Origin of the sequence: Geodermatophilus poikilotrophus (assembly GCF_900111455.1) — a bacterium.
In the GTDB taxonomy this organism is placed as follows: Bacteria; Actinomycetota; Actinomycetes; order Mycobacteriales; family Geodermatophilaceae; genus Geodermatophilus; species Geodermatophilus poikilotrophus.
In genome coordinates, this window is the sequence record NZ_FOIE01000011.1 from 56,154 (window position 1) to 112,309 (window position 56,156).

Consider the following 56,156-nt stretch of genomic DNA (forward strand, 5'->3'; position numbering starts at 1 on the left):
CGATGTCGACCTCCCGCGCCCGGTAGGCCGCCAGGGTGGCGAGGATGCCGGCCGCGCCGTGGATCGCGTTGGCGCCGAGCCAGCTGCGGGCGCTGTGCGCCCGCCGGCCGGGGACCTCCAGCACCGCGCGCAGCGTGCCCTGGCAGCCGGCCTCGATCTCCCCGTCGGTGGGCTCGAGCAGGATCGCCAGGTCCCCGTACAGCCAGCCGCGGCGCTCCCGCGCGACCCGGCCGAGGCCGTTCCGGACCGCCTCGACCTCCTCGTTGTCGTAGAAGACGAAGGTGAGGTCGTGCGCGGGCGCGGCACCCGGGACGCCGAAGCGCCCGGCCAGCCGCAGCATCACCGCGTCGCCGGCCTTCATGTCGCTGGTGCCGCAGCCGTAGAGGCGACCGTCCTCCAGCCGGCTGGGCACGTTGTCGGCGATCGGCACGGTGTCGAGGTGACCGGCGAGGACGATCCGGGTGGGCCGGCCGAGGTTTGTCCGGGCGAGGACGGCGTCGCCGACCCGCTCGACCTCGAGACCGCCCAGCGCCCGCAGCGCCGCCTCGACGGCGTCGGCCAGGGCACCCTCGCTGCCCGACACCGACGGGACGTCGACCAGTGCGCGGGTGAGCGCCAGCACATCGGCGGCGGGGTCCAGCGGGGGCAGGTCGGTCACGACTCCCGAGCCTACGGGCGGCGTCGGGGGCGGGCTGTCGCAGCGCGCCAGCGGCGCCGGCCCGTCGCCCACCGTTCACCTCGGCCGCGACGGAGCCCGCAGCGACCGGGTACGCCCCGGGGTGCTCGTGCTCTGCCCGCCCTGGTGGGCAGAGCACGGGCGTGCGCCGAGGTCCCTGCGGCGTCCCGGACCACGCCGGGAGGGCGCGACCCGCGCTCGGTAGCGTCGTCGCCGTGACCGACTCCGCCCCGCGCTCCGCCGTCGCCGCCGGTCTGGCCACCGTGACCCCCGCGGGCACGGTGCTCGACACCTGGTACCCCGAGCCGCGGCTCGGCGCGCCCGCGGGCGCGCGCCCTGGCACCACCCGGCTGGGGGCGCTCGAGATCTCCGGGGAGCTCGGCCCGGACTACGGCGGCCTGGTGCGCAGCGATGAGTCCCGTGGCGTGGAGGTGATCGCCGTCCGGACGGTCATCCCGGACCTGTCCGCGCCCCCGGCCGACACCCACGACGTCTGGCTGCGGCTGCACCTGCTCTCCCACCGGCTGGTCACCCCGCGCAGCATCGACATGGACGGCGTCTTCGGCCTGCTGACCAACGTCGCCTGGACCAGCGCCGGCCCGGTCGAGGCCGCCACGTTCAACCCGCACCGGCTGCGCGCCGTGCACGGGCAGATCACCGTCCACGGCGTCGACAAGTTCCCGCGGATGGTCGACTACGTGATCCCCTCGGGCGTCCGCGTGGCCGACGGTGACCGGGTGCGGCTGGGCGCCCACCTCGCCGAGGGGACGACGGTCATGCACGAGGGCTTCGTCAACTACAACGCCGGCACCCTCGGCCCGTCGATGGTCGAGGGCCGGATCAGCGCGGGCGTCGTCGTCGGTCCCGACAGCGACATCGGCGGCGGCGCGTCGATCATGGGCACCCTCTCCGGTGGCGGGAAGCAGGTCGTCTCGATCGGTTCGGGCTGCCTGCTGGGGGCCAACGCGGGCATCGGCATATCCCTCGGCGACAACTGCGTCGTCGAGGCCGGCTGCTACGTGACCGCCGGCTCGCGGGTGACCCTGCCCGACGGCTCGGTGGTCAAGGCCGCCGAGCTCTCCGGCCGCGACGGGCTGCTGTTCCGCCGCAACTCGGTCTCCGGTGCCCTCGAGGCGCTGCCCCGAACGGGCACCTGGGGCGAGCTCAACGCCCAGCTGCACGCCAACTGAAGGACCCCTCTGCCCCCCACCGCTCGCAGGCTCGCGGCGGGACCCCTGCAGAGGGGCCGTTCCAGTACGTCACCGGGCTCGGCGCGGCCCCTGGAGGGTGGCCGTTCCAGAGCACCCGACGAGCCTCGGGACGGGGCCGGGCGGAACGGGCCCGGCGGCGCTCAGGCGTCCCCCGGCACGGCTGCCGGGACGTCGAGGTGTTCGAGCAGGGCGACCAGGAACTCCTGCGGCCGCTCGACGTGCGGGGAGTGGCCGACGCCCGGCAGCACGACCTCCCGGCAGGTCCCGCCGCGGGCGGCGTAGCGGTCCAGGACGGCGCGGGTCTGGGCGACCATCGGCTGCGGCGGGCAGACGTCGGCGCCCGGCCAGCCCGGCACCGCACCCAGCGCGCCCAGGTGCGCGAGGTCGAACAGGGACGCGTCGGAGACGATGGCGTCGGCGTCCCCGCGGATCCACAGGACCGGCGGCTTGACCGGCAGGTCGGGGATCCCGGACAGGTCGAACACCGTCGGCGCCATCGTGTTGAGCACCCCGCGCGCCCCCGGCGCCACGCCCGGCCAGGTCGCTGAGGTGCTGGCGTCCCCCGGGTAGTGGTCCTCGCCGGTGCGGGTGGAGAGCATCGCGGCGACGAAGACGTCCTCGAGCCGCGGGTCGATGGGCAGCGACCCGGGCGCGACGTAGAAGGCGCGCAGTACCGACCGCGGGCTGGTCGGGTGGTCGCCCGTGGTGTCGCCGGCGGCGATCGCCGCCACGAACTCGGGGTTGGCCGCGCCCGCCCCGGAGCCCGCGCCGTCCTCCGTCAGCCGTCGTCCCTCCGGTCCGGCGGTCCCCCCGAAGCCGTACGGGGAGACCGGCGCGACCAGCGTCACCGACGCGACCCGCTCGGGCCGGTCGAGCAGGTACTGCAGCACCACACCGGCACCCATGCTCCAGCCGACCAGGTGCACCCGGTCGACACCGAGGGCGTCGACGAGCGCCGCGACGTCATCTGCCCAGTCCCGCACCCCGCGCCGCGCGTCGATCGGCAGCGGGTCGGTGTCGCCGTACCCCCGCAGGTCGACCGCGAGCGGCCGCACCCGGCCGGTCCCGGCCAGGGCGAGCACCGGCTGCTGCCAGAACAGCGCCGAGCTGACGTTGCCGTGCACGAAGAGGACGACCTCCCCGGGCCCGGCCGGGTCGACGCCCTCGGGGTGCAGGACGTTCTGGGTCAACCGGGCGGTGGGCACCCGGGTCGCGGTGGTACCGGGCAGCAGCGTGTCGCTCATGCGGTCTCCTCGCAGGTGGCTGGCGGGACACCGTAGCGACGGACACCTCCCCGCAGCAGCACCCCGTTGCCAGGGAGCGCACCTACAGTCGCGGGCGATGAGCAGCACACGCAGCGCGACGGCACGGCGGACGACGTCCGCGCGCCGGCCGCCGGCGCGCCGCCCGGCCGCTCGAAGACGGCCTCCCCCCGGGCGTGGGGGCCGGGGGGCGCCGGCCGGGTCGTGGCGCTCGTGGCTGCCGCTCGCGCTGGTCGGACTCGTGGTCCTGGGGGTGGTGGCGCTGGTGCGGGGCATCGAGGGACCGGACCCGGTGCAGCTCACCGGCTCCTGCACCGTGGCGGGTACCGGCCTCACGCTGACCGCCGAGCAGGCCGCCTCCGCGGCGACGATCGCTGCGGTCGGCCGCGCTCGCGGGTTGCCGGAGCGGGCGGTCGTCATCGCCCTGGCGACCGCGCAGCAGGAGTCGACGATGCGCAACCTCGACCACGGCGACCGGGACTCCCTCGGGCTGTTCCAGCAGCGACCCTCGCAGGGTTGGGGCACCCCCGAGCAGGTGCGCGACCCGGTCTACTCGGCGGGGAAGTTCTACGACGGCCTGGTCGAGGTCCGGGACTGGGAGTCCCTGCGGCTGACCGATGCCGCCCAGCGCGTGCAGCGCAGCGGCTTCCCGGAGGCCTACCAGAAGCACGAGCCCCTGGCCCAGCAGCTCACCGCGGCGTTCGCCGCGCCCGAGCCGCGCCGGCTGACCTGCAGCTACGAGGCGCCCGTCCCCGGTGGGCGGCTCAGCGCGCGGGTCACCGCCGCCGCGGCGGTCGTGGAGGCGGAGCTGGGCGCGACGACCACCGAGCGCTTCGGCGAGGTGGAGGTCGCCTCGGCGGCCGGCTGGCCGGCAGCCACCTGGGCGGTCGCGCACGCCGAGCGGCTGGGGCTGCGGTCGGTCGCCTTCGCCGGGTCGGAGTGGACGCCGACCGGCGGGTGGGCGCCCTCGGACGCCACCCCTGACGCGGTGCGCCTGGAACTGGCCCGCTGAGGCCGCGGCCGGGTCAGCCGGCCAGGCGCTCCACTGCCGCGGAGATCCGCTCGTCGGTGGCGGTGAGGGCCATGCGCACGTGCCGCCCGCCGGCCGGGCCGTAGAAGGAGCCCGGGGCGGCGACGATGCCCCGGGCGGCCAGCCAGTCGATCGTCGTCCAGCAGTCCTCGTCGCGGGTGACCCACAGGTACAGCCCGGCCTCGGAGTGGTCGATCCGGGCGCCGGCGGCCCGGACGGCGGCGGCCAGCCGGTCACGGCGGGCGCGGTAGCGCTCCCGCTGCTCGTCGACGTGCGCGTCGTCGGCCAGCGCGGCGGCCATGGCCGACTGCACCGGCGTGGGGACCAGCAGGCCGAGGTGCCGGCGCACCTCCCACACCTGGCGGACCAGCGCCGGGTCGCCGGAGAGCAGCCCGGCGCGGTAGCCCGCGGCGGTCGACTGCTTCGACAGCGAGTGCACCGCGAGCAGGCCGCCGTGGTCCTCGCCGGCGACCTCCGGGTGCAGGATCGAGCGCGGCTCGACGTCCCAGCCGAGGGTGGCGTAGCACTCGTCGGCGACGACCGGGACACCGTGGGCGCGTCCCCACGCCACCCAGGCGCGCAGCTCGTCGTCGGTGAGCACCCGGCCGTGCGGGTTGCCCGGGGAGTTCAGCCACACGAGGACCACACCGGCGGCGTCCTCCGGTGGGGTGTCGGTGCGCCGCACGCCGAGTCCGGCCAGCACCCCGCCGACCTCGTAGGTCGGGTAGGCGACCTCGGGGATCAGCACCGTGCCGGCGCCGCGCAGCCCCAGCATGGTCGGCAGCAGCGCGACGAGCTCCTTGGAGCCGACGGTCGGGATCACCGACGGGACGGCGCCCAGCGGGTCGGCCAGCCGCACGCCGAGCCGGCGCTGCAGCCAGCCGGCCGCCGCGGTGCGCAGCTCGGCGGTGCCCAGGGCGGTCGGGTAGCCCGGCGCGTTGCCGGCGCCGGCCAGGGCGGTCGCGAGCAGTTCAGGGGTGTCGTCGACCGGCGTGCCGATGGAGAGGTCGACGACACCGCCGGGGTGCCGGGCCGCCTTGGCCCGGGCACCGGCGAGCGAGTCCCAGGGGAAGTCGGGCAGCCGGCCGGCCGCCGTCCCCGTGACCGTGCTCGTCAGTGACCTTCGCCCTGCGGCGGGAGGGCGGCGACCAGCGGGTGGTCCTTGCCGACCTTGCCGGTCTTGGCAGCGCCGCCGGGGCTGCCCAGGTCGGAGAAGAACTCCACGTTGGCGTTGTAGAAGTCCTTCCACTTGTCCGGGACGTCGTCCTCGTAGTAGATGGCCTCCACCGGGCACACCGGCTCACAGGCGCCGCAGTCGACGCACTCGTCGGGGTGGATGTAGAGCATCCGGTCGCCCTCGTAGATGCAGTCCACCGGGCACTCGTCGATGCACGCCTTGTCGAGGACGTCGACGCAGGCCTGGGTGATGACGTAGGTCACGGTGGTTCCCTCCCGGGGACGTGCGGGGTTGCTCCGCCGGCGCGACGGCCGGTCGTTCTCCCCCTGAGTATGGCCCGTGGCGCTCCGGTGAAACGGAACGGGTGGCCCGGCGGACCCCGGCCGGGTGCGACCCCGCCGGGATGGCGCTCCGGCCGACGACGCAGGATCGGACCGTGGGACAGAGCCGGTCGCCCCTGGACGTCGCAGGCCTCGAGCTTCTGGCCGCCCGGGGCTGGCGCGGCACGGAGCAGGACTCCCTCGGCGACTGGCTGCTGCGGGCCGGCGGCGGCTTCACCGGCCGCGCCAACTCCGCCCTCGTCGTCGGCGACCCCGGCCTGCCGGTGCCGGAGGCGGTGGACACCGTGGCCCGCTGGTACGCCGACCGCGGGCTGCGGCCGTGCGCCCAGCTGCCCGGCCGGCAGTCCCGTGCCGCCGACACGGCCTTCGCCGCGGCCGGCTGGGAGCGCGACGAGGACGTGCTGGTGCTGACCGGGCCGCTGTCGCCCACCGCCGCCGACGGCGTCCCGGTCGGCCTGTCCCCCGAGCCGGACGACGCGTGGCTGGCCGGCTACCGGCACCGCGGCTGTCCGCTGCCGCCGGCCGCCCGCGCGGTGCTCACCAACGCCGAGGACGTCGTCTTCGCCTCCGTGCGCCTCGACCCGCCACCGGCCCCGCTGGCCGCCGTCGCCCGCGGAGTGGTCACCGACGACTGGCTCGGGGTCGCCGCGGTCACCGTGGAGGAGCGCTACCGCCGGCAGGGGCTGGCCACCGCGGTGGTGGCCGGGCTGCAGCGCTGGGCCGCCCGGCGCGGTGCGCGCTGGGTCTACCTGCAGGTGGCGGCGTCCAACGCCCCGGCCCGCGCGCTCTACCGGCGGGCGGGCCTCATCGAGCACCACCGCTACCACTACCGGTACGCGCCGGCCTGACGCCGTCCCGGGGCGCGGCGAGCACCTTGCCGACGGCGAAGGCGGCGGCCACGACCCCGGCCAGCAGGAAGGCCAGGGACAGGAACCCGAGGACGCCGCCGCCGGTCAGCAGCAGGTCACCCTCGGGCCGGCGCAGGCTCGCGCCCACAGCGACGACCAGCCACACGACGGCGGGCAGCGCCGCGGCGAGCCGCGAGCCGGTCAACCGCGCCGCCAGGGCGACCAGCAGCAGGTTGCCGACGACCGCGGCCACCACCGACACCGGGACGGGGACGCCGGCCACCCGCAGCGGCAACCAGAAGACCTCCACCAGCGCGAGCCAGACGGCGAGGACGACGACGAGCAGGCCGCCCGCCAGCCGCCGGATCACGGGTCCAGGCCGGCGAACAGGTCGTCCTCCCAGCCGTCGGCCGTACCGCGCTCCCCTCGCACCAGCCGGTAGTACTCGGTGCCGAGGACCTCCTGGCCCAGGTTGTTCGACAGCGCGAAGAAGGGGCCGTCGACGGTGATCTGGGTGGCGTGCGCGCGCATCGCGGCGTCCTTGCGGCCGGCGTGGGCCCGCCCGTCGACCGCCGCGGCGACCAGCTCGTCGGGGACGGCGAAGGACAGGTCGTCGACGTCGTCCAGCGACGCGAAGGGCGACTCCTCCCCCAGCGCCGTCATCGCCTCGATGCCCTGCCGCAGGACCGAGCGCGGCACGCAGCACCAGTACACCTTGGCGACCTCCCAGGCCCCGCCGAGGTCCGGGCGGTAGGCGGGGTCGGCGGCGGCGTCCACGGCGCGCATGGCGACCCGGTGGGCCTGGATGTGGTCGGGGTGGCCGTAACCGCCGTTCTCGTCGTAGGTGACCACCACCTGCGGCCGGACCTCCCGGACGACGGCGACGGCGTGCGCCACCGCCTCGTCGAGGTCGGCGTTCCAGAACGCGCGGGGCTCGTCGTTGGCCGGCGTCCCCATCATCCCGGAGTCTCTGTAGCGGCCCGGGCCGCCGAGGAAGCGCCAGTCGGCGACGCCCAGGGCCTCCATCGCCGCCCGCAGCTCGCCGATCCGGTAGCCGCCCAGCTGGTCGGCGTGCTCGGCGGCCAGCAGCTCCAGCTCGGGGACGAGGACCTCCCCCTCCTCACCCAGGGTGCAGGTGAGCAGGGTGACCCGGGCCCCCTCGGCGACGTAGCGGGCCATGGTGGCGCCGTTGTTGATCGTCTCGTCGTCGGGGTGGGCGTGCACCAGGAGCAGGCGGCGGGAAGGGGTCACGCGCTCCATCCTGCAACGCCCACGACGGAGGACGGCGAGGCCGTCACGCGCGCCCCCTGCGTGCGTCGATCATGGGCTCGTCGCAGGCGACACGGCGGGACACGCAGCGGTCACCGGCAACGACCCCGTGATCGACTGCGGCACGTCCGTCGTCCGGGAGGACCGCCGCGTCACCTCACTCCACGTCCACGGGGACGACCGTGCGGGCCTCGGCGAAGTGGCAGGCCGAGGGGTGGCCCTGACCGCGGTCGACCAGCGCGGGCGCCTCCTGGGCGCAGATGTCCTGGGCCTTCCAGCAGCGGGTCCGGAACCGGCAGCCCGACGGCGGGTCGGCCGGGCTGGGGACGTCGCCCTGGAGCAGGATCCGGTCCTTCTGCCCGCGCAGGTGCGGCTCGTGCAGCGGGACCGACGACAGCAGCGCCTGCGTGTACGGGTGCGACGGCGAGCCGTAGACCTGCGCGTCGGTGCCCTCCTCCACGATGCTGCCGAGGTACATGACCGCGACCCGGTCGGAGATGTGCCGGACGACGGACAGGTCGTGCGCGATGAACAGGTACGACAACCCGAACTCGTCCTGCACGTCCTCGAGCAGGTTCACCACCTGCGCCTGCACCGAGACGTCGAGGGCCGACACCGGCTCGTCGCAGACGACGACCTCGGGCCGCAGCGCCAGGGCGCGGGCGATGCCGATGCGCTGCCGCTGACCGCCGGAGAACTGGTGCGGGTAGCGGTTGACGTAGTCGGGGTTGAGCCCGACCCGGTCGAGCAGCTCCTGGGTCCGCTGCAGCCGGCCCTTCTTCGGCGCGATGTCGGCGTGCACGGCCCAGCCCTCGGCGACGATGTCGCCGACGGTCATCCGCGGGTTCAGCGACGCGTACGGGTCCTGGAAGATGATCTGGACCTCGCGCCGGTAGGCCTTGAGGGCGCGGCCGCTCATCCGGGCGACGTCGCGGCCCTTGTAGAGGATCTGCCCGTCGGTGGGCCGCTCCAGCGCCACCAGCAGCTTCGACACCGTCGACTTGCCGCAGCCGGACTCGCCGACCAGGCCCACCGTCTCGCCGCGGCGCATGGTCAGGTCGACGCCGTCCACGGCCCGGACGTGGCCGACGGTCCGCTTGAAGACGATCCCCTGGGTCAGCGGGAAGTGCTTCTTCAGGCCGCGGATCTCCAGCAGCGCCTCGCCGGGCGCGGCCGACGGGACCCGGGACGCGGCCGTCGCCCCGGTCGTGGGCTCAGACACCGAGGACCTCCTCGCTGTAGTGGCAGGCCGCCTCGCGGGCCGGGGCGACCAGGCGCAGTGGCGGCACGTCGGTGGCGCACTCCCGGCCGGGCGCCGCGGCGTCCCCGAGCCGGCGGCGCGAGCACCGAGGGTGGAACGGGCAGCCGCTGGGGATGGCCGCCAGGTTCGGTGGCTGGCCGACGATCGGGAGCAGCCGGCCACCCTTGGCCTCGACCTGCGGCACCGAGCTCATCAGGCCGTCGGTGTACGGGTGCGCCGGGTTGCCGAAGACGTCGTCCACGGTGCCGCGCTCGACGATCCGCCCGGCGTACATGACCGCCACGTCGTCGGCGACCTCGTTCACCACCCCCAGGTCGTGGGTGATCAGGATCAGGCCCATCCCGGTGTCGCGCTGCAGGTCCTTGAGCAGGTCCATGACCTGGGCCTGCACCGTGACGTCGAGGGCGGTGGTCGGCTCGTCGGCGATGAGGACCCGCGGGTCGAGCGCGATCGCCATCGCGATCATCACCCGCTGGCGCATGCCACCGGAGAACTGGTGCGGGTAGTCGTCCACGCGGGACGCGGCCGCGGGGATGCGCACCCGGTCCATCAGCTCGATGGCCTGCTTCTTGGCGTCCCGCTTCGACATCCCGCGGTGCGCGCGGAACATCTCACCGATCTGGAAGCCGACGCTGTAGACCGGGTTCAGCGAGGACAGCGCGTCCTGGAAGATCATCGAGATCCCCGGCCCGCGGACCCTGCGCTGCTCCTCCGGCGACATGGTGAGCAGGTCGCGGCCCTCGAAGTGGATCCCACCGCCGGTGATGACCGCGGGCGGGCTGTCGAGGATGCCCATGATGGCCTGCGCCGAGACCGACTTGCCGGAGCCGGACTCGCCGAGGATGGCGAGCGTCTGCCCCTCGCTCAGGCTGTAGCTGACGCCGTTGACGGCGCTCACCACGCCGGAGCGGGTGCGGAACTCCACGTGCAGGTCGTCGACCTCGAGCACCGGCGTAGCGGTGCCGGGCAGGACGGAGGTGGACCGTTCGGGTCGGGTCATGCGCGCTGCCTCGGGTCGAGGGCGTCGCGCAGGGCGTCGCCCATCATGATGAAGGCCATCACGGTCAGGGTCAGGACGAGGCTCGGGAAGAGCACCAGGTGGGGCGCGGAGCGCAGCAGGTCCTGGCCGGCGTCGATCTGCAGCCCCCAGGAGATGGCCGGGCGCTGCAGCCCCACGCCGAGGTAGGTCAGCGTCGCCTCGGCGGCGATCAGGACGCCGATGGTGATCGTGGCGTAGACCAGCACCGGGGCGACCGCGTTCGGCAGGATGTGCCGCACCAGGATGCGCGGGCTCGAGGCCCCCATCGCGCGCGCCGCCGCGACGTAGTCCGAGCTCTTCACCGCGATCACCTGCGAGCGGACCAGCCGCATCGCCGTCATCCAGCCGAACACGGCCAGCGCGATGGCCACGGCGAAGGTGCCCCGGCCGAGGACCCCGCTGCGCAGGACCACCAGCGCCCCGAGGATCAGCGGCAAGCCGTAGAAGATGTCGGCCAACCGGGAGAGCAGCCCGTCGGTGAAGCCGCCGAAGTACCCGGCGACGGCGCCCACCACCACTCCCAGCACCAGCACCACCAGCACCGCGGTGACGCCGATGATCAGCGAGCTGCGTGCGCCGTAGACGACGTTGGCCAGGTAGTCGCAGCCCTGCTGGTCGAAGCCGAACCAGTGCTCGGCCGACGGCGTGGCGCGGGAGTTGGCCAGGTCGCAGCTCCGCGGATGGGCCCCGCGGGCGAACAGCTGCGGGAAGACCGCCATGAGGGTGAAGACCAGGCCGAGCACCGCACCGATCCAGAAGAGCGGGTTGCGCCGGAGCTCGCCCCACGCGTCGCTCCACAGGCTGTTCTGCCGGCCGCTGGTGACGTCGACGGAGGGGCTGGCCAGGCCGGTCTGGGTGCCGGCCTCGACCTCGTCCTTCCGCAGGTCCATCTGCTGCTGATCAGTCATAGCGGATCCTCGGGTCGAGGACGGCGTACAGCACGTCCACCACCAGGTTGAAGAAGATGTAGAAGAACACCAGCAGCGTCACGATGCCGACGACGACAGCGCCCTCCTGGGCCCGGACGGCGTTGTAGACCTCCCGGCCGATGCCCGGCAGGTTGAAGACCGACTCGGTGACGATGGCGCCGCCCATCAGCGTGCCGATGTCGGCCCCGATGAAGGTGATGACCGGGATCAGGCTGTTGCGCAGCGTGTGCCGGATGACGACCGTGTGACCGGGCAGGCCCTTGGCGCGCGCCGTCCGGACGTAGTCGGCCCGCAGGTTCTCCGCGAGGCTCGTCCGGGTCAGGCGCGCGACGTAGGCCAGCGAGCCGGAGGCGAGCACCAGGCCGGGCAGCAGGTAGCTGTAGAGCCCCTCCTGGGTGCCGGCGATGGGGAACCAGCCGAGCTTGAGCCCGAACAGGAACTGCGAGACGAACGCCAGGACCAGGATCGGGATGGAGACGACCAGGGTCGAGGAGACCAGGACCAGGTTGTCGAAGAAGCTGTTGCGCCGGATCCCGGCCAGGACACCGGCGACCAGGCCGATGAGGACCTCGAACGCGATCGCGACGAGGGCCAGCCTGATCGTGACGGGCAGGACGCGGGCGATGGTCTCGCTCACCGGTCGGCCGCGGAAGTCGGTGCCGAGGTCACCCTGCAGCAGGTCCCCGACGTACTTGACGTACTGGATGACCAGCGGGTCGTTGAGGTTGAACTCGTCCCGCAGCTGCGCGACCACCGCGGGAGACAGCGGGCGGTCCCCACCGAGCGCCCGGATCGGGTCGCCGGGGAGGGCGTAGACCAAGGCGAAGATCAGGAACGAGGCGCCGATCAGCACCGGGATGGTGAGCAACAGTCGGCGCGCCACGTAGCGGCCCATGTTCCCCCTCGGGTCGACGTGCCGGCGCACGAGGCGCACGGCACCGGGTTCATCGTGCCCCCGTACGGGGCACGCGCGCCGCCGGGGGCGACCGTCCTGGTCGGACAGCGCCCCCGGCGGGTGGTGCGGGTCCTGCTATCGGGTCAGCCGACGACCTCGACGGCGGCGGCGTCGATGCGGCCGAAAGCGTTGATGACCACGTTGTCGACGTTCTCCGAGTGCGCACCCTGGTTGAGCCGGTTGAACAGCGGGGCCGCCGGCATGTCGCGGATGAGGATGTCCTCCGCGGCGTTGTAGGCGGCGATGGCCTCCTCGTCCGAGGCCGCCGAGTTGCCCTGCGCCAGCAGCGCGTCGAACTCGGGGTTGCTGTAGAAGGTCACGTTCGACCCGCCGGGCGGGAGCGCGGTGGTGGAGTACAGCGGGCCGAGGAAGTTCTCGGCGACCGGGTAGTCCATGATCCAGCCCGAGCGGAACGGGCCGGTCATGCCCTTGGCGTCCTGCTTGGGCAGGTACTCGGAGAAGTCGAGGTTGCCCTGGAGGCTGTACTCGACGCCGAGGTTCTCCCGCAGCTGGTTGCCGACGGCCTCCATCCAGGCCTCGTGCCCGCCACCGGCGTTGAACCAGAGGTCGACCGGCTGGCTGCGGTCGAAGCCGGCCGCGTCCAGGAGCCGGTTGGCCTCCTCGACGTTCAGCTCGCAGACGTCGCAGGCGTCGTCGCGGTGGCCGTTGACGACCGGGCTGAGGAAGGACGTGGCCGGCCGGCGGGTGCCGTTGAAGATGGCGTCCGAGATGGCCTGGCGGTCGATGGCCATGGAGAACGCGCGGCGCACGTTCGGGTCGGCGAACCGCTGGTCGTAGGTCGGGAAGCCGAGCGAGGTGATGTCACCCTGCTCGGTCTCGATGTAGCGGTCCCCGAACTCGGCCTCGGCCGAGGCGATGGCGTCCGGCGGGAGGGTGTCGATGATGTCGACGTTGCCGCCCTGCAGATCGGTGTAGGCGGTCTCGAGCTCGGCGTAGACGACGTACTCGACCGACCCGGCGTTCGCCGGCTGCTCGCCGCCGTACTGGTCGTAGCGGGTCAGCGTGATGCCCTGACCCGGGACGAAGGCCTCCTCGGCCTGGAACGGACCGTTGCCGACCGGCTGCTCACCGAAGCCCTCGGGGTCCTCGAAGAAGGACGGCGGCAGCGGGTAGAAGGCCGTGTAGCCGGTGGTGGTCGGCCACTGGGCGTACGGGGACGACAGCTGGACGGTGAAGGTGAGGTCGTCGACGACCTGCAGACCGCTCATCTGGGTCGCGGCCGGCTCACCGGTCACGTTGCCCGCGTCGTCGGTCGGGGCCTGGAGGTCGTCGTAGCCGGCGATGGTCGAGAAGAAGTACGAGTTGTCAGCGGCGTTCGGGCTGTAGGCGACCCAGTTCCAGGCGTCGACGAAGGACTGCGCGTTGACCGGGCTGCCGTCGTGGAAGGTCCAGCCGTCCTTGAGCTTGACGGTCCAGGTGGTGGCGTCGTCGCTCTCGATCGACTCCGCGACGCCGGTGAAGGCCGCCTCGTTGGTCTGGTTGTCGTACTCGACCAGGCCGGTCCACAGGGAGTCGACGACCTGGCCGCCCTCGGTCTCGCTGGTCCTGCCGGGGATCAGCGGGTTCTCGGGCTCGCCGATGTAGATGCTGAAGGTGTCGCTGCCGGCGCTGCTCCCCCCGGTGCCACCCTCGTCGTCACCGCCGCCACAGGCGGACAGCAGCATCGCGCCGGTCAGACCGGTCGCGATGAGCGCAGCAGAGCGCTTGCTCAACCTCACGTGCAATGCCTCCCTCGTCCCGCTCTGCGGGGGGAACGGACTGGTTCGCCGGCAGCCAGCATCCACGGACGGACGGCCGGGGTCGTGCGGACAGGTAGCGGGAGTCAACCCGGTACGAGCGGCGACCCTAGGCGCGCTCCGCGGAGGCAGTCCACGACCGTCACCGACTTGTGACCTCGGCTCAGGATCTCACAGGGTGGAATCACGGTTGCACGCGCCGGGCGTTGCGCCGCCGTCCAGGATCTACGGCCGCAGCCGCTCTCCACCGGACTTCTTCCACCGACGACCCCACCTGCGTGTCAGGTGCGTCGATCCCGGGTACCCACCTCGGACCGACGATAGGAGTCGACATGAGTGGCATCGACAAGATGAAGAACAAGGTCGAGGAGCTCTCGGGCAAGGGCAAGGAGTCCGTCGGCGAGGCGACCGGCGACCGCGACCTGCAGGCCGAGGGCAAGGCCGACCAGGCCTCGGGCAACCTCAAGCAGGCCGGCGAGAAGGTCAAGGACGTCTTCAAGTGAAGGACCCCGTCCTGCTCACCCCTCACTAGCTCGGGGCGAGCCTCTGGACGGGGCCGTTCCGGCACGTCACCAGGGCGCCGTCCCTCTCCGGGACGGCGCCCGTGACGTGTCAGAGCCGGCCGAGCAGCGCGCGGACGGCGGGCAGCAGCGGCCGGTCCGCGGGGATCCAGTCCAGCGCCTCCAGGTCGTCCGCGGTCAGCCAGCGCAGCTCGCTGTGCTCGTGGGCGGTGACCTCGCTCCCGGGCTCGACGCGAGCGCACCACACGCGCAGCGTGGAGGCCCCCGGCAGCCCGCCGGCGACGACGCCGTCCAGCACCACCTCCCCCACGAACGCCTCGGGGACGACGGCCACGCCGAGCTCCTCACCGATCTCGCGGACCAGCGCGGCGAGCTTGGCCTCCCCCTGCTCGACCTTGCCGCCGGGGAACTCCCAGCAGCCGTCGTAGGGCCCGCCCGATCTCCGGGCGACGAGGACCCGGTCGCCGTCCACCAGTGCGGCGCCGACCACCTGGACGACGTCGAGGGCCCGCCGGGCGGCAGCGGCGGCGTAGCCGTCCAGGTGGACCGCCATCGCCCGGTGCACGCGCCGGCGCAGCAGCGGGTCCACCACCCGTCCGAGCGGGCCCGGCAGCGCGGTCGCCCAGTCCACCTGCTCCTCGACGAGGGTGCCGGCGCCGGTGGCGGTGAAGCGACGCGAGTGGGTCAGCCGGCGCCAGCCGCGGCCGGGCCCCACGGCGTAGACGTCTCGGAACGGCCGGACCGACACGACCTCCTCCAGCGGCACCGGCCAGGGGCGGCCGAGGGCGCGGGCGACGTCGAAGGCCACGGTCAGCGGCGCCTCCACCAGGGTGGTGAAACGCAGCCGGGACACGCTGCCACCCTGGCAGACAGGGCAGACTGGCCGCCGTGCGCATCACCGCCCGGGTCGACTACGCCGTCCGAGCCGCCGTGGAGCTGGCCGCGGCGGCCCCCGGAGCGCTGACCTGCGACCGCATCGCCGCGGCGCAGGGCATCCCGTCCCGGTTCCTCCAGTCGATCCTCAGCGACCTGCAGCACGCCCGCCTGGTCACCAGCCAGCGCGGTCGGGAGGGCGGCTACCGGCTGGCCCTGCCGCCCTCGGAGGTCTCCATCGCCCGGGTCATGCGGGTGGAGCAGGGCTTCCTCGCCGAGGTGCACGGCCAGCGCCCCGAGGACGTCGAGTACTCGGGCACCGCCGTTCCGCTGGCCTCGGTGTGGGTGGCCGCCCGCGAGGCCTACCGCCGGGTGCTCGAGCAGGTGACCCTCGCCGACGTCGTCGCGGGCGAGCTGCCGGCGCCGGTCGCCGAGCTGGCGGCCCTCGAGGAGGCCTGGCGGTCCTTCCGCGACGAGGCCGTCGCGGACCGGGGCCGCTAGCCGCCGTCGCGCCGACCTGGGCGAGACTGGCGGCATGCCAGCTGCACCGCGCCCGGGCGTCACCGTGTTCCTCACCGGCCTCTCCGGGGCGGGCAAGTCCACGATCGCCGACGCGCTGGTCGCCGACCTGGAGGCCGCGGGCCGGCCGGTGACGGTCCTGGACGGCGACGTCGTGCGGACCCACCTGTCCAGCGAGCTCTCCTTCTCCCGGGAGGACCGGGACCTCAACATCCGCCGGATCGGCTTCGTCGCCGGAGAGGTCGTGAAGCACGGCGGCACGGTCGTCGTCGCCGCGATCGCGCCGTACGAGGCCGCCCGCGAGGAGGCCCGCGCGCTGGTCGAGCGGCACGGCCGGTTCGTGCTGGTGCACCTGTCGACGCCGCTGGAGGTCTGCGAGGGTCGCGACGTCAAGGGCCTGTACGCGCGGGCCCGGGCCGGGGAGATCACCGGGTTCACCGGCGTCGACGATCCCTACGAGCCGCCGGCGCGCGCGGAGGTCGTCCTCGACACCTCGGTCACCCCGCTGCCGGAGTCCGTGGCGCGGATCCGCAGCGTCATCGACGGCGCGGCGGCCCCTGTCTCCTGAGTCACACTCCGCCGGTCCCGCCGCGTGTGGGACCATGGGAGCGTGACCGGTCGCGCCTTGTTCCTCGTCGCGCGCCGTCACATCGACCTCGCGCTGGTCAGCAGCGCGGTCTGTCGCCCCGCGCGCTGACCTCGGTCCCCCGCAGCACCCGCTGCGCCTCCCGATCTGGCAGCGCCCACCCCGTCCGGTCACGGCGCCGCGACGGACGGCGCAGAAGGAAGTGCCACCGTGACGACCCCCCGCACCAGCAGCAGGCCGCAGCGTGGCCAGGGCCAGTGGGCGCTGGGCTACCGGGAGCCGCTCAACCCCAACGAGCGGATGAAGAAGGACGCCGACGGCCTCACCGTGCGCCAGCGGGTCCTCGACATCTACGCGCACACCGGGTTCGGCGGCATCGACCCCTCCGACCTGCGCGGCCGGATGCGCTGGATGGGGCTCTACACCCAGCGGGCGCAGGGCATCCCCGGCGGGAAGACCGCCGTGCTGGAGCCCGAGGAGCTCGAGGACTCCTACTTCATGATGCGGGTGCGCACCGACGGCGGGGCGCTGACCAGCGACCAGTTGCGGACCATCGGCGGCATCAGCACCGAGTTCGGCCGCGACGTCGCCGACGTCACCGACCGGCAGAACATCCAGTACCACTGGATCCGCATCGAGGACGTCCCGGAGATCTGGCGGCGGCTGGAGGCGGTCGGCCTCACCACGACCGAGGCCTGCGGCGACACCCCCCGCGGCATGCTCAACTGCCCGCTGGCCGGCGTCCTGGAGGACGAGGTCCTCGACGCCTCCGACGTCATGGCGCAGACGGTGGCCAAGTACGTCGGCAGCCCCGAGTTCAGCAATCTGCCCCGCAAGTGGAAGACGTCGATGTCCGGCTGCGTCGACCACTGCACCGAGCCGGAGATTGACGACATCTCCTTCGTCGGCGTGCGCAACGCCGACGGCGAGGCCGGGTACGACCTGTGGGTCGGCGGCGGCCTGTCGACCAACCCGATGTTCGCCAAGCGGCTCGGCGTCTTCGTGCGGCCCGACCAGGTGACCGACGTCTGGGCGGCCTGCACCTCGATCTTCCGGGACTACGGCTACCGCCGGCAGCGCAACCGGGCCCGCATCAAGTTCCTCGTGGCCGACTGGGGCCCGGAGAAGTTCCGCCAGGTGCTGGAGGACGAGTACCTGCACGACGAGCTCCCCGACGGCCCCGCCGCGGCTCCGCCGGTGCACGAGCAGCGCGACCACGTCGGCGTCGCCCGGCAGAAGGACGGCACCAACGCCGTCGGCTTCGCTCTGCGCACCGGCCGGATCACCGGCAGCCTGCTCACCCGGATCGCCGACCTCGCCGACGAGTACGGGCAGGGGCGCACCCGGACGACGACCCAGCAGAAGATGGTCGTCCTCGACGTCCCCGACGAGCGGGTCGAGGACCTCGTGGCGGCGCTGGCCGAGCACGACCTGCAGGTGCGCCCGAGCGCGTTCCGGCGCGGCACGATGGCCTGCACCGGGCTGGAGTTCTGCAAGCTCGCGATCGTCGAGACCAAGCAGCACGCCCAGGACCTCTACGCCGAGCTGGAGAAGCGGCTGCCGGACTTCGACGAGCCGATCGGCATCAACGTCAACGGCTGCCCGAACAGCTGCGCCCGGTTCCAGACCGCCGACATCGGCTTCAAGGGCTCGATGGTGCGCGACGACAGCGGCGAGATGGTCGAGGGCTTCCAGGTGCACCTGGGCGGCCACCTCGGCACCGAGGCCGCCTTCGGGCGCAAGTTCCGCGGCCACAAGGTGACCAAGGCCGAGACCGCCGACTACTGCGAGCGGGTGCTGCGCGGCTACCTCGAGCGCCGGGAGCCCGGCGAGCGGTTCGCCGCCTACGTGGCGCGGGCCGAGGAAGCCTGGCTGCTCTGAGATGACGGAGGAGTCCGCGGACGCAGGCGGAAGACAGCGCCAGCTGCCCGTGTTCTTCTGCCCGTACTGCGGGGACGAGGAGCTGACCCCGCACGGGGACGGGAGCGAGTGGCACTGCGCTGCTTGCCTGCGGACCTTCACCGTCCGGCTCACCGGGACAGGAGTGCAGCAGCCATGACGACCGCCGTCCGGCCCACACCCGAGCTCGCCGCGGAGGCCGACGCCCGCTTCGAGGGGATCGCCGACCCCGTCGAGCAGGCGCTCGCCGTCCTGCGCTGGGCCGGGGAGACCTTCGGCGACGACTTCGCGGTCACCTCGTCCATGGCCGACGGGCTGCTCTCGCACCTGGCGTCGCGGGCGGTCCCCGGTGTCAACGTGGTCTTCCTCGACACCGGCTACCACTTCGCCGAGACCATCGGCACCCGCGACTGGGTCAGCGGGGTCATGCCGATCACGCTGGTCAACGTGCTGCCCGAGCAGACGGTCGCCGAGCAGGACGCCGAGCACGGCGCGAGGCTGCACGACCGCGACCCCGACCTGTGCTGCTCGCTGCGCAAGGTGCAGCCGCTGGCGAAGGCCCTCGCCGGGTACTCGGCGTGGGGCTCGGGCGTGCGCCGCGACGAGTCGCCGACCCGCGCGGGCACCAGGGTCGTCGACTGGGACGCCAAGCGCGGCATGGTGAAGGTCAACCCGCTCGCCGCCTGGACGCAGGAGCACGTCGACGCCTACACCGTCGAGCACCAGGTGCCGGTCAACCCGCTGCAGGAGATCGGCTACGCGTCGATCGGCTGCGCGCCGTGCACCCGTCCGGTGGCCCCCGGCGAGGACCCGCGCGCCGGGCGCTGGGCCGGCCGCGGCAAGACGGAGTGCGGCCTGCACCTGTAGACGGTGGTGGCGGCAGGATGGCCGTCGTGCCGCGACCACCCCGACTGTCCCCAGACGAGCTCGCCGTCGCGCTGTCCGGGCTGCCGCTGTGGTCGGGGGACGGCGAGGGCATCCGCCGCAGCGTGGAGCTGTCCGGCTTCCCGGACGCCGTCGCCGCGCTGGTGCGGCTCGCGTTCGTCGCCGAGCAGCTGGACCACCACCCCGACGTCGACCTGCGCTGGCGCACCCTGCACCTGACGCTGGTCACCCACTCGGCAGGCGGGGTCACCGAGCTGGACCTCCAGCTCGCTCGCCGGATCGACGCGCTGTTCCCCGGCTGAGCGACCCCGCCGGGTCACCCGACCGTGGGGTCGGCCGGGCACGGACAGGTGAACGTGCGGTCGAGACGGGCCGGCGGGCGCACCGGGGCGTTGCGGCTCCTACCCTGCACCCCGTGTCCGACAGCACCCTCCCGTCCCCCGAGGGATCAGCGGTGAGCCATCCGCCGCACCCGGTCCGGCGACCCGCGAGCCGGCCGACGCCCGGGCCTGCCACCTGGCAGGTCCTGGGCGCGGCGCTGGCCGTCGGGTTCCTGGCCCTGGCCGCCACGCAAGCGGCCGCCTGGTCCTTCGGCGAGCCGGTGGCGGTGCTCACCCGCGACCCGCAGACCAGCGCGGACGTCGCCTGGTACACCGGCTCGGTCGCCGTCTTCACCGACATGGTGTGGGCGGTCGTCGCCGCCTGCACGCTGCTGGCCGCCTGGCTCGTGCCGCAGGAGCGGCCACGGCTGGTGGCGCTCGGGCTCTTCGCGGTGGTGCTGGCGGCCGACGACGCGCTGCTGATCCACGACGAGGTCGGGCCGATCAACGGCGTCCCGCAGGAGGCGTTCCTGGCGGTCTACGCGCTGGCGGCGCTCCTGCTGCTGGTCCCCTTCCTGCGCCACCCCTGGACGGCCTCGTCGGTGGCCTTCCTCCTCGGCGCCGCGCTGCTCGGTCTGTCGATCGTCGCCGACCAGCTGTTCCCCGGGCTGCACCTGCTCGAGGACGGCGCCAAGCTGCTCGGCGTCCTGCTGTGGACGACCGTCCCGGTCCTCGCCCTGCGCGACTGGCGCCGGGCCGGCCAGCCGACCGGTCCCTGACCGCCCGCGGGGCGGCGCTCAGCTGCCGACCCGACCGCCGTCCTCGCGGGCGACCACCACCACGCTGGGCCGCGGGAACGGCCGCTCCGGCAGCCGGTCGGGCCAGGTGCTCGCCGGGGTGTCCCGGGTCGAGCCGGTGGTCTCCCCCGGGTGCTGGACGGACACGAACACCGACCGCCCGTCCCCGGGGATCATCGGGCCGCTGCACTCGGCACCGATGGGCACGGTGAGGAACGCCTTGAGGTGTCCGCGCTCGGCTCCCTCGGTCGGGACGGCGAAGAGCCCGTCGTTCGTGCCGCCGACGGTGCCCGCCTCCTGGTTCCGGGTCGACAGCACGGTGCCGTCGGTGGAGATCCACAGGTTGCCGGCCGGGTCGAACTCCAGGTTGTCCGGGCAGGACATGGCACTGACCTGGGACTTGTCGTAGCCGGCGAAGTAGGTCCCGGGGTCCTCCGGGTTGCCGGCCAGGATGAAGACCCGCCAGGTGAAGGTGTCCCCGGCGATCGAGCCGGTCTCCTCCCACTCGATGACGTGGCCGTTGCGGTTGCCGGGACGCTCCTCGTAACGGCCGTCCTCGGCGTCGAAGGCGAACGACCGGCTCACCGGGTTGGCCTCGTCCGCCCCGGGCCGCCCGTCCTGCCCGGTCCGGTTCGTGTTGTTCGTCAGGGCCGCGTACACCCGCTGGTTGACCGGGTTGACCTGGATGTCCTCGGGCCGGTCCATCTTCGTGGGGACCTGCCCCGGGTCGACGACGACCGGGTTGGCCGGGTCGGGGAAGTCCCCGTCGGCGTCGAGCTGCTTGCCGAGGCGGTCGGCGGCCAGCCGGGTGAAGGTCAGCACCCAGGCGACGTCCTTGCCCGAGACCATCGAGCGGCCGTCCTGCACCAGCGGGACCCACCGGCCGGTGCCGTCGAACTCGCCGTCCCCGGGCAGGGTGCCGGTGCCGTCGATCTCCGTGGCCGGCGAGTCGCCGCTGAAGTGGGCGACGTAGAGGTCACCCTCCTCGAGCAGCGTCATGTTGTGGGCCCGCGCCGCCGGGTCGTCGCCCTCGCAGTACTTCTTCCTCGACACGAACTTGTAGATGTAGTCGAACCGCTCGTCGTCCCCGGAGTAGGCGACGACCCGGCCGTCCTCGGCGATGCGGACGTTGGCCGTCTCGTGCTTGAAGCGCCCCAGCGACGTGTGCTTGCGGGGGGTCGAGGTGGGGTCGTGCGGGTCGACCTCGACGACCCAGCCGAAGCGGTTGACCTCGTTGGGCTCCTGCGCCAGGTCGAACCGTGGGTCGACGGCCTCCCACCGACGTCCGGCCGAGTCCTCCGCGCTGATGCTGTACCGGCCCAGGCGGGGCTCGCGCGGGTCCTCGGAGATCGGCGCGGACGTCCCGAAGTACTGGTTGAAGTTCTCCTCGCCGTGCAGCGTCGTACCCCAGGGCGTGATGCCGCCGGCGCAGTTGTTGAGCGTGCCCAGGACGGTGCGGCCCTCGGGGTCGGCCGTCGTCCGCAGGTACTCCGACCCCGCGGCGGGCCCGGTGACCCGGAAGGGGGTCGAGGCGGTGATCCGCCGGTTGCGGTCGCGCTCGGGGGTCGGCAGCCACACGCCGGAGTCGCCCTGCCGCTGGATCTGCACCACGGAGATGCCGTGCGCCATCATCGCGACGCGCTTCTGCTCGTCGGTGGTCGGCGCCTCCTCCTCGGCGACGCCGGAGAACATCAGCTGCTCGTTGGTGTACTCGTGGTTCACCACGAGCAGGGCGCGCCGGCGCCCGAGCGGCAGGAACCCGATGAAGTCGCAGTTGTAGCCGAACTGCTTGGCCTGCGCCTCGGCGGTCTGCGCGTCGACGTCGAACTCTGGCGCGCCCTCCTCGACCGGGTCGCCCCAGCGCATCACGACGGCGGAGCCGTAACCGGCCGGGACGACGAGCTCGTCGAGGAAGTTCTGCTCGACCGGCTCGAAGGTGAGGGCACCGTCCCGGGCCGCCCCGGCACGTCCCGGCGCGGCCGCCGCCGGCTCGGGGAGCAGCGGGCCCGTGGCCACCACCAGGGCCCCGGCGCCGGCTGCCTTGAGCAGGGCGCGCCGGCTGAGGGCCGTCTGGACGACGGACTCGAAGGTGGGGTTGTCCGTGCGGTTGGGCACGGTCGCATCGCAGGCGTTGCCGCACTTGTAGTAGCAGGTCGCGTGGCTGCGGGTGCCGTGACGGACCGAGTTGAGCAGGGGCAGCAGGAGGCGTCGGCGGGGGTTGGAGCTGTCCGTCATGGGTCCTCGGCTCTGGAGACGTCGTTGCCCGGACGCTAGTGCGGCGGACCGACGCCCGCATGACGCCCGGGGGTGGGTCTCGTGAAGCCGCCGGCCACCCGCCGTTCACCCGCACGGGGTACCGCGGCGTACGGACGGTCAGGAACCGGTGACGGGCAGCACCAGCAGTTGCAGCAGCCGGTCGGCCTCGGCGTCCGGGTCGTCGGTCAGCCCGGTGTGCACCGGCCCGGCCTGGACGACGGTGCTGCGCGGCGCGGTGAGCCAGCGGAACCGCGACCCCAGCGCCTCGCGCCCGGCGGCGCCGGATGCCGGGTCGGCGGCGCAGACGTCCGCGGCGGCCTGCAGTGCGCGGCCGATCGCGTCGGGGTCCGCGGTGGGGTCCAGGGCGCGCAGCCGGTCGGCGTCCAGGTGCACCCGGGACCCCAGGTAGTCCCGCTGCCGGCAGTAGACGAGGACGCCGGCGTTGAGCGACTCCCCGCGCTCCACCCGCGGCACCACGCGCAGGACGGCGTACTCGAAGGTCTCCCGGCTCACCGCTGGTTCATCCCCGCAGGCGGCGGCGGGCCCAGCCACGACGGCCGGTTCTCCCCGCGCGGGGCCCGGCGGCGCGACCCGCCCTCGGCCGCGGCGGCCACCAGCGGCGGCAGCCAGGCGTCGCGGGCGGCCAGCCGGGCCAGCAGCTGGTCGACGTAGCGGGCGCGCACCGCGTCGGGAGCGTCGTCCGGAGCGGGGCCGTCCAGCCAGTCGTCGGGCACCTGGCGCAGCACCTGCTCCAGCAGCGGGCGGGTGACCCGGGCGGCGAGCGCGGCGTCGGCGGCGCGGACGTCGGGCGAGCAGTCCACCAGCGCGTGCTGGGTCGCGTCGTAGGGGCGCGCCACCGCGGCGGCGGCGCCGGGCCAGTGGTGGTGGAAGGTCAGCGTGGCCCCGTGGTCGATCAGCTGCAGCCGGCCGTGCCAGAACAGCATGTTCGGGTTGCGCCACGAGCGGTCGACGTTGCCGACCAGCGCGTCGAACCACAGCACCCGGCCGGCCAGCTCCGGGGCGACGCCGTCGGCGCCGGCCTCGAAGTCCAGCGCCCCGGGCAGGTAGTCCAGCCCGAGGTTGACCCCGGCCGAGCGCTGCAGCAGCTCCTGCACCTCGACGTCGGGCTCCCCCACTGCCAGCTCCGGCGCCACGTCGACGGTCACCAGCGCCGGCACCGGCAGCGACAGGGCCCGGGCCAGCTCGCCGCAGACCACCTCGGCGACGAGCACCTTCACGCCCTGCCCGGCGGCCCGCCACTTGACCACGTAGGTGCCCAGGTCGTCGGCCTCCATGAGGCCGGGCAGCGAGCCACCCTCGCGCAGCGGGGTGACGTAGCGGGTGGCGGTGACGGCGGGCAGCACAGTGGCCGCGACCCTACCGGCGGGGGCGCCGGGTGGACCGGCGGCCACGACACTGGGCGCATGGGCCTCCTGCGCGTCCTCGACCCCGCCGGCCTGGTCGACGTCCCGTTCAGCTACGCCCCGGTGGGCGCCACGCGGGACGCCGAGCTGCCGGCCGGCTACGACCACGTCGAGCGCTCGGTCGTCGTCGGCTCGGGCCCGGAGGCGTTCGAGCGGGCCGTGGCGGCGGTGTTCGACTGGCGGATGCAGCGGGCCGTCGGGCTGCGGGTGCGGGCCACCGGGCCGGCGAGCGAGCCGGGCACCGTCGTCGTCCTGACCGCGGGGCTGCCGCGGCCGGGATACGACATCCCGTGCCGGGTGGTGTGGGCGCAGGCGACCGGCGACGAGCGCGGCTTCGCCTACGGCACGCTGCCCGGCCACCCGGAGAGCGGCGAGGAGGCGTTCCTCGTCCGGCTCGAGCCCGGCGGCGACGTCGTCTTCCGGCTGCGGGTGTTCGCCCGGCTCGCCTCACCGCTGGCCCGTCTCGGCGGGCCGGTCAGCACGCTGGTGCAGCGGCTGGCCACGGCGCGCTACCTGACCGCCGTGCGGCAGGCCACCGGCGGGTGACGGCTCCGCGGGCTCGGGGCCCTCAGGGCCTGCGCGGGAGGAGCGCCGACGCCGCGGCCACCGTGGCGACGACACCGAGGGCGACCCGGAGGTGGTGCCACCGCGCCCACGAGGCCAGCAGGTCCGCCGTCTCCGCATCGGTCAGGGAGCCTCCGGTGAACCGGTGGTTGGCCGGTTCGTTCACCGTGACGGTGACGGCCACGACCCCCACCGTGGCCGCCGCGGCCGTGAGCGAGGCCGGGCTCCGCCGGCGGGAGGTGGTCACGTCCGCGATCGCCGAGGCGACGCCGGCCACCCCGGCAGCGGCACCCAGCGGCACCATGAGCGTGCGGATGCGCGGCGCGTTCGCCGTGAACCACCGGCGGAACTCCGGGGGCGGGACGCTGCGCCAGAACGGCAGGAGCACCGCCTCGATGAGCACCATCCCGCCCGCGAGGAGCCCGGCGAGCACGGCCGAGAGGAGCGCGAGCGGCCGTGCGTAGGCGGCCGCCGGACGGTGCGGTCCCGATCTCATGGACGTCCCCTCACGGGTCGGGAGGTCGTCGAGGCAGCGTAGCCAGCGACGCCGCCTCGGGGACGGTCCGGCGACCGCCCTGGGCATCCCGGCGCGAGCAGGACCGCGCCCGGTCGGCCCGGGCGCGCAGCGCACCGTCGTCGTCCCCGGGCCGTTCGGGGCCCGGGGGAGCCGGTGACCCGGGCGGCTCGGCGGGCCGGCGGCCTCAGGAGCGGGCGGCGGCCCGCTCGCGCTCGAGAAGCTCCTTGCTGCGCACCAACCGCAGGAACGTGACGACCACCAGCCCGCCGACGACGTTGAGCAGCGTCGTGTACCAGAACCAGGCCAGCCAGTCGCCGTACCCGTACGGGGCGCCGTGGTGGATCGCCCCGAAGATGATCAGCGAGTCCAGGATCGAGTGGAACAGCACCAGGCCGGCGAGCAGGAACGCCCCGGCCACCGCGGCGGCGAGCTTGCCCGTCTCGGAGTCGGCCCCGTGCTGCATCCGGGTCATCAGCGTGATGAAGGCGCCGGCCAGCAGCGCCAGGCAGACCGCCTCCAGGTCCAGCGGCGCCTCCACGAAGGTGCGGCCCGACTCGACCGCCGTGGCGCCGAGCTCGGGGAGGGCGTGCACGACCAGCCACATGACCAGCCAGCCGCCCACCAGGTTGGCGACCAGCGTCCCGGCCCACAGCTTCCCCAGCTGGCCGGCGCTCGCCCGGCCGGCGACCACCGCGGTCACCGGCACGAGGAACCCCTCGGTGAACAGCTCGCTCTTGGCCAGCATCAGCGCGACGAACCCGATGCTGAACGCCAGCCCGGCCAGCAGGTGGCTGCCGGTTGCCGCGTAGACGGCCAGCAGCGCGACGACGCCGGTGGCCACCTCGAGCCCGCCGGCCAGCCCGGTGGTCAGCACCTCCCGCCACGAGCGGTGCAGCCGCTGCGCCCCCTCGTCGACGATCTTGTCGAAGGCCTGCACCACCTGGTCCTCGACCGGGGCGTCGGTCTCGCCCAGCTCCTCGCGTGCGGTCTGCGCCACGGCAGGCCTCCTCTCGGGCGGCCGCCGGCATCCCGGGGTCCGAGGCAGCGGCGGAACCGGACGGGAGCTACCCGGGCCCCCCGCAGCCGCACACCTCGGCGTCGCTCATCCCGGCCGGGCGACGGGGGGTGCGTCGTCCACGAACGGGATCTTGGTGACGTACTGCTGGTAGAGCTTTGCGCCGTCCTCCACCGACAGGTGGCCGAACTCCAGCAGCGTGGCCAGTCCCTCCAGCTCGGCATCGGCCGCCTCGACGGCGCTCAGCTCCGCGGCGGAGTTGTTCGCCTTGTCGATCGCGGTCAGGACCGTGGCGCACAGTGAGACCAGCAGCGCGAGGAGGCAGAGGGGGCGCCACACGTCCGAGCTGCCGCCGAGGTCGAGGGCGCCGTTCACCGTCTCGGTGAAGCCCGTGCCGCCGATCCCGGGCCCGGCGGTGAGGACGGCGGACAGGGACGTCAGCACCAGTGTCGCGGTGACCCGTCGCCTGATGCGGGGACGCCGCTCCCGCAGGAAGGCCTCGACCGCCGCCCGGCGCGCGTTCACCCGCCGCAGCAGGTCCTGTCGGAGATCTGTCTGATCGGCCATACCGGTCCCCCCGCTCTGCAGCACAGGATGCACGCAGCGTAGTGGCGGTCCCGCCTCCGCAGGGGCCCACGACGGCGGCCCGCCGCGGCGCGAACCGTGTGCGACGGGGAGGATCGGAGCCGTGACCACTCGACGGCTGGCGACCCTGCACGTGTGGGGCGTGCCCGGCCGGTCGGTGCCCGCCGCGCTGCTGCGGATGGCGGTCGACCGGCGTCCGCTGCGCCGCACCCCCGGGCTGCGGTTCGCCAAGCTGCTGGGCACCGGCAGCGGCCGGACCTTCACCGTGCGCGACGCCGACCCCCGCCGGTGGGCGCTGCTGGCGGTGTGGGACGACGAGCGCTCGGCCGCCGCCTTCGAGTCCGGGGACGTCGTCCGCCGGTGGCAGCGGATCGCCGACGAGCAGTGGACCGCCCGGATGCGCCCCCTCGCCGCCCGCGGCCGGTGGTCCCGCGAGGAACCGTTCGGGAAGCCCTGGCCGCAGCGCTGGGACGGACCGGTCGCCGCGGTCACCCGCGCCCGGCTCACGACGCGCAAGGCGGTGACGTTCTGGCGCGCCGTCCCGCCGGTCTCCGCCGACCTGCACGACAGCCCGGGGCTGCGTCTCGCGCTCGGCATCGGCGAGGCCCCGCTCGGGCTGCAGGGCACCTTCAGCGTCTGGGACTCCGCGGCCGCGCTGAACTCCTTCGCCTACGACCGCGCCCCGCACGCCGCCGTCGTCACCCGCACCGCGCAGGAGGGCTGGTACGCCGAGGAGTTGTTCGCGCGGCTCGCCCTGCTCTCGGCCGAGGGCTCCGTGGCCGGCCGCGACCCGCTGGCGTAGCCCCTCTACAGCCGGCAGGTCAGGTGCAGCTCGTCGCGGTCGTCGCCCGGCGCCACCCGGACCGCCCCCGGCATCCGGCCGAACTCGCGGTAGCCGAAGCTCGCGTAGAACGCCTCGAGGCCGGTGCCGCCGCGCACGGTGAGGTGCAGGAACTCCAGCCCGCGGTCCCGGGCGATGGCGTGCACCCCGCTCACGAGCACCCGGCCCAGGCCCCGGCCCTGCCGCTCCGGGCGCACCTGCACGCGGAGCACCGTGGCCCAGTGCCGCCGCAGCGGGCTGACCGACAGCGACAGGACGGCGAACCCCGCGAACTGCCCGTCCACCCGCAGCACGGCGAACAGCTCGTGGCCACGCTCCACCCGCTCGACCACCGCGTCGAGGTAGGGCGTGACCTCCTCCTCGGTCACCGGGGGCACGAAGCCGACCGACCCGCCGGCGTTGCTCACGTCGGTCCAGCAGGCGAGCAGCTGTGCCCGGAGGTCGTCGTCGACGGCCTCGACCGGGCAGACCTCCGTGTGCACGACCGGGATTCTCCCGGTGCGCCGGACGACTCCCCGACGCGGGCGGTCCCGCTGCCGGCCGGCACCGTGGTGCGCCTCACAGTGACCATCCCGGGCCGCTGCGTCAGGAAGCGCGTCCCGGTCGAGAGAGGCTGACCGTCACCCCGGGTTGCACGCCGTGCGCAGGACTACTTTCCGGCCGTCCCGGTGTCGGGACGACCGCCCACACCGGGGAGGGGCCATGGCCCGCAGGGCTGTAGTGCTGCTGACCACGACGGTCCTCGTGGGGCTCGCCCCGGCGACCGCGGTCGCCGACGACCACGGGCGATGGCGAGGGGAGCCGACCCCGGGCGCCCCGGGGATCGGCGACCCCTACTACCCGCTGGACGGCAACGGCGGGTACGACGTGGCCCACTACGACCTGGACCTGCGCTACGACCCCGCGACCGACGTGCTCTCCGGCACGGCGACCATCGAGGCGACGGCGACCCAGGCCCTGTCCGCCTTCAACCTCGACTTCGAGGGCCTGGACGTGCGGTCGGTGACAGTGGACGGCCGGCCGGCGACCTGGAGCCGGGACGGCGGCGAGCTGACGGTCACCCCGGATCGGCCGCTGAGGCACGACCGCGAGTTCACCGTCGCCGTCACCTACGACGGCGTACCGGACACGATCGAGGACCCCCTGCTCGGGCAGTCGGGCTTCTTCCACACCGACGACGGCGCCCTCGTCGCCGGCCAACCCGACGTCGCGGCCACCTGGTTCCCGGCGAACGACCACCCGCTCGACGCCGCCTCGGTCGCCGTGGCCATCGCCGTCCCCGAGGGGCTCGAGGGCATCTCCAACGGTGCGCTCGAGGACACCTCGACGCACGACGGGTGGACGACGTGGTCGTGGGACGCCCAGGAGCCCATGGCCACCTACCTGGTGACCCTCGCCGTCGGCGAGTTCGACCTCCGGGCGTACGAGGCCGACGGCATCCGGTACTGGGACGCGGTCGACCCGACCCTGGCCGAGCTCGACCTGGACCCGGCGACCGGGGGTCCGCTCGCCGGCGAGGTCATCGACGCGGCCCTGGCCCGGCAGCCGGAGGTCATCGAGTTCCTGGCCGAGTCGTTCGGCTCCTACCCGTTCAGCACGGCGGGCGCGATCGTCGACAACGTCCCCGGCATGGGCTTCGCGTTGGAGACCCAGACCCGGCCGGTGTACGCACCCGGCTTCTTCTCCGACCCGCTGTCCGGCGACCTCGTCGTGGTGCACGAGCTGGCGCACCAGTGGTACGGCGACTCCCTCCGGCTCGGCGCCTGGCAGCACATCTGGCTGAACGAGGGGTTCGCGACCTACGCCGAGTGGCTCTGGCTGGAACGGGAGGGCCTCTCCACCCCGCAGGCGGAGTTCGACGCGCTGTACGCCAACGCGGACACGATCTACGCCGGCTCCGAACCGCCCTTCTGGACGGTCCTCGTCGGGGACCCGGGACCGGAGACCCGCCTGCTCTTCCACCCGGCCGTCTACCAGCGCGGCGCCATGACGCTGCACGCGCTGCGGCAGGTCGTCGGCGACACCGCGTTCTCCCAGATCGTCGAGGAGTGGGCGACCTCGCGGGCCGGTGAGGCGGTCACCACCGAGGAGTTCGTCGCCCTGGCGGAGGAGCTCTCCGGCCGCCAGCTCGACGACCTCTTCGAGGCATGGCTGTTCACCCCTGAGCGGCCGCCGCTCGGCTGAGGAAGGACGGGGTCTCTCGAAGGTGGTCGATCACCCGCTGGCGCCGAAGCGCTCCACGCGGACGTCGGCCGCCGGGATCCCCAGGTCGACGAGCAGCCGGCTGGCCGCCTCCGCGAAGCCGTCCGAACCGCAGACGTACGCCGTCTGGCCCGGCTCCCACAGCGGCACGAGGTCGGCGGCGGTCAGCCGGCCGGCCGGCCGCACCCCGTGGGGCTCCCGCGTGGTGACCACGAGCGCGCCGGCCTCGAGCAGCTCGTCGGCGTAGGGCAGCTCGGCGAGCGTGCGGGTCGACACGGCGGTGCGCAGCAGGTCGGTGCGGCCGAGATCGCGCGCGGTGCGCAGCATGGCGACCAGCGGGACGACGCCGGTGCCGCCGCCGACCAGCAGCGCCGGCCGCTCGCCGTCCCACACGAACCAGCCGCCGATCGGACCGCGCACCTCCAGCTGGTCGCCGGGCTCGACGACGTCGGCGAGGAAGGTGGAGACCTCACCGTCGTCCAGGCGCTCGACGAACAGCTCGACCAGCGGGTCTCCCGGCGCGGAGGCGACCGAGTACGACCGCTGCGCGGTGTAGCCGTCCTCGGCGGTCAGCCGGACGACGTAGTGCTGGCCGGCCAGGTGCCGCACCCGGTCGGCGACGTCGAGCTGTATCTGCACCGCCCGCGGCACCGGCCGCCGGACGCCGGCGACGGTCGCGGTGCGCCACCCGCCGCTGGGCGCCCGGCCGGCCCCGTCTCCAGGCCCGCCCGGGGCAGGGACGGCCCCGCTCCGAGGCTTATCCCGGGCCTGCGAGGGGTCCGACGGCCTCGGTTCAGGGTCCCGCCGCGAGCTCGCGAGCGGTGGGGGGAAGCGAGGTCCTTCCCGGGGTCCTCCGTCAGTCACCCTGGTAGCGCTGCTCGCGCCACGGGTCGCCGCGGTCGTGGTAGCCGTTCTGCTCCCAGAAGCCGGGCTGGTCGCGCTGCAGGAGGGTCAGCCGGGTGACCCACTTGGCGCTCTTCCAGAAGTACAGGTGCGGGACCAGCAGCCGCACGGGGCCGCCGTGCTCGATGGGCAGCGGGCCGCCGTCGTACTCCCACACCACCCACGCCTTGCCGCCGGTGACGTCCTCCAGCGGCAGGTTGGTGGTGTAGCCGGTCTTCGACGTCGCGACGACGAAGTGCGCCTCGGGCGTCGGGCGGGCCGCCTCGAGCAGGGTGTCGACGCTGACGCCGGCGAACCGGGTGTCGAACTTCGACCACGTGGTGACGCAGTGGATGTCGCCGCGGTACTCCGAGCGCGGCAGCCGGTGGGCCTCGTCCCAGGTCCACGTCGTCGGGTTCTCCACCCGCCCGTCGACCGTGATGCTCCAGGTCTCGGGCGAGATGCGCGGCGTCGGTTCGGCGGTCAGCACCGGCCAGTCGCGGCCGGCGTCGTACTGCCCGGGCGGCAGGCGCGGGTCGCGCTCCCTGCGCCGTCCGAGGAATCCTCGCGTGGGTCCAGCCATGCCGTGCTCCTCCCCCGCCGGGGGGCCGGCCAACCGCTCCGCGGGTGTGGCCCTGCCCTCGCGGGCGCGAACTGTAACCGCCCCACGCGGTAAGGGCACCCTTACGAGAGCTGAGTCACCTCGCGTTGACGTGGTCGCAATCCTGGTGGAGGCCTACCTTTGCCTTCGTGGTGACGGTGACGCAGCCGGGACAGCGCAGGACTCCCAAGGTGGCCAAGACCAACTCGGTGGCCAAGAAGGCCGTCGTGGCGGTCACCGGCATCATCATGGTCCTGTACCTGATCGCGCACATGATCGGGAACCTCAAGGTCTTCGCCGGCCGCGAGTCCTTCAACGGGTACTCGGAGTGGATCCGCACGATCGGCGAGCCGGCCGTCCCCGCGCAGACGACGCTGACCATCATCCGCATCGTCCTGCTGACCGTGGTCATCGCGCACGCCTGGGCGGTGATCTCGCTGTGGCGACAGGCCAAGCGGGCCCGTCCGCACGGCTACGTCACCAAGAAGGCCGTGGCCCAGAGCTACGCCTCGCGGACCATGCGCTGGGGCGGCGTGATCGTCGGCCTCTTCATCATCTACCACATCCTCGACCTCACGATGGGCGTCGCCAACCCGGAGGGTCCCAACGGCACGCCCTACGACCGTCTGATCGCCGGCTTCTCCAACCCGCTGATCACCGCGGTCTACGTGCTCGCGCTGGTCCTGCTCGGCATGCACCTGCGGCACGGCATCTGGAGCGCCACGCAGACCCTCGGGCAGAGCAACAAGCGCCGGGAGAGGACGGTCAACCTCTTCGCCCTCGTGTTCTCCGTGGTGCTCATCGGCGGCTTCCTGATCGTCCCCTTCAGCGTTCTCTTCGGCCTCGTCGGCTAAAGGAGCCCATCGCGATGCCTCTCGACCTCTTCTCCGTCGGCGACCCGATCGCCGACACCAAGGCCCCCCGGGACGTGCCGATCGGCGAGCGGTGGAGCACCCGCCGGTTCCGGGCCCGCCTGGTCAACCCGGCCAACCGCCGCAAGCTGACCGTCATCGTCGTCGGCACCGGCCTGGCCGGTGGCTCGGCCGCCGCGACGCTCGGCGAAGCCGGCTACAAGGTCAAGAACTTCTGGTTCCACGACAGCCCGCGCCGGGCGCACAGCGTCGCCGCGCAGGGCGGCATCAACGCCGCGAAGAACTACCGCAACGACGGCGACAGCGTGCACCGGCTGTTCTACGACACCGTCAAGGGCGGCGACTTCCGGTCCCGCGAGGACAACGTGCACCGCCTCGCCGAGGTCAGCGTCAGCATCATCGACCAGTGCGTCGCGCAGGGCGTCCCGTTCGCCCGCGAGTACGGCGGCCTGCTCGACAACCGCTCCTTCGGTGGGGCGCAGGTGTCGCGCACCTTCTACGCCCGCGGGCAGACCGGTCAGCAGCTGCTCTACGGCGCCTACCAGGCGCTGGAGCGGCAGATGGCGGCCGGCACCGTCGAGCAGTTCGCCCGGCACGAGATGCTCGACCTGATCATCGTCGACGGCCGGGCCCGGGGCATCGTGGCGCGCAACCTGATCACCGGCGAGGTCAGCACCCACTTCGCCGACGCCGTCGTCCTGGCCACCGGCGGGTACAGCAACGTCTTCTACCTGTCCACCAACGCCAAGGGCTCCAACGCCACGGCGATCTGGCGGGCGCACAAGCGGGGCGCGTACTTCGCCAACCCCTGCTACACCCAGATCCACCCGACCTGCATCCCGGTCAAGGGCGACTACCAGTCCAAGCTCACGCTGATGAGCGAGTCGCTGCGCAACGACGGCCGCGTGTGGGTGCCCAAGGAGCGCGGCGACAGCCGCGACCCCCGCGAGATCCCCGAGTCCGAGCGCGACTACTACCTCGAGCGGATCTACCCCGCGTTCGGCAACCTGGTGCCCCGCGACATCGCCTCGCGCCAGGCGAAGAACGTCTGCGACGAGGGCCGCGGCGTGGGCCCGGGCGGGCTGGGCGTCTACCTGGACTTCGGCGACGCGATGGAGCGGCTGGGCCGGCCGGCCATCGAGGCCAAGTACGGCAACCTGTTCGACATGTACGCCCAGATCACGGGCGAGGACCCCTACGAGACGCCGATGCGGATCTACCCGGCGGTCCACTACACGATGGGCGGGCTGTGGGTCGACTACGACCTGCAGTCGACCATCCCCGGCATGTTCGTGATCGGCGAGGCCAACTTCTCCGACCACGGCGCGAACCGCCTGGGCGCCAGCGCGCTGATGCAGGGCCTGGCCGACGGCTACTTCGTGCTGCCGAACACCATCAACGACTACCTGGCCGACGGCCCCTTCGAGAAGGTCGACGACAGCCACCCGGCCGTCGCCGAGGCGCTGCAGGACGTGCAGGGCCGGGTGCAGAAGCTGCTGTCGATCAACGGCAACCGCACCCCCGCCTCGTTCCACCGCGAGCTCGGCCGGCTGATGTGGGACCTGTGCGGCATGGAGCGCTCGGAGGAGGGTCTGCGCAAGGCCCTGGACCGGATCCCCGAGATCCGCCAGGAGTTCTGGACGAACCTCAAGGTCTCCGGCGACCTGGACACGATCAACCCGACCCTGGAGCACGCCGGCCGCGTCGCCGACTTCATCGACCTCGCCGAGCTGATGTGCGTCGACGCCCTGCACCGCGCCGAGAGCTGCGGCGGGCACTTCCGGGCCGAGAGCCAGACCCCCGAGGGTGAGGCGCTGCGCGACGACGAGAACTTCGCCTACGTGGCCGCGTGGGAGTGGACGCCGGAGGGCGCTCCCCCCGTCCTGCACCGCGAAGCCCTCGAGTACGAGTACGTCCACCTCGCCCAGCGCAGCTACAAGTGACGACGACCCAGCGGAGCTACGAGTGACAGCGACACGTGAGGGCGCGAGCTTCGCGTCCGGCACGGAGACCGACCCGGCCATGGCCCCCCACGGCATGACGCTGACGCTGCGCATCTGGCGTCAGAAGAGCCCGTCCGACAAGGGCCGCATGGTGACCTACCAGGTCGAGGACATCTCCCCGGACATGTCGTTCCTGGAGATGCTCGACGTCCTGAACGAGAAGCTCATCCTGGCCGGTGACGACCCGGTGGTCTTCGACCACGACTGCCGCGAGGGCATCTGTGGCAGCTGCGGTCTGATGATCAACGGGACGGCGCACGGCCGCGGCACCTCGGGCGGTCCCACGACCACCTGCCAGCTGCACATGCGCAAGTTCAAGGACGGCGACTCGATCGACATCGAGCCGTGGCGTGCGACGGCGTTCCCGGTGATCAAGGACCTCTCGGTCGACCGCAGCGCCCTGGACCGGATCATCCAGTCCGGCGGTTACATCAGCGCGCCGACGGGGACCGCGCCCGAGGCCCACTCCATCCTGGTGCCGAAGAAGGACTCCGACGCGGCCTTCGACGCGGCGACCTGCATCGGCTGCGGCGCGTGCGTGGCGGCCTGCCCGAACGCCTCCTCGATGCTGTTCACCGCGGCCAAGGTCAGCCACCTGGGGCTGTTCCCGCAGGGGCAGCCCGAGCGCAACGAGCGAGTGGTCAACATGCTCGCCCAGCAGGACCTCGAGGGCTTCGGCGGTTGCACCAACATCGGCGAGTGCTCGGCGGCCTGCCCCAAGGGCATCTCGATGGAGAACATCTCCCGGCTCAACCACGACCTGCTCGGCGCGCTGCGCGCCGGTGCCCGGCCGAAGAGCTGAGGAAGGCCTCCCTGCCTCCGACCGCTCGCTGAAGGTCCCCCACCGCTCGCACGCTCGCGGCGGTACCCAGGACGGGCCGGAGCCTCCGAGCAGGGCCGCCCGGCCCCTGGGTGGAGCCCACCGCCGGAGGGCGGGACCCGGACACGGGTCCCGCCCTCCGGCGCGTCCGGGGCCGGGCGGCTCGGTTCCCGGAGGGGAACTGCAACCGTCGAGGAACGCGGCGGTCAGGCGACCGGGGCGGCCGTCCTGGCCTCCAGCCACGGCTCCAGCTGCTCGGCCGGCAGCGGGCGGCTGAGGTGGTACCCCTGGACGACGTCGCAGCCGAGGGCGGTCAGCGCGTCGACGGTGGCCCGGTCCTCGGCCCCCTCGGCCACGAAGACCAGGCCGAGGGCGTGCGCGAGCTGCAGCGTCGAGGTCACGATCGCCGCCGACCGGTCGCTGTCGTTCATCGCGCTGACGAAGGTGCGGTCGAGCTTGAGCTCGGTCACCGGGAGGCTGGCGAGGTAGGCCAGGCTCGAGTAGCCGGTGCCGTAGTCGTCGATGGAGATGCCGACGCCGGTCCCCCGCAGCGCGGAGAGCACGCGGACGGCGCGCTCCCGGTCCGCCATGAGCAGGCTCTCGGTCACCTCGAGGACCAGCGCGGTCGCCGGGACGCCGTGCCGGGCGAGCAACCCGGCCACCTCGTCGGGGAACCCCTCGTCGACCAGGTTCGACGGGCTGACGTTGACCGCGACGGTCAGCTCCCGCCCGCGGTCGGCCCACGCCCGCCGCTGGGCCAGCGCGGCGTCCAGCACCCGGCGGGTCAGGGGCCCCATGAGGCCGGCGGACTCGGCCAGGTCGACGAACGCGTCGGGGAAGAGCAGCCCGCGCGCGGGGTGCTGCCAGCGCACCAGCGCCTCCACCCCGTCGACCCGGCGGGTCCGCAGGTTGAGCTTGGGCTGGTGGTGCAGCACCAGCTGGCCCTCGTCGATGGCCCGGCGCAGCTGGGCGACGGCCTCGAGACGGTACCGACCGGAGCCGTGGCGCGCCTCGTCGTAGACCACCGCGCAGCTGCGGCCGGCCTTGGCCGCGTACATGGCCAGGTCGGCCATCTGCAGCAGCTCTTCGGCGTGCCCGGAGTGCCGCGGGCCGATCGCGATGCCCACGCTCGCGTCCACGCTGAGCGCCATGCCGGCGAGCTGGAACGGCCGCTCGAGGGTGGCGCACAGCCGCTCGGCCAGGGCCAGCGCGCCGTCCTCGCCCAGGCCGGAGGCCAGGACGACGAACTCGTCACCGCCCAGGCGGGCGAGCAGGTCGCCGCTGCGGAGGTGGCCGGCCAGCCGCGGCCCCACCTCGCGCAGCAGGGCGTCGCCGACGCCGTGGCCGAGGGAGTCGTTGATCTCCTTGAACCGGTCCAGGTCCAGGACCAGCACCGCCGTGGTCCCCCCGGCGGCCATCCGCGCATCGGCGGCGCGGAAGGTCTCGAAGACCTGCCTGCGGTTGGGCAGGCCGGTGAGCTCATCGGTGCGGGCCTGCTGACGGCTGTCGGCCAGGGCGCGGACCTCGCGGAAGGTCAGCGCGGTGCGGGCGAGGGCGGCCACCACGGCGGTGAACGCCAGCCCGCCGGCCAGCGGGTCGCCGTCCTCCAGGTAGCCCCTCAGCAGCAGGACGAGCGCGCCGATGGCGCACAGCCCCGGGACGACGAGTGCCCGCACGCCGAGCAGCTGGTCGGTCCTGCGCGGCATCGGCGGCTGGCAGGCGGCCAGGCCGTAGCCGAGGAACGCCAGGCCCCAGCCCACGTCGAGCGGGCCGCCGACGACGTAGGTCCCGTGGGCGACCTGGTAGGCGTACAGCGCGTCGGTCAGCACGAACAGCGCGGTCCCGGCGGTGAGCCACCACCAGACGGCACCGGCGCCGCGGCCGATGACCACGAGGGCGCCGGCGATGAGCACGAGCAGCAGCAGGTCGGCGATCGGGTAGACCGCGATCAGGACGGCGCCGCGCAGCGCGGTGTCGAGGTAGGCGCCGATGGCGAACGCCGACGCGAACGCCGCCGCGGTCAGCCCGGTGACCACGGCGTCGAGCCACATGCTCGACGTCAGCCGCCTGACCCGCGTCCGGAGCAGCCGGAACAGCGCGACACAGGCCAGCGGGTGGAAGGCGACGAAGGCGAGGTCGAACCAGGCGGGCCGGACGATCGACCCCGGCGCGGCGTCGGCCAGCGCGTAGCCCAGGGAGCCGACGGTGTAGGACCCGACGGCCGCGGCGAAGAGCAGCCAGACGCCCCGGTCCTCCCGCAGGGTCAGCGCCCGCAGGACCAGCAGTCCGGTCAGCCCGACGAGGAACACCCACTTGCCGCCGACCGCGAGGGTGGCGAGCAGGCCGTCCACCCCGAGCCCGTGGGCCAGCAGGGACAGCGCGTAGACCGACGCCAGGACGGCGGCGGACACGCGGACGACCCGCAGCGACCGGTCGGCCGGCTGCCGGGTGCGTCGGCGCCGGACGGCGCGCGCGAGTGCCTGGACCACAGGGAGAGCATCGGTCACCCGACAGCGGCCCTTCAGCCCGCCGCGGCGGGTCCCGGACTCGCCTCACCCCCTGGAGGGGAACGGTGACGCGGAGTCGAACCGACCGGTCGGCGTGGAGCAGCTGCCCGGCTCAGCGGCTCTGCAGCGCGTCCAGGGCGACGGCCATGGACGCCGCGACGCGGAAGTCCAGCCGCGGGTCGGGCACCCTGACGGTGTAGCGGTCGCGGACGGCCTTCTGCCGTTCGCTGGTCAGCACCGGTGCGCCGGTGGCGGTGTCGACGAAGTCGAAGTGGAAGACGAACGGCACCCAGATGTCGCCGATGTAGGGGATGAAGTCCCAGACGCGGCGCAGGATGGCGATCGACTGCCGACGCTCCCGGCCGACGGCGTCGATGCCGGGAGCCGACAGCTCCCAGGTCGAGCGCAGCAGACTGGCGCCGAACTGCTTGCGGAAGTACCCGAGCGGGTTCCCGTACTCGTCGAACACGTCGTGCTCGGCGGCGACGTCGAGCCGCTGCCGCGCCTTGAAGCTGAAGACCGCCCGGCTCCTCGAGGCGTCGGCGTAGAAGACGACCTCCTCCTTGAGCTTCATCCGCTTCTGCTCCGCGAACGCGAGCAACGGCCCCTCGGAGCCGTCGGGGTTCATCCCGACGACCTCGTAGCGGTTGACCATCAGCGTGATCCGCTGCCTGACGAAGAAGCCGGGTACCACCATCGGGGCGGGCTGCTGCTGCGGTCCGGGCGGAACGGTCACGTCGGGTCTCCCGTGCTGGTCGGGGATGGGTGCTGGAGCGTCATCGTGACCCATCGGGACGCCGTCCCGCCGGTCGCGGGCCGTCCTGCTCACACCGAACCGCTCGGCGGAGGGCCGGAGCGGGTCCCGGTGAGGGCGGTGTGCAGCCGGTCGACGAACCCGTCCAGGATCGACGGGGAGCGGTCGGCGGGCAGCGGGGCCGACGGCAGCAGCACCCACAGCAGCAGGTAGACGACGACGCCGGCGCCCCCGGCGACGGTGAGGCCGACGGCGCCGACCCGCCAGAGCACGGCGTCGATGCCGCTGTACTCGGCGAGGCCGCCGCAGACGCCGCCGAGCCAGCGGTCGGTGCCGCTGCGGCGCAGTGCGGGCCGGGTGGGGACGGGGAGCGGGGAGGGAGTGGTCATGGCACGAGCCTGGCCCCGTCCGGGCGGCACGAGAACCGGGGAACACCCGGATCGGTCCCCCGTTCCCCGGGTCGGGGTGGTTCCGGGGCGGGCTCCGGGTGTCGGGTCCGTCGCTACGGTGCAGCAGTGCCCACGAACGACCGCGTCCTCACCGTCGGCCCCGCCGGGGTGCCCGGCGTCCTGCTGCTGCACCCGTGGTGGGGGATGACCCCGGCGGTGCGGGAGTGGGCCGACCAACTGGTCGCCGCCGGACGGCGGGTTCTGGTACCAGACATGTTCGACGGCGCGACGCCGACCACCGAGGCGGCGGCCGAGACCCTGGCCGACGCCGCACTGGCCGACCCGGCCACCGCCGAGCTCGTGGCCGCCTGCGCGGACACCCTCGCGGCCGGCGGCGTCCCGTGGGCGGCGATGGGCTTCTCGCTGGGCGCCTTCCTCGCCTGCCCGCTGGCCGGCCGGGGCGACGCGGCACCCGACGAGCTGGTGCTCTTCTACGGTGGCCGGCCGCCGACCGGGGACGTCCGCACCCGGCGGGTCGAGCTGCACGTGGCCCCGGGCGACCCCTGGTTCACGGCGGAGGAGCTCGACGAGGTCTCGTCGGGCTTCCGCGGCGCCGGGGCCGAGGTCGTCGTCCACCGGTACGAGGGGTCGCGGCACTGGTTCGCCGAGCGGGGCTCTCCCGGCTTCGACGCGGCCGCCGCCGGGCTGGCGCACGACCGTGTCATCGCCCGGCTGCGGACGGCCCGGTAGGTCAGGCGCCGGCGGGTGTCCGGCTGCGCTGTTCGGCGCCGACGTCCCCGTACGGGTAGTCGGCGCGGCCGGGGTCGCTGACGGCGTCCAACCGCGCGACGTCCTCCGGCGTGAGCGTCACGTCGGCCGCACCCAGGTCGTCGCGGAGTTGGTCGACGGTGCGAGCGCCGAGGATGACCGAGGTGACGGCGGGCTGGGCGGCCAGCCAGGCGAGCGCGACCTGCGGCATCGACACCCCGCGCGCCTCGGCGACGCTCTGCACGACCTCCAGCACGTCCCAGGTGCGCTGCCGGGAGCCGACCCGGTCGTAGGCCTCCATGCCGCGGCCGGGGTCCTCCCCCAGCCGGGTCGCGCCCTCCGGCCGCTGGTCGCGGGTGTACTTGCCCGACAGCCAACCGCCGCCGAGCGGGCCCCAGGCCAGCATGCCGAGGCCGTTGTGCAGGCATGCGGGGACGATCTCGAACTCGACGTCCCGCACGAGCAGGCTGTAGCTCGGCTGCAGGGTGACCGGGACGGCGAGGTGCCGGTGCTCGGCGAGGTCGACGGCCTTCTGCACCTGCCAGGCGGTGAAGTTCGACAGGCCCGGGTAGCCGATCGCGCCCGCGGAGACGGCGTCGTCGAGGAAGCGCAGGGTCTCCTCGAGCGGGGTCAGCGGGTCCCAGGCGTGCAGCTGGTAGAGGTCGACGTGGTCGACGCCGAGCCGGCGCAGCGAGTCCTCGAGCGCGCGACGCAGGTGGCGGCGGGAGTTGCCGAGGGCGTTGGGCTCCTCGGTCAGCGGGAAGCGGCCCTTGGTGGCGAGGACGACGCGGTCGCGGACGTCGGCCGGGCGGGACGCCAGCCAGCGCCCGGTGATCTCCTCGGCCGCGCCGGCGGAGTAGACGTCGGCGAGGTCGACCAGCGTGCCGCCTGCCTCGACGAAGAGGTCGAGCTGCTCGTGCGCGCCCGCCTCGTCGGTCTCGGCACCGAAGGTCATCGTGCCCAGGGCGAGGGCCGAGACCGAGCAGCCGCTGCGGCCGAGCGTGCGGTACTCCACGACGGTGCTCCTGTCCCTCGCGATCCCGCTCGACGTTGCCGCAGCCGCCGGGTGATCACCACCGGGAGGGCGGGCTGCCTGGTCTACTGCGGTGGTCTCCGGACCACCGGCGTGCCCCCACCGAGGAGGAATCGTGCGCACCGTCGAGGACCTGTCGGCGATCGGTCTCGCCACCGCAGCAGCCGTTGCCGCGAGCGGGGCGTGGTACGCGGCGTTCGGCCGCCGGCTGGCGCAGCTGCACGACGCCTACGCCGAGGACACCGCGGCGGCCGGCTGGATCGTGCCCGTCGAGCTGGCCCGCAGCGGCACCGTGGCGGTGACCGTCTCCGCCCTCGCCGCTCGCACCGGGGTGACCCGCCCGCGGGACGCGGTGCGGCTCGGCCTGGCACTGTGGGTCGCGTTCCCGGGTGTCCTGCTGACCGGGTCCGTCGTCCACGAGAAGGTCCCGTGGCGGCTGGCCGCCATCCACGCGGGCGACTGGCTGGTCAAGCTGCTGCTGGTGTCCTTGGCCACCGGGGCCCGCCGCCGGCGCTGACGTCGGGAGGGGAGCGCGTGCGACGCATCGTGTGCCGGGAGTTCGGCCCGGTCGACCGGCTGGAACTGGTGGAGGAACCGGACCCGGCCCCCGGGCCCGGTGAGGTGGTCGTCGCGGTCGAGGCGGCGGCCGTCGCCTTCGTCGACGGCCTGATCGTGCAGGGCCGCTACCAGGTGCGGCCCCCGCTCCCCCACACGCCGGGGTCGGCGGTGGCCGGCCGGGTGCGCGCGGTGGGGGCGGACGCCGGCACCGTGTCGGTGGGCGACCCGGTCGTCGTCCTGTCGATGGGTGGTGGGGGGTTCGCGACCGACCTGGTGGCGCCCGCCTGGGCGGTGTCACCGCTGCCGGACGGCGTCCCCGCGGCGGTGGCCGCCACCGCGGTCGAGAGCTACAGCACGCTGACCTTCGCCCTCTCCCGCCGGGTGCAGGTCCGTCCGGGTGAGTGGGTCCTGGTGCTGGGCGCGGGCGGCGGCATCGGCCTGGCCGCGGTGGACGTCGCCCGGGCGGCGGGTGCCCGCGTCGTCGCCGCCGCGTCCACGGAGGCCAAGCGGGACGCGGCGCACGCGGCCGGCGCCGAGGTGACCGTCGACTACACCGACCTGAAGGACCGGGTGCGCGAGGTCACCGGTGGCGGGGCGGACGTCGTCGTCGACCCGGTGGGCGGACCGCTGGCCGAGGCGGCGCTGCGGTCGCTGACCGCGTACGGGCGGTTCTGCGTGGTCGGGTTCGCCGGTGGGGAGATCCCGCGGCTGCCGGCGAACCTCGTGCTGCTGCGCAACCGCACCGTCGTCGGCGTCGACTGGGGCGACTGGGCCCGGACCGAGCCCGAGGCGGCGAGCGCGCTGGTGTCCGACGTCCTCGGCCGGGTCGCCCGCGGTGAACTGCGGCCGCCGGAACCCAGTTGCCTCCCCCTCGACGGGGCCGCGGAGGCGCTGACCCGGCTGGGCCGGCGGGACGTGGTCGGGAAGCTGGCGCTGGTCCCCTGATCAGCGGCCGGCTGCGGCTCGGATGAGGTCGGCGACCTCGGGCCTGGCGGCGTACGCGCCGGTCGCGAGGAAGGACGTCTGGATGACCCCGTTGAGGTCGTGCCGCGACATCATGTCGTTGCCCATGGCGCGCTGCTCGGCCGCGCCGGGAGCGAAGACGACCGTCCGGATCCCCGCTCGCCGCAGCGCCCTGACCTCCTGCCCCAGCAGGCGTGCGGCGTGCCGGCGGGAGGCCGCGTAGACGTCGGGCAGCCACCCCGCCGGGCCGCTCATCGGCGAGATGACGAGAACGAGGTCGAGTCCGCGACCGCGGAGGACGGCGGCGTTGGTCGGCGAGTGGACCCCGCCGTCGACGTAGTGGTCCTCCCCGATCCGGACCGGGGCGAAGTAGCCGGGCACCGCGCACGACGCCGCGACCGCCTGGTGGACCGGCACCTCGGGCGTGCCGGGACGACCGAAGACGATCCGGCGCCCGTCGCGCTGGCGGACGGCGCAGATCCACAGGTCCGGGTCCGGCCATCCCGGCCCCTCGAGCTCGCGGAGCGCGGCCAGTTGCTCGGCGATGTCGTGCTGCCCGGGCGCGATCAGGGCCATGCCGGCCGCCAGCGGCCGGAACTGCCACGGCCGGGCCAGCGCGCGCTGCACCATGTGCCGGCCCGGCAGCCGCAGCGGGCGGCGCAGGACGTGCAGCGGGTTGAAGGGGGCGAGCTCGGGGACGGAGGTGCCGGCCACGTGCCGCAGGACCTCGTCCTCGTCGGACAGCGGTGCCTTCACCGTCCAGGCGGCGAGGTCCTCGGCCGAGACGCCCAGCCGCAGCAGCGTGCCGGTGATGGAGCCGGCCGAGGTCCCGACGATCACGTCCACCGTGCGGGCATCGAAGCCGAAGTCGTGCTCGAGCACCGCCAGCACGCCCGAGTGGTACGCCTGCCCCACGACGCCGCCACCACCCAGCACCACGCCGACGCGCATCACGCAGCGAGCGTGCCAGGCCCCCTGCCGGGTCCGCGACCAGCCCCGGTGTCCGGGCCGACCACCGCGCCGACCGGTGGAGGCGGCGCTGCGCCCGCCTCCACCGGCCGCCGGAGCTCAGCTGCGGCTACCGCCTCCGATCATCGGGTCGTCGCCGCCGTTCCGCACACCCTTCTCGACGCCCTCGGTGGAGGACGGTGCGGTGTAGCCCGCCGGGTCCGACTCCGTGGTCAGCGCGTCGTCCCGCACCACGTCCGGCGGCGGCTGCTCCACGACGGTGACCTCCTGGGGCTGGGTCACGCCCGCCGGCTGCTGCGTCTGCTCGCTCCTCTTCGACGAGGCCACGGCGGCGCCTGCTGCTGCCGCGACGCCCGCCACGGCGGCGACGCCGGCGGCGACGGCCGTCCCCGACACCCCCGCCTTGCCGCTGTCGCCGTGCGAGCCGACGGCGTCCCCGACCCCCGGCGTGCCGACGTCGAGGTCCTCGTTGATCGAGCCACGCCAGGCACCGGTGGCGTAGCCCTCGTCCTCGATCAGCCGCTTGAACCTCTCGAGGTCGGAGTTGACCTGCCGCTCGACGATGCCGAGCTTGTCGCCGATCTGCTCCACGACGCCCTCGGGCTCGTACTCCAGGGTCAGGTACACGATCGTCGAGCTCGGGCCGGCGGCCTCGAAGCGGACCGCCCCGGCGTTGGTGGCCCCGCTGGTCGCGGCCCAGGCGACCTTGCGGTCCGGTTCCTGCTCGAGGACCGAGGCGTCCCACTCGCGCCGGACGCCGGCGATCTCGGCGACCCAGTGCAGGCGCCGGTCGTCGAGCTGGCGGACCTCCTTGACCCCGCCCATGAAGTGCGGGAAGTCCTCGAACTGGGTCCACTGGTTGTAGGCCTGGTTCACCGGTACGTCGACCTGGATCGACCTCTCGACCTTGGTCGTCATGGCTGGTCCTCCCTCGTCACGGGCAACGGAACACCCCCGCTACCCCGGGGTGCGACAGGTGATGCACGTCACCGCTGGGCGTGCTGCGACGGCCGAGGCGGGTGTGACGTGCGGGTTCGCGCCGGCCACGTCGTCCGCCGATGAGGCGGGCATGCGCGCCAGCCACGTCGCCACCGCCCTCGCCGCCTTCCTCGCCGGTTCGACCGCCGCCACGGTCCTGCACCGCCTGGCCGCCCGCCCGACCGCAGCCACCACTCCCCTGCCCGCCGCGCCCGCCGAGGTGCACGACGCCGTCGTCCTGCCCTTCCCGCGCCCCGCGGTCCAGCACCCGGCGGCGCCGACCGCGGCCGCGCCGGCCGTGGCCGCCCCGGTCCGCTGCGGCGACAGCGGCGGCCTGACCAGGGCCGGCGCGCCGTGCGGCGCCCGCGCCACCGCCGGTGGCCGCTGCCACCACCACCCGCTGGCCGCCTGAGCCGTTGCCACGGCAACGCGCGCTCCGGGCCTGAGCGGGCCGGCCGGCTCGGCCCCGTGCACGGCCCTCGGCGACGTCACGGGGCAGCGTTCCGGCCGTCCTCGTCACGGGTCCACGCGGCCATCCAGCTCCCGTTCTCGCGCGCTATGACGTCCTCGCAGTCGCGCACCAACCGGGCCGCCGCTCCGGGGCCGTGGTCCGACGCGTCGCGCCACCGCGTCACCCGGACCCTCAGCTGCCGCGCGGCCGACATGTACACGAGCACCAGTTGCTCATGACGGGCGGCGGCGGTGTGCGCGGTGACGGCCGCACCCACGGTCGTGACCACCGCGATCCAGGCACCGACGGCGTCGAGTCCCGTAGCGGCAGCGGCGGCGCCGAGCAGGGCACCGAGCAGCGCCAACCCGAACTCGCCCGTGCGGAGTCGCGTCAGCTGCCGCTGGTGCCTGGCGGCCCCGGGGACGTAGAACCGGTCGATCTGTGGCTGCACGCGCTCACGCAGGTAGGACGCCACGCCGTCGACCCCAGGCAGGGGCGGGTCCTCAACCGGGCAGTCGATGGTGTGTCCGGCGAGGTCATCGGCGTCGCCCGCGATGGCGGACGTCCGCTTCCCGAGCTCGGCGTCCCGGTCGTCGCCGTCGTAGGGAGGTGTGCGGGTGAGGTAGGAGTAGACCTCTCTCTTGAGGCCCTCCGAGACCGAGCGGGCGCGGGTCCACGCCTCGATGCGGTCGCGGCCGAGTCGCGCGGTCCTGATGACGGGCACCAGCGCGAGCGCGACGGCTGCTGCGACGCTCAGGCCGCGGCCGACGCCGCTGTCGACGCCGACCTGGGTTGCGAGCGTGGCGAGCACGGCGCCGGCGATGGCCAGCGCGAGGACCGTGGTGCGCCACCGCACGATGCGCCTCTTGAGGCGGCTCGCAGCGTGCGACCACCTCCGTTGGTCGGACCACGCCACCAGGAGGGTGGCGGTCGGCGTGCGAGTCGTCACTGCGACCTCCCGCGACCGAGGGAGTCCCGGCGTCGCACCCTGCGTCGAGGCTGACGCCGTCCGGCGCAGCCTCCCGACAGCGCCGCTGGCAGGATCCCAGACCTGCGCCGGTGGTCGGCGCGGCTGCTCGTCGGCTCCCACGACCTGCCGCGGTCGCAGAGCACACGACCCGAGTTCGACGCAGGAAGTCGCCGCGGTACGCATCTGGTGACGATGTCGTGACGCCACATGCCTACCGTCGGAGGGCGCACTCGTCGTGCACTCGACCGGGTCCCGCCCGTCCTCCGTTCGCGAGATCCGGGGATCTCGAGGAGGTGTGACATGCGAGAGACGAGCGTTGCACGAGGATTCCGGTTCGCGACCGTCCTGTCGGTGCTCCTCGTGCTGGTCCTGGCAGGGCCCGGGGTGGCGTCCGGCAAACCGGGCAAGACCTCTCAGGTGGACGACGCGTTCCACGGCAACGCACCCCCACGGAGCATCGAGTGCGTGTGGAGCAGTGGCGACCACACCTACTGGTGCAGTGGGCACAACTACCGCGAGCGGCTCAGCACGCCGAACGGTGGCGGCCTGCTGCAGGCAGGGGGGAACCCGCCTCCCTGGGACTGGGCCAACCCGGGCAGGTTCGAGTGCACCGGCCCGCAGATGGCGCCGAGCAACGTGAAGCCGAGCGACTTCCGGTGTTCGTACGGGCATCGCCATGACCGGGGGTGGCACCGCCACGACTTCGGGATGCACGAGATGCTGATCATCAGCGATCCCTATCCCCCCACGGATCGGTCGATCACCTTCGTGCGGCCGCCTCACAAGTGACGGAGTGGTGCGCCGCGCCCCGGCGCACCACCCGCGACCTCTGGCCGCCGAACCGCCGGTGCAGCCATGACGTCCCTCTTCGTGAGCCACAGCGCCCGGGATTGGGCTCCGACGCAGCAGGTACGGGAGTGGCTCCGGTCCGAGGGCTACGCCGCCCTGTTCGTCGACTTCGACCCGGACAGCGGCATCGGAGCCGGCCAGGACTGGGAGCGTGAGCTGTACGCGCAACTGCGCAGGTGCGACGGGGTCGTGTTCCTGGCCAGTTCCAGTTCAACGGCGTCCCGGTGGTGCTTCGCCGAGCTGAGCCTGGCCCGCGCACTGGGCAAGCCGGTGTTCCCCATCCGGGTGGAGCCCGCCACGCGGATGGACCTGCTGGACGACGTCCAGTGGGTGGACCTGGCCGAGGGGGACGCTGCGCTCGACCGTCTGCGCGGGGGGCTGCAGCGGGCCGGTCTCGATCCGGCTGACTCGTTCTCCTGGGATCCCATCCGGTCGCCGTACCCCGGGCTGGCGCACTTCGAGGCCGCCGACGCCGCCGTCTTCTACGGCCGGGGCCCGGAGACCACCCGGCTCCTCGAGCTGCTGCAGCCCACGATCCTGCGGGGGCCGGGCCGGTTCGTCGGGATCGTCGGGCCCTCGGGCAGCGGCAAGTCCTCCCTGCTGCGGGCGGGGCTGCTGCCTCGTGTGACCCGCCTGGGGACGAGGTGGGTGGTGCTGCCGCCCGTGCGGCCGGGGTCGGATCCCACCTGGCGGCTGGCGGGGTGCCTGTCGGAGGCGTTCGCCGCGCACGGGGTCCCGCGGTCCCGGACGGACGTGGCGGCGGACCTGGGACGGGGTCCCGATGCGCTCGCCAGTCTGGCGGGGGAGCTCGCCGAGCTGTGCGGTGACCTCGGGGAGGAGCGGCCGAGGGTCCTCGTGGTGGTCGACCAGGCCGAGGAACTCCTCACGTCGAGCGGGCGACGGGAACAGCAGGCGTTCCTGCACCTGCTCACCGGGGCGCTCCGACGGGAGCGGAGCCCGCTGTGGGTCGTCGCCACGCTGCGCTCGGAGTTCTTGACGAGTGCGCCCGAGCGGGCGGGGCTGGCCGAGGCGATCGACGACCCGCTGGTCGTGGAACCCCTCAGCCGGTCCCGTCTGCCGGAGGTCATCGCTGGACCGGCTCGACGCGCCGGCCTGGACCTGGACCCCGGCCTGGTCGAACGGATGGTGGAGGACACCGCGGGCGGCGACGCGCTCCCCCTCCTGGCCTACACGCTGAGCGAGCTCTACGACCGCGTCGGACCCGGGGGCAGGATCCGCAGCGCCGACTACGAGGCCGTCGGCGGGGTGGTCGGCGCGTTGCAGAGACGCGCCGACCACATCCTCGACGAGCTGATCCGGCGCGGCCTCGGCCCGACGGTCCTGCCGACGCTGCTCCAGCTCGCGGCGGTGGAGCACGGGGAGGAGCCCACTCGGCGGCGCGTGGAGTGGCGGAGCCTGACGGACGAGGAGCGGACCGTCGTCGGTGCGTTCGTCGAGGCGCGCCTGCTGGTGAGCGCCAGCGGCACGTCGGACGACGCCGGCGAGGGCACCGTCGAGGTGGCGCACGAGGCGCTCCTCCGGCAGTGGCCACCACTGCGTTCGGCGATCGACGACGCCAGGGAGTGGCTGCAACGACGCTCCGAACTGGACCGCCTCGCGGCGGACTGGGAGCAGGGCGGACGGGACGAGTCCTTCCTCCTGCGCGGCGGGCACCTGGCGGCGTTCGACCGCTGGGGGGACGAGCACCTGGAGGACCTGCGCCCGCTCGAGCGCCGCTTCCTGGAGAGCAGCCGGGAGGTGGCCGCTCGGGAACTCGAGGTCGCCCACCGGACCAACCGTCGCCTGCGGATCCTGGCGAGCGGGCTCGCCGTCTTCCTGGTCCTCGCACTCACCGCCGGCGGGCTGGCGTGGCGGCAGGACCGGGAGGCCCAAGCGCAGGCCCGTCTGGCGCTGGCCCGGCAGCTCTCGTCGGACGCGGACCGGCTCGTCGACTCCCAGCCGGACACGGCGATACTGGCCGGGCTGCACGCGCTCGGCGTCGCCCCCCGGGGCACGGCGCCTCCCGCCGCGGGCCTGGTCACCGCGCTGGCGCGGGTCACCCACGTGTCGCGGACCCTCTTCGGCCACACCAACCAGGTGCACGGCGTGGCCTTCACCCGCGACGGTCGCGTCCTCGCCTCCGGCGGGGGCGACGGTGTGGTGCGGCTGTGGGACGTGGCCACGGCTGGTGAGCGGGCCACGCTCCAGCACGGTGGCGAGGTGTGGAGCGTGGCGTTCGGCCGCGATGACCGGCTGCTCGCGTCCGGCGGTCGCGACGGACTGGTACGCCTGTGGGATCCGGCGACCGGTCGGCCGGACGGGCCGGCACTGGAGCACGGTGCCGCGGTGTGGAGCACCGCGTTCAGCGCTGACGGCCGCTTCCTCGCCTCGGGCGGCAGCGACGGCGTGGTGCGGGTGTGGGACGTCGCGTCCCGGCAGCCCCACGGGGATCCCCTGACCGGCGGCAGTGGCTGGGTGCAGAGCGTGGCCTACAGCTCGACCGGGGTCGTGGCCGCGGCCGGGGACGACGGCGTGGTCCGCATGTGGGACAGCGGGTCCGGCCGGCTCCTGCACGAGCTCGTCGGCCACGAGGACGAGGTGAACACGATCGCCTTCAGTCCGGACGGCGGCGTCCTCGCCTCCGGCGGGTGGGACGCCACCGTCCGGATGTGGGACACCCGCACCGGCGAGGTCCTCCACACCCTCCCGGCGACTTCCGCAGAGCACGTGGTCCGCGGGCTCGCCTTCAGCGCGGACGGCGCACTGCTCGCCTCCTCGAGCTCCGACGACACCGCCAGCGTGTGGTCCGTGGCGAGCGGACAACCGGTGGGCCAGTCGTTCGTCGGGCACCCGCAGGACGTCGACGGCCTGGCCTTCAGCCCGGACGGCCGTCAGCTCGCGACGGCGGGTTGGGACGGCACCGTGCGGCTGTGGGAGGTGGTGGAGACGTACTCGGTCAGCCGCGCCTACCCCGGTCACTCCGCCGAGGTCCTCGACGTCGACGTGAGCGCCGACGGCCGGCTGCTGGCGACCGCCGGTGCGGACGGCACCGCACGGCTGTGGGACGTGACGTCCACGCGGCCGCACGGCCCGGCGTTGCAGCACGACGCTCCGGTGAACGCCGTGGCGTTCCGTCCCGACGGCCGCGTCCTGGCTTCGGCCGGCGAGGACGGCGTGCTGTCGCTGTGGGACGTGGCGACCGGGAGCCCGCTGCAGGAGCCCATCGCCGTCAGCGAGCACGCCCTGCTCGGCGTCGCGTTCAGCCCCGACGGGCGGCTGCTGGTCCTCGGGATGGCCGGTGGGGTCGTCGAGCTCTGGGACGCGGAGTCGCGCGCACGCCACGGCGAGCCGCTGACCGGCCACGTCGAGGACGTGAACGACGTCCTCTTCAGCCCGGATGGCTCGCTGGTCGCGTCGGCCTCGACCGACGGTACGGCGCGACTCTGGAGCGCGGCATCGGGGCGTCCTGCAGGCGAGCCGCTGTCCGGTCACGCCAGCGAGGTGTACGGCGTCGCCTTCCATCCGGACGGGCGGGTGCTCGCCACCGGTGGAGCCGACGACGCCGTCCGGCTCTGGGACGTCGGCACGGGAGTGCAGATCGGCGAACCGCTGGGTGGGCACGACGGCGGAGTGCTGGGCGTCGCCTTCAGCCGCGACGGCCGCTCCCTCGTCTCCGGCAGCGAGGACCAGTCCGTTCGTGCGTGGGACGTCCGATCGCGGCTCCCCCGCGGTGCGCCGCTCACCGGGCACGAGCAAGCGGTGACCGGCGTGGCGTTCACCCCCGACGGTCAGCAGGTCGCCTCGTCGAGCCACGACGGGGCCGCGCGACTGTGGGACGTCGACTTCTCCACGTGGGCCCAGGCCGGCTGTGGGCTGATCGGCCGCAACATGACCATGGCCGAGTGGACCGACCTGCTCCCCGATCTCCCGTACCGGCGGACGTGCCCGGGGGTGCCACCGGGACACGGCGCGCCGCGGAACGCCCCGGCGGCTCAGTGACGAACTGGTGGCCCACTCGCCTCGTCACAGTGCGGTCCAGCTACGGCTGCAGACCCGACCCCCTTCGGTCCGCCGGCGCGCGTTGCCCTCGTGTCGGAGGGGATACGGACTCGACCCGCCCAGGGGTCCTCCGGTGGGACGAGTGCCTGCGGTCCCGCCGACGGAACCGGACCCGTCCTGACGTGGCCTCGTCGTCGAGTCCCGCCGGCGCCTGAGCGGTCGGACCGGTGCCGGTTCCGATCGAGGGCGCGGATTGGCGCGCCACCTGCTGGGTAGCTGCGGGCGACGGCCGTCGACGCGGCAGCCCGGCCGCCCGGCCGCTCACGACAGGGGGCGACGATGACACTGCCTGATCGCGACGCGGCGAGGGACTGGATCGGCAGGACGGTGGTCGACCGCGACGGCGCCGAGATCGGGGTGTGCGCCGCCCTGTTGGCCGACGAGGCGACCGGGCTGCCGGAGTGGATGTACGCCGATCGCGACGAGGTGACCGTGGTGGTCCCGCTCCTCGACGCGACGGGGACCGGTGACCGGGTCCAGGTCACGGTCACCCGGGCCGACGCCGACGGCGCGCCACGGTTCGGTCCGGCGCGTGAGCTGTCCCAGGAGCAGGAGGCGGAGCTCTACCGGCACTACGGGATCGAGTACTCGACCTCCACCTCCGACAGCCTGCTGCCGGTCGCCGAGGCCGAGTCGACCGAGGCCGAGTCGACCGAGGCCGAGTCGACCGAGGCCGGGTCCACCGTGTCCGAGCCGACCGCACCGGAGCCGACCACGTCGGAACCGACCGGGGCCGGACCGACCGGGACCGCGCCGAACGGGACCGCACCGGACGCGGCCGCCGGGCAGGTCGTCGCCGGCGGAGGTGCGGGTCGCCGTCGCGGCGTGGCGGCCGCCGTGGCCGCGCTCGCGGTCCTGGCAGCGGTCGTCGCGGCCGTGCGACTGCGCCGCGGATCGACCCTCGGGTCGGTGCGCCTCTTCCGGCGCGCGGCTCCCCCGCCGAGGTCGGCCGCGGCCCGCGCCCTCGCCGGCACGGCCGCCGCGCGTGATCGAGCCGTGCCGCTCGCCGCCACAGCCGCACCGGTGCTGGAGGCCTCCCTCCGCCGCGCTGCCGTGGACGCCGCGCAGCAGGGCCGTGCGGCGGCGACGGCGGCGTGGACCTACACCGACGAGGCCGCGGCGCGACTCACGCCGCTGCTGGCCACGACCGGGCAGGCGGCCTGGCGCGCCGCCCGCGCCGGGACGGACTCGGCCCTGCGGGCCACCGATGCAGCGACCCTGGCGGTCGGGGCAGCCCTGCCGCGGGTGGTCGCCGGCGTCGGCCGTGCGGGGCGGACGGGTCTGCACGCGGTGCTCACGGTGGGCGCGGCGGCCGAGGCGGTGCCCGAGGTGATCGCCGAGACCGGAGAACGACTGGAGAAGGGCTGGGGGAGAGTCATGGGCAGGTTGTCGTTGGGGCTCGGTTTCGGGGTCGGGTACGTGCTCGGCGCGCGCGCCGGGCGGGCCCGGTACGAGCAGATCAGGCAGGCCGCGGCCGGCTTCATGGAGCGGCCGGAGGTCCAGCAGGCCGTGGAGCAGGTCAGGGCCGCCGCTCCGGCTCCGCTGCAGAGCAGCATCGACAAGCTGTCCGGGGGTGGGCCCGGCCGCCACAGCGTCGACGCCGGCGGCAGCACCGACACGGTCGACATCGACGCGCTCGTCGTCGACGAGGTCGACGTCGTCGTGACGCCACCCCCGCCGGTGACGGGGACGGGCGGCCCCGGCGGGACGGACGCTCCGCTGGCGGACCCGCTGATCCCGCCCGCCAAGTCGGACGACGGCCCGGCCGGACGGCCGTGACCCCGGCGTAGCGCTCGCGGCCCCTGCTGGTCCGACCGCTCCGCGCCGGTGCGGGTGAGGCGTGTGCTCACCCGCACCGGCGCGGAGCGGTGGATCGGGCAGGTGGACGGGTGACCGCCCTCCGCCCGCCCTCGGGACAGCCGGGCTCAGCGGTAGACGAGCGTCCCGTCGTCGAGGTCGGCCTTGGGCAGGAGCTCCATCTCCTCGGCGTGCTCCGCCATGTGCGTCCACGGCTCCCGGTCGCCCTGCTTGAACAGGACGTGCTGCGAGCGCATGACGTACCCGGCGTTGAAGTTCTCCGGATCCGACCACGGCCGGATCCGCATGTCGGCGTCCTCCGGCCGCAGCGTCGGGACGACCATGGTGGCGCCCTTCGCCTCCATGGTCTCGAACAGCCGGCAGACCAGGTCGCTGACGAGGTCGGCACGCAGCGTCCAGCTGTGCCGGAAGTAGCCGAACACGTAGGCCATGTTCGGGATGCCGCTGATCATGATGCCGCGCCAGGTGACCCGTTCGGGGAACTCGACCGGTTCGCCGTCCACGGTGAAGTCGACGTCGCCGAAGGCGGACAGGTTGAACCCGGTGGCGCTGACGACGACGTCGGCCTCGAGCTCCTCACCGGAGCCGACCCGGATCCCGTTCTCGGTGAACGTGTCGATGGTGTCGGTGACGATCGAGGCCTTCCCCTCGCGCAGTGCCGCGAAGAGGTCGCCCTCCGGGACGATCGCGATGCGCTGCTGCCACGGGCGGTAGCGGGGGGTGAAGTGCTTCTCGATGTCGAAGCCCTCGGGCAGCAGCGGCTTCAGGGACTCCATGAGGAACGTGTGGAGCTCGTCGGGCGCCTCGAGTGACATCCGCGCCAGCTCGTTGAACTGGGCGGCGTAGGCGCGGCGGAGGATCTCGTGCGTCCAGTCCTCGGGGATGTTGAGCTGGCGCAGCGTCACGGCGAGCTCGTGCGTCAGGGGTGGGGCGAGGAAGTAGGACGGCGAGCGCTGCAGCATCGTCACGTGCGCCGCCTGCTGGGCGATCGCCGGGATCAGCGTGGCGGCCGTGGAGCCGGAGCCGATGACGACGACGCGCTTGCCGGCGAGGTCCAGGTCCTGGGGCCACTGCTGCGGGTGGATGACCAGGCCCTGGAACCGGTCCAGACCCTCCCACTGCGGCTGGTAGGGCTTGTCGTGGTTGTAGTAGCCCTGGCACATCCACAGGAAGTCGGTGGTGAACTGCAGCTGCTCGTCGGTGTCGCCGCGGGTGACCTCGACGGTCCACCGGCGGTCGTCGGTGGACCAGCTGGCCGAGGTGACGCGGTGCTGGTAGCGGATGTGCTGACCGAGGTCGTCCTCCTCGATGACCTCGTCGAGGTAGTTGAGGATCTCCTCCCCCGCGGCGATCGACGGCCCGCGCCAGGGCTTGAACCGGTAGCCGTAGGTGAACAGGTCGCTGTCGGAGCGCACGCCCGGGTACCGGTGGGTCCACCAGGTGCCGCCGTGGTTGTCCTGTGCGTCCAGGATGACGAACGACCGGTCGGGGAACTGTTCCTGGAGGTGGTGCGCGGCGCCGATCCCGGAGACCCCCGCACCGACGATGAGGACGTCGACGTGCTGGGTTCCGCTGCTGCGCGGCTCCTGGACGGTTGCCGCTTCCGTGGTCGTCGTCATGAGGGGACCTCCAATGTCCGGACAGTGACCTAGGTCACACTAGTGTCTCCCTCAGGTACGTCAGGCGCCCTCGCGGAACCGCAACGACCCCTCGGGGCGGGTTGCAGGGCCTGGACGGTGGGGTCCCTCACGACGCCCTCGACGGGGCCTCGGAGGCACGCGCCGCGAGGATCGATCCGCCGCCTCCGTGCGCGTCCGCACCGCGGCCCCTCACCGGCCGGGCGGGAGACGTGCGGACATCCGTCGAGCAGCGGTGGATCGGGCTCCCGCGGACCGGTCGGATACTCCGTCGCTCGTCAGGTGAGCGGGTGCTCGGCGAGGAAGTCCTGCACCAGGGGCAGGAACTCCTCGGCGCGCTCGACGCCGAGGGCGTGGCTGGAGCCCGGGCCGGTGAACAGGTGCAGCTTCGCCCCGGGGATCGTGTCGGCCACCTGCCGACCGTGCCAGGGCGGGGTGAGCAGGTCCTGCTCGCCGGCGATGACGAGGGTGGGCGCCGTGATGCCGCCGATCCGGTCGAGCGTGTCGTGGGCCAGGTCGGCGTCCCACTGCTCCGCGGTGGTCCGGATCTGCTGCTCGGTGCTGGGGAACAGCGGCAGCAGCTGCTCGACGAGCTCGCCGAACTCCGGGCTGTCGAGCAGCTGCGGCGAGAAGGCGATGCCCAGGGCCCCGAGCGCGGCCTCCATGTCGCCGGTGCGCCACGGGTGGGCGAGGCCGGTGATGACCGCGCGCTGGAAGCCGTCGGTGCGGGCCCAGGTGCAGTAGAGGACGAGCGAGGCCACCCGCTCCGGAGCGGCCAGCGCGAGCTCCTGCGCGATGGCGCTGCCCAGGGAGTAGCCCAGGACGTGGGCCCGCTCGATGTCGAGCACCTCGAGCAGCCCCCGGGCGTCGGCCGCCAGCGAGGCCACGCTGATCTCACCCGAGCCCCGCTCGGACCCGCCCATGCCGCGCAGGTCGTAGGTGACCACGCGGTGGCGGCCGGCCAGCACCGGCGCGCTCTCGGCCCAGAACCCGAGGGACTGCGTCGTCCCGTTCACGATCAGCAGCGGTTCGCCCTCGCCGTACTCCTGGACCGCGACGGAGATGTCGCCGACCTGGACGGTCCGCTGCGGGTGCGTGGTGGGAGTGGTCACGGCGTCTCCAGCACTGTCCGGGGTGGTAGGGAGGGGCGCGAGCACACCACAGGGACGAGCCGTTCCGGAAGAGCTCACCTGGTGCCCGGCCGGCGCAGCGGGCCCACGACGCGGAGAACCGGCTGCTCCGCGGCTCGAACCGAGGACGGCCGGATCACCCCCGTGTACGCGGTGCGCGACCGGACGAGCCGGGCAGGCTGGATCATGTGGCCGAGCTGCGGCCGTGACGGAGGTCCGTGGCCTGTGCCCGAGGAGCAGACGTGGAGCACCACGAGGTACTGGTCGTCGGTGGCGGCAACGCCGGCATCTCGCTGGCGGCGCGATTGCTCCGCGACGGCGCCCGCGACGTCGCCGTCGTGGCTCCGCAACCGGTGCACCGGTACAAGCCGCTGCTCAACTACGTCGGCGGCGGCGAGGCGGCGATGGCGGACCTGGAACGCCCGATGCGGGACGTCGTCCCCGATGGGTGCCGGTGGGTTCGCGACAGCGTCGACGCGGTCGACGCGACCGCCATGACGGTGCGGACGCGCGGAGGGCGCACGCTGCACTGCTCGACCCTCGTCCTCTGCCCCGGCCTCGAGGAGGACTGGGACACCACCCCGGGGCTGCAGTCGGCGTACCACGACGGGTGGGCGGCCTCCACGTACGTCCCGGGCAGCGCGCCGCAGGTGTGGCCGCGACTGACGTCGCTGCGGGCCGGCTCCGTGGTGTTCACCGTGCCCCCCGGAGCCGGCGTCCTGCGGTCCGACGGCGCTCAAGCCGCTGCTCATGGCCTGCGACCACTGGCGGCGTGCCGGTGTGCTGCAGGACCTCCAGGTCCGGCTCCTGCTGCCCGCTGCGACCCCGACCGGAGTCCCGGCGGCCGACGAGGTCCTCGAGCACACCTTCGCGACCTACGGCGTGGAGGTGCTGCGCGAGGCCCGGATCGAGCACGTGGACTGGGACGTGCACGCCGTCACGGTCGCGACGGGCACCGGCCGGCGGGTGCTCGAGGACGTCGCCTTCGCCCACGCCGTCCCGCACTACCGGGCGCCGCGGTGGATCGCCGACGCCGGCCTGGCCGCTGACCCGGCCCCGGGCCTGGTCGACGTCGATCCGCACACGCTGCGCTCGCGCCGGCAGGAGTCGATCTGGGCGCTGGGCGACGCGGCGGACGTGGCGACCCGGCCGTCGGGTGGAGCGCTGAGGAAGCAGGTCGACGTCCTGGCCCGGAACATCGCGGCGGTCCGTGATGGCGGGGAGTTGCAGCGGTACGACGGGTACACGGTCATCCCGATCACCCTGGACCGCCGGAAGCTGGTGCTCGTCGAGGTCGACCGCGACGGGCGGCCGTCCCCGTCGGTGCCCTTCCTCGACCCGGTCAAGCCCCGCCGGTCGACCTGGCTCCTCGACCGCTACGCACTGCCGGTGATCTACTTCCGCCGGATCCTCCGGGGACGGGTGTGACCGCCGTCAGACGTTGAAGCGGAACTCCACGACGTCGCCGTCTTGCATGACGTAGTCCTTGCCCTCCATGCGCACCCAGCCGCGGGCCTTGGCCTCGGCCATCGACCCGGCCTCGACGAGCTGGTCGTAGGAGACGATCTCGGCCTTGATGAAGCCGC

General features: G+C 73.9%; 55 protein-coding genes (2 of these 55 cut by a window edge). 24 read left to right on the forward strand and 31 right to left on the reverse strand.

Features of this window, described 5'->3' with window-relative positions:
- A protein-coding gene (gene dapE, locus BMW27_RS21420; RefSeq protein ID WP_091448226.1) for a succinyl-diaminopimelate desuccinylase crosses the window boundary here: on the reverse strand, positions 1–658 show its 5' portion. It extends 449 nt beyond the left edge of the window; the window shows 658 of its 1,107 coding nt (coding positions 1–658); its start codon is at positions 656–658; its stop codon lies off the left edge, out of view.
- 233 nt (positions 659–891) lie between these two features.
- On the opposite strand from dapE, the gene dapD reads away from it, so the two are divergent.
- Complete coding sequence (dapD, locus tag BMW27_RS21425) at positions 892–1,866, forward strand: 2,3,4,5-tetrahydropyridine-2,6-dicarboxylate N-succinyltransferase (RefSeq protein ID WP_091448229.1); 975 nt, start codon at positions 892–894, stop codon at positions 1,864–1,866.
- A gap of 161 nt (positions 1,867–2,027) precedes the next feature.
- Here dapD and BMW27_RS21430 read toward each other — a convergent pair whose 3' ends face one another.
- On the reverse strand, positions 2,028–3,131 hold the full coding sequence (locus tag BMW27_RS21430) for an alpha/beta fold hydrolase (RefSeq protein WP_091448231.1): 1,104 nt from the start codon (positions 3,129–3,131) through the stop codon (positions 2,028–2,030).
- A 259-nt stretch (positions 3,132–3,390) separates the two neighbouring features.
- Between BMW27_RS21430 and BMW27_RS24435 the strand changes: the two genes are divergently transcribed.
- The gene (locus BMW27_RS24435) at positions 3,391–4,161 is read left to right on the forward strand and encodes a hypothetical protein (RefSeq protein WP_139206954.1); all 771 of its coding nucleotides are present in this window, start codon (positions 3,391–3,393) and stop codon (positions 4,159–4,161) included.
- A gap of 13 nt (positions 4,162–4,174) precedes the next feature.
- Here the strand turns inward: BMW27_RS24435 and dapC are convergent, their stop codons facing one another.
- Together dapC and fdxA are read right to left on the reverse strand one after the other, a co-directional pair.
- Positions 4,175–5,296, reverse strand: coding sequence for a succinyldiaminopimelate transaminase (dapC, locus tag BMW27_RS21440; protein ID WP_091448384.1), 1,122 nt, complete (start codon positions 5,294–5,296; stop codon positions 4,175–4,177).
- Positions 5,293–5,619 carry a ferredoxin gene (fdxA, locus tag BMW27_RS21445; RefSeq protein WP_091448234.1) on the reverse strand — a complete coding sequence of 109 codons (327 nt, stop codon included), beginning with the start codon at positions 5,617–5,619 and terminating at the stop codon, positions 5,293–5,295. Before fdxA ends, dapC begins: the two co-directional genes overlap by 4 nt.
- Before the next feature lie 173 nt (positions 5,620–5,792).
- Here fdxA and BMW27_RS21450 point away from each other — a divergent pair, with 173 nt between their 5' ends.
- Positions 5,793–6,545, forward strand: a complete 753-nt coding sequence (locus BMW27_RS21450) for a GNAT family N-acetyltransferase (protein ID WP_245743793.1) — start codon at positions 5,793–5,795, stop codon at positions 6,543–6,545.
- Here BMW27_RS21450 and BMW27_RS21455 read toward each other — a convergent pair.
- The 7 genes from BMW27_RS21455 to BMW27_RS21485 all read right to left on the reverse strand — a co-directional run bounded on the left by BMW27_RS21455 (position 6,502) and on the right by BMW27_RS21485 (position 13,737).
- The gene (locus tag BMW27_RS21455; RefSeq protein WP_091448237.1) at positions 6,502–6,915 is read right to left on the reverse strand and encodes a hypothetical protein; all 414 of its coding nucleotides are present in this window, start codon (positions 6,913–6,915) and stop codon (positions 6,502–6,504) included. The genes BMW27_RS21450 and BMW27_RS21455 overlap by 44 nt on opposite strands.
- Positions 6,912–7,796, reverse strand: a complete 885-nt coding sequence (gene mshB / locus BMW27_RS21460; RefSeq protein ID WP_091448241.1) for an N-acetyl-1-D-myo-inositol-2-amino-2-deoxy-alpha-D-glucopyranoside deacetylase — start codon at positions 7,794–7,796, stop codon at positions 6,912–6,914. Before mshB ends, BMW27_RS21455 begins: the two co-directional genes overlap by 4 nt.
- Positions 7,797–7,971: 175 nt before the next feature.
- Positions 7,972–9,036: an ABC transporter ATP-binding protein gene (locus tag BMW27_RS21465; RefSeq protein ID WP_217638236.1), complete on the reverse strand. Its 1,065-nt coding sequence runs from the start codon at positions 9,034–9,036 to the stop codon at positions 7,972–7,974.
- Complete coding sequence (locus BMW27_RS21470) at positions 9,029–10,075, reverse strand: ABC transporter ATP-binding protein (RefSeq protein WP_091448245.1); 1,047 nt, start codon at positions 10,073–10,075, stop codon at positions 9,029–9,031. Before BMW27_RS21470 ends, BMW27_RS21465 begins: the two co-directional genes overlap by 8 nt.
- A complete protein-coding gene (locus tag BMW27_RS21475) occupies positions 10,072–11,022 on the reverse strand; it encodes an ABC transporter permease (protein ID WP_091448247.1) in 951 nt (316 codons plus the stop codon). Before BMW27_RS21475 ends, BMW27_RS21470 begins: the two co-directional genes overlap by 4 nt.
- Positions 11,015–11,977, reverse strand: coding sequence for an ABC transporter permease (locus BMW27_RS21480; RefSeq protein WP_245743794.1), 963 nt, complete (start codon positions 11,975–11,977; stop codon positions 11,015–11,017). Before BMW27_RS21480 ends, BMW27_RS21475 begins: the two co-directional genes overlap by 8 nt.
- Before the next feature lie 104 nt (positions 11,978–12,081).
- Positions 12,082–13,737, reverse strand: a complete 1,656-nt coding sequence (locus tag BMW27_RS21485) for a peptide ABC transporter substrate-binding protein (RefSeq protein ID WP_217638237.1) — start codon at positions 13,735–13,737, stop codon at positions 12,082–12,084.
- 350 nt (positions 13,738–14,087) lie between these two features.
- Between BMW27_RS21485 and BMW27_RS21490 the strand changes: the two genes are divergently transcribed.
- Positions 14,088–14,258, forward strand: a complete 171-nt coding sequence (locus BMW27_RS21490) for a CsbD family protein (protein WP_175486608.1) — start codon at positions 14,088–14,090, stop codon at positions 14,256–14,258.
- Between the two features lie 109 nt (positions 14,259–14,367).
- On the opposite strand, the gene BMW27_RS21495 is transcribed toward BMW27_RS21490, so the two are convergent.
- A complete protein-coding gene (locus BMW27_RS21495; protein WP_175486609.1) occupies positions 14,368–15,129 on the reverse strand; it encodes an NUDIX domain-containing protein in 762 nt (253 codons plus the stop codon).
- 35 nt (positions 15,130–15,164) lie between these two features.
- Between BMW27_RS21495 and BMW27_RS21500 the strand changes: the two genes are divergently transcribed.
- From BMW27_RS21500 to BMW27_RS21525, 6 genes are all read left to right on the forward strand, one after another.
- Positions 15,165–15,650 carry an RrF2 family transcriptional regulator gene (locus tag BMW27_RS21500; protein ID WP_091448251.1) on the forward strand — a complete coding sequence of 162 codons (486 nt, stop codon included), beginning with the start codon at positions 15,165–15,167 and terminating at the stop codon, positions 15,648–15,650.
- Positions 15,651–15,684: 34 nt separating this feature from the next.
- Positions 15,685–16,236, forward strand: a complete 552-nt coding sequence (cysC, locus tag BMW27_RS21505) for an adenylyl-sulfate kinase (RefSeq protein ID WP_091448253.1) — start codon at positions 15,685–15,687, stop codon at positions 16,234–16,236.
- 228 nt (positions 16,237–16,464) lie between these two features.
- Entirely contained in the window at positions 16,465–18,135 is a 1,671-nt protein-coding gene (locus BMW27_RS21510) for a nitrite/sulfite reductase (protein WP_091448255.1), read from the forward strand.
- Between the two features lie 174 nt (positions 18,136–18,309).
- Positions 18,310–19,020, forward strand: coding sequence for a phosphoadenylyl-sulfate reductase (locus BMW27_RS21515; protein WP_091448257.1), 711 nt, complete (start codon positions 18,310–18,312; stop codon positions 19,018–19,020).
- Positions 19,021–19,037: 17 nt separating this feature from the next.
- A complete protein-coding gene (locus tag BMW27_RS21520) occupies positions 19,038–19,340 on the forward strand; it encodes a 4a-hydroxytetrahydrobiopterin dehydratase (protein WP_091448259.1) in 303 nt (100 codons plus the stop codon).
- 113 nt (positions 19,341–19,453) lie between these two features.
- Complete coding sequence (locus tag BMW27_RS21525) at positions 19,454–20,137, forward strand: hypothetical protein (RefSeq protein WP_139206955.1); 684 nt, start codon at positions 19,454–19,456, stop codon at positions 20,135–20,137.
- An 18-nt stretch (positions 20,138–20,155) separates the two neighbouring features.
- On the opposite strand, the gene BMW27_RS21530 is transcribed toward BMW27_RS21525, so the two are convergent.
- The 3 genes from BMW27_RS21530 to BMW27_RS21540 all read right to left on the reverse strand — a co-directional run bounded on the left by BMW27_RS21530 (position 20,156) and on the right by BMW27_RS21540 (position 23,775).
- A complete protein-coding gene (locus BMW27_RS21530) occupies positions 20,156–22,390 on the reverse strand; it encodes a PhoX family protein (RefSeq protein WP_091448263.1) in 2,235 nt (744 codons plus the stop codon).
- Positions 22,391–22,528: 138 nt separating this feature from the next.
- Positions 22,529–22,924 (reverse strand): DUF3037 domain-containing protein, encoded by a 396-nt coding sequence (locus BMW27_RS21535; protein WP_091448265.1) that lies wholly within the window; start codon positions 22,922–22,924, stop codon positions 22,529–22,531.
- The gene (locus BMW27_RS21540; RefSeq protein ID WP_091448396.1) at positions 22,921–23,775 is read right to left on the reverse strand and encodes a HipA family kinase; all 855 of its coding nucleotides are present in this window, start codon (positions 23,773–23,775) and stop codon (positions 22,921–22,923) included. The genes BMW27_RS21535 and BMW27_RS21540 overlap by 4 nt, the downstream gene beginning before the upstream one ends.
- Before the next feature lie 60 nt (positions 23,776–23,835).
- Between BMW27_RS21540 and BMW27_RS21545 the strand changes: the two genes are divergently transcribed.
- A complete protein-coding gene (locus BMW27_RS21545) occupies positions 23,836–24,381 on the forward strand; it encodes a DUF1990 domain-containing protein (RefSeq protein WP_091448267.1) in 546 nt (181 codons plus the stop codon).
- 22 nt (positions 24,382–24,403) lie between these two features.
- Here BMW27_RS21545 and BMW27_RS21550 read toward each other — a convergent pair whose 3' ends face one another.
- From BMW27_RS21550 to BMW27_RS21560, 3 genes are all read right to left on the reverse strand, one after another.
- Positions 24,404–24,895, reverse strand: a complete 492-nt coding sequence (locus BMW27_RS21550) for an anthrone oxygenase family protein (protein ID WP_175486610.1) — start codon at positions 24,893–24,895, stop codon at positions 24,404–24,406.
- 205 nt (positions 24,896–25,100) lie between these two features.
- Positions 25,101–25,913 carry a formate/nitrite transporter family protein gene (locus BMW27_RS21555; protein ID WP_091448273.1) on the reverse strand — a complete coding sequence of 271 codons (813 nt, stop codon included), beginning with the start codon at positions 25,911–25,913 and terminating at the stop codon, positions 25,101–25,103.
- A gap of 105 nt (positions 25,914–26,018) precedes the next feature.
- Positions 26,019–26,498: a hypothetical protein gene (locus BMW27_RS21560; RefSeq protein WP_139206956.1), complete on the reverse strand. Its 480-nt coding sequence runs from the start codon at positions 26,496–26,498 to the stop codon at positions 26,019–26,021.
- A 121-nt stretch (positions 26,499–26,619) separates the two neighbouring features.
- On the opposite strand from BMW27_RS21560, the gene BMW27_RS21565 reads away from it, so the two are divergent.
- Positions 26,620–27,318 (forward strand): monooxygenase, encoded by a 699-nt coding sequence (locus BMW27_RS21565; protein WP_091448278.1) that lies wholly within the window; start codon positions 26,620–26,622, stop codon positions 27,316–27,318.
- A 5-nt stretch (positions 27,319–27,323) separates the two neighbouring features.
- Here BMW27_RS21565 and BMW27_RS21570 read toward each other — a convergent pair whose 3' ends face one another.
- Positions 27,324–27,839: a GNAT family N-acetyltransferase gene (locus tag BMW27_RS21570; protein WP_245743795.1), complete on the reverse strand. Its 516-nt coding sequence runs from the start codon at positions 27,837–27,839 to the stop codon at positions 27,324–27,326.
- Between the two features lie 220 nt (positions 27,840–28,059).
- Between BMW27_RS21570 and BMW27_RS21575 the strand changes: the two genes are divergently transcribed.
- On the forward strand, positions 28,060–29,541 hold the full coding sequence (locus tag BMW27_RS21575) for a M1 family metallopeptidase (RefSeq protein ID WP_091448282.1): 1,482 nt from the start codon (positions 28,060–28,062) through the stop codon (positions 29,539–29,541).
- 30 nt (positions 29,542–29,571) lie between these two features.
- Here the strand turns inward: BMW27_RS21575 and BMW27_RS21580 are convergent, their stop codons facing one another.
- Both BMW27_RS21580 and BMW27_RS21585 read right to left on the reverse strand, forming a co-directional pair.
- Positions 29,572–30,198, reverse strand: coding sequence for an FAD-binding oxidoreductase (locus tag BMW27_RS21580; protein ID WP_091448398.1), 627 nt, complete (start codon positions 30,196–30,198; stop codon positions 29,572–29,574).
- A 217-nt stretch (positions 30,199–30,415) separates the two neighbouring features.
- On the reverse strand, positions 30,416–31,024 hold the full coding sequence (locus tag BMW27_RS21585) for a sulfite oxidase-like oxidoreductase (protein WP_091448285.1): 609 nt from the start codon (positions 31,022–31,024) through the stop codon (positions 30,416–30,418).
- 167 nt (positions 31,025–31,191) lie between these two features.
- Between BMW27_RS21585 and BMW27_RS21590 the strand changes: the two genes are divergently transcribed.
- From BMW27_RS21590 to BMW27_RS21600, 3 genes are read left to right on the forward strand one after another with little or no spacing between them, the layout of a single operon-like run.
- Positions 31,192–31,896: a succinate dehydrogenase cytochrome b subunit gene (locus BMW27_RS21590; RefSeq protein WP_245743796.1), complete on the forward strand. Its 705-nt coding sequence runs from the start codon at positions 31,192–31,194 to the stop codon at positions 31,894–31,896.
- 14 nt (positions 31,897–31,910) lie between these two features.
- The gene (locus BMW27_RS21595; protein WP_091448287.1) at positions 31,911–33,857 is read left to right on the forward strand and encodes a fumarate reductase/succinate dehydrogenase flavoprotein subunit; all 1,947 of its coding nucleotides are present in this window, start codon (positions 31,911–31,913) and stop codon (positions 33,855–33,857) included.
- A 22-nt stretch (positions 33,858–33,879) separates the two neighbouring features.
- Entirely contained in the window at positions 33,880–34,719 is an 840-nt protein-coding gene (locus tag BMW27_RS21600; RefSeq protein ID WP_245743797.1) for a succinate dehydrogenase/fumarate reductase iron-sulfur subunit, read from the forward strand.
- Positions 34,720–34,943: 224 nt separating this feature from the next.
- Here BMW27_RS21600 and BMW27_RS21605 read toward each other — a convergent pair whose 3' ends face one another.
- The 3 genes from BMW27_RS21605 to BMW27_RS23575 form a co-directional block, all read right to left on the reverse strand.
- Positions 34,944–37,226 carry a putative bifunctional diguanylate cyclase/phosphodiesterase gene (locus BMW27_RS21605; protein WP_091448290.1) on the reverse strand — a complete coding sequence of 761 codons (2,283 nt, stop codon included), beginning with the start codon at positions 37,224–37,226 and terminating at the stop codon, positions 34,944–34,946.
- Positions 37,227–37,356: 130 nt separating this feature from the next.
- Positions 37,357–37,980, reverse strand: a complete 624-nt coding sequence (locus tag BMW27_RS21610) for an LURP-one-related family protein (protein ID WP_091448293.1) — start codon at positions 37,978–37,980, stop codon at positions 37,357–37,359.
- A gap of 89 nt (positions 37,981–38,069) precedes the next feature.
- Positions 38,070–38,387: a PspC domain-containing protein gene (locus BMW27_RS23575; protein ID WP_175486611.1), complete on the reverse strand. Its 318-nt coding sequence runs from the start codon at positions 38,385–38,387 to the stop codon at positions 38,070–38,072.
- Between the two features lie 126 nt (positions 38,388–38,513).
- On the opposite strand from BMW27_RS23575, the gene BMW27_RS23580 reads away from it, so the two are divergent.
- Positions 38,514–39,137: a dienelactone hydrolase family protein gene (locus BMW27_RS23580; RefSeq protein ID WP_175486612.1), complete on the forward strand. Its 624-nt coding sequence runs from the start codon at positions 38,514–38,516 to the stop codon at positions 39,135–39,137.
- Between the two features lies 1 nt (position 39,138).
- On the opposite strand, the gene BMW27_RS21620 is transcribed toward BMW27_RS23580, so the two are convergent.
- A complete protein-coding gene (locus BMW27_RS21620; protein WP_091448297.1) occupies positions 39,139–40,170 on the reverse strand; it encodes an aldo/keto reductase in 1,032 nt (343 codons plus the stop codon).
- Between the two features lie 133 nt (positions 40,171–40,303).
- Between BMW27_RS21620 and BMW27_RS21625 the strand changes: the two genes are divergently transcribed.
- Both BMW27_RS21625 and BMW27_RS21630 read left to right on the forward strand, forming a co-directional pair.
- Complete coding sequence (locus BMW27_RS21625; protein WP_175486613.1) at positions 40,304–40,705, forward strand: DUF1761 domain-containing protein; 402 nt, start codon at positions 40,304–40,306, stop codon at positions 40,703–40,705.
- A 17-nt stretch (positions 40,706–40,722) separates the two neighbouring features.
- Positions 40,723–41,691: a zinc-binding dehydrogenase gene (locus tag BMW27_RS21630; protein ID WP_091448302.1), complete on the forward strand. Its 969-nt coding sequence runs from the start codon at positions 40,723–40,725 to the stop codon at positions 41,689–41,691.
- On the opposite strand, the gene BMW27_RS21635 is transcribed toward BMW27_RS21630, so the two are convergent.
- Positions 41,692–42,660: a patatin-like phospholipase family protein gene (locus BMW27_RS21635; protein ID WP_091448304.1), complete on the reverse strand. Its 969-nt coding sequence runs from the start codon at positions 42,658–42,660 to the stop codon at positions 41,692–41,694.
- A gap of 117 nt (positions 42,661–42,777) precedes the next feature.
- Complete coding sequence (locus tag BMW27_RS21640; RefSeq protein ID WP_091448306.1) at positions 42,778–43,596, reverse strand: SRPBCC family protein; 819 nt, start codon at positions 43,594–43,596, stop codon at positions 42,778–42,780.
- Between the two features lie 151 nt (positions 43,597–43,747).
- Between BMW27_RS21640 and BMW27_RS21645 the strand changes: the two genes are divergently transcribed.
- A complete protein-coding gene (locus BMW27_RS21645; protein WP_091448308.1) occupies positions 43,748–44,068 on the forward strand; it encodes a hypothetical protein in 321 nt (106 codons plus the stop codon).
- Positions 44,069–44,144: 76 nt separating this feature from the next.
- On the opposite strand, the gene BMW27_RS23585 is transcribed toward BMW27_RS21645, so the two are convergent.
- Positions 44,145–45,260, reverse strand: coding sequence for a DUF4231 domain-containing protein (locus tag BMW27_RS23585; protein ID WP_281244781.1), 1,116 nt, complete (start codon positions 45,258–45,260; stop codon positions 44,145–44,147).
- A gap of 117 nt (positions 45,261–45,377) precedes the next feature.
- On the opposite strand from BMW27_RS23585, the gene BMW27_RS23590 reads away from it, so the two are divergent.
- From BMW27_RS23590 to BMW27_RS21660, 3 genes are all read left to right on the forward strand, one after another.
- Positions 45,378–45,866, forward strand: a complete 489-nt coding sequence (locus BMW27_RS23590) for a hypothetical protein (RefSeq protein WP_175486615.1) — start codon at positions 45,378–45,380, stop codon at positions 45,864–45,866.
- 66 nt (positions 45,867–45,932) lie between these two features.
- On the forward strand, positions 45,933–49,925 hold the full coding sequence (locus tag BMW27_RS21655; RefSeq protein WP_091448313.1) for an nSTAND1 domain-containing NTPase: 3,993 nt from the start codon (positions 45,933–45,935) through the stop codon (positions 49,923–49,925).
- Between the two features lie 339 nt (positions 49,926–50,264).
- Positions 50,265–51,764, forward strand: a complete 1,500-nt coding sequence (locus BMW27_RS21660; RefSeq protein ID WP_139206958.1) for a hypothetical protein — start codon at positions 50,265–50,267, stop codon at positions 51,762–51,764.
- Positions 51,765–51,910: 146 nt separating this feature from the next.
- On the opposite strand, the gene BMW27_RS21665 is transcribed toward BMW27_RS21660, so the two are convergent.
- Complete coding sequence (locus tag BMW27_RS21665; protein WP_091448318.1) at positions 51,911–53,422, reverse strand: flavin-containing monooxygenase; 1,512 nt, start codon at positions 53,420–53,422, stop codon at positions 51,911–51,913.
- Between the two features lie 296 nt (positions 53,423–53,718).
- A complete protein-coding gene (locus tag BMW27_RS21670) occupies positions 53,719–54,552 on the reverse strand; it encodes an alpha/beta fold hydrolase (RefSeq protein ID WP_091448320.1) in 834 nt (277 codons plus the stop codon).
- A 768-nt stretch (positions 54,553–55,320) separates the two neighbouring features.
- Between BMW27_RS21670 and BMW27_RS24190 the strand changes: the two genes are divergently transcribed.
- Positions 55,321–55,998, forward strand: a complete 678-nt coding sequence (locus tag BMW27_RS24190) for an NAD(P)/FAD-dependent oxidoreductase (RefSeq protein ID WP_245743801.1) — start codon at positions 55,321–55,323, stop codon at positions 55,996–55,998.
- Between the two features lie 6 nt (positions 55,999–56,004).
- Here the strand turns inward: BMW27_RS24190 and ychF are convergent, their stop codons facing one another.
- Positions 56,005–56,156 carry the end of a redox-regulated ATPase YchF gene (gene ychF, locus BMW27_RS21680; protein WP_091448321.1) on the reverse strand. The gene runs 922 nt beyond the window's last position, so only the last 152 of its 1,074 coding nucleotides appear in the window; its start codon lies beyond the right edge, outside the window; its stop codon occupies positions 56,005–56,007.

Bases quoted from the DNA above. Each gene is read 5' to 3' on its own strand.
- BMW27_RS21430 (WP_091448231.1), bottom strand. From the start codon at position 3,131: ATGAGCGACACGCTGCTGCCCGGTACCACCGCGACCCGGGTGCCCACC.
- BMW27_RS21470 (WP_091448245.1), bottom strand. From the start codon at position 10,075: ATGACCCGACCCGAACGGTCCACCTCCGTCCTGCCCGGCACCGCTACG.
- BMW27_RS21475 (WP_091448247.1), bottom strand. From the start codon at position 11,022: ATGACTGATCAGCAGCAGATGGACCTGCGGAAGGACGAGGTCGAGGCC.
- BMW27_RS21490 (WP_175486608.1), top strand. From the start codon at position 14,088: ATGAGTGGCATCGACAAGATGAAGAACAAGGTCGAGGAGCTCTCGGGC.
- cysC (WP_091448253.1), top strand. From the start codon at position 15,685: ATGCCAGCTGCACCGCGCCCGGGCGTCACCGTGTTCCTCACCGGCCTC.
- BMW27_RS21515 (WP_091448257.1), top strand. From the start codon at position 18,310: ATGACGACCGCCGTCCGGCCCACACCCGAGCTCGCCGCGGAGGCCGAC.
- BMW27_RS21520 (WP_091448259.1), top strand. From the start codon at position 19,038: ATGGCCGTCGTGCCGCGACCACCCCGACTGTCCCCAGACGAGCTCGCC.
- BMW27_RS21530 (WP_091448263.1), bottom strand. From the start codon at position 22,390: ATGACGGACAGCTCCAACCCCCGCCGACGCCTCCTGCTGCCCCTGCTC.
- BMW27_RS21545 (WP_091448267.1), top strand. From the start codon at position 23,836: ATGGGCCTCCTGCGCGTCCTCGACCCCGCCGGCCTGGTCGACGTCCCG.
- BMW27_RS21550 (WP_175486610.1), bottom strand. From the start codon at position 24,895: ATGAGATCGGGACCGCACCGTCCGGCGGCCGCCTACGCACGGCCGCTC.
- BMW27_RS21560 (WP_139206956.1), bottom strand. From the start codon at position 26,498: ATGGCCGATCAGACAGATCTCCGACAGGACCTGCTGCGGCGGGTGAAC.
- BMW27_RS21575 (WP_091448282.1), top strand. From the start codon at position 28,060: ATGGCCCGCAGGGCTGTAGTGCTGCTGACCACGACGGTCCTCGTGGGG.
- BMW27_RS21585 (WP_091448285.1), bottom strand. From the start codon at position 31,024: ATGGCTGGACCCACGCGAGGATTCCTCGGACGGCGCAGGGAGCGCGAC.
- BMW27_RS21595 (WP_091448287.1), top strand. From the start codon at position 31,911: ATGCCTCTCGACCTCTTCTCCGTCGGCGACCCGATCGCCGACACCAAG.
- BMW27_RS23575 (WP_175486611.1), bottom strand. From the start codon at position 38,387: ATGACCACTCCCTCCCCGCTCCCCGTCCCCACCCGGCCCGCACTGCGC.
- BMW27_RS21635 (WP_091448304.1), bottom strand. From the start codon at position 42,660: ATGCGCGTCGGCGTGGTGCTGGGTGGTGGCGGCGTCGTGGGGCAGGCG.
- BMW27_RS21640 (WP_091448306.1), bottom strand. From the start codon at position 43,596: ATGACGACCAAGGTCGAGAGGTCGATCCAGGTCGACGTACCGGTGAAC.
- BMW27_RS21645 (WP_091448308.1), top strand. From the start codon at position 43,748: ATGCGCGCCAGCCACGTCGCCACCGCCCTCGCCGCCTTCCTCGCCGGT.
- BMW27_RS23585 (WP_281244781.1), bottom strand. From the start codon at position 45,260: ATGCGTACCGCGGCGACTTCCTGCGTCGAACTCGGGTCGTGTGCTCTG.
- BMW27_RS23590 (WP_175486615.1), top strand. From the start codon at position 45,378: ATGCGAGAGACGAGCGTTGCACGAGGATTCCGGTTCGCGACCGTCCTG.
- BMW27_RS21655 (WP_091448313.1), top strand. From the start codon at position 45,933: ATGACGTCCCTCTTCGTGAGCCACAGCGCCCGGGATTGGGCTCCGACG.
- BMW27_RS21660 (WP_139206958.1), top strand. From the start codon at position 50,265: ATGACACTGCCTGATCGCGACGCGGCGAGGGACTGGATCGGCAGGACG.
- BMW27_RS21665 (WP_091448318.1), bottom strand. From the start codon at position 53,422: ATGACGACGACCACGGAAGCGGCAACCGTCCAGGAGCCGCGCAGCAGC.
- BMW27_RS24190 (WP_245743801.1), top strand. From the start codon at position 55,321: ATGGCCTGCGACCACTGGCGGCGTGCCGGTGTGCTGCAGGACCTCCAG.